Consider the following 55,219-nt stretch of genomic DNA (forward strand, 5'->3'; position numbering starts at 1 on the left):
GTACGGTCCGCCCGTGTCGCTGGTGGCCAGGTAGAGGTAGCCGCCGGCCGGGTCGAGCACGCCCTTGTGCGCCAGGAATCCGGTGGGCTGGCCGGCCAGCCGCGCCCACGTCGTGCCGCCGTCGGTGCTGCGGTAGACGGTGTCCTGTTTGTCCGCGACGCCGACGTAGATGGTCTGGGTGGTGCTGCCGCGGGTGCCGGTCGAAGGGTCGAAGGTCACCCAGGTGACGCCTTCGTTGTCGCTGGAGTACCCGGTCGTGTCGCCGGGGTCGGGGGCGTAGTTGCCCGGGTTGGGGAAGCCCGCCACCTCGGCCCACGTCACCCCGGAGTCCGTGCTGCGCCAGAGGCCTTTGCCGCTCGGCGCGCCGAGGTAGAGGACGCTGTCGCGGTTCGGGTCGATGGCGAGCCGTTCGCCCATCCCGCGGCCGGGCATGTTGCCGCCGAGCTTGAACGGCAGCGCGGCCGCCTGCCACGTGGCGCCGCGGTCGGCCGAACGCAGGATCGCGCCGGTGCCCGGGTCCCAGCTGTTGGTGTACATGCCGGCCGCGACGTAGACCCGGTTCGGGTCGACCGGGTCGGTGGCCAGGCTGACGACGCCGTTGTGGCCCCAGTCGGTCCAGCCGACCGAGTCCAGCAGCGGGATCCAGCGCCCGGTGGCGGGGTTCCAGCGGTAGGCGCCGCCGATGTCGGTGCGGGCGTAGACCAGGCCGGGTTCGGTCTGGTTGAAGACGATGCCGGGGACGAACCCGCCGCCGCCGATCTCCGCGTTGCGCCAACTGTACGGCGCCGGGGCGGCCGGCGACGCCGGTGCCGCGGCGACGGTGACCGCGATGGCCGCGGGGAAGACGAGAGCCAGCGTGCCCGCCAGCAGCCGTCTCGGGGAAAGCGTCGTTTTCACGTCTGCCTCCACTCGTTCTGGGAGCGCTTCCAGAAAACGGTAGCCCCGCGTCCGAAGCCTTGTAAACTCTCGCGGACCAGGCCAAACGCGTTCGACGATTTCGCCTGCGCGGACCGTCCACAATGGAAACCTTCGCTCCTTTGTGTACGACGTCGAGTCGCGTCACATATGTGAATGCCGATCAGGTTTCTGAATTGTTATCGACGACTGTCTTGCCCGGCTTTTTGCCGCGTGTGAGTGTGGTGGCCGCTGGCTGGACTGGACCTACGAAAGAGGCGACCCGGCAATGACCGATCCGTCACGGGCACTGACAGCCCCGGCGCGGCACATCAGCCGAACCACGTTGTACTTCTTCGGTGCGCTCGGCGGCATCCTGTTCGGTTACGACCTCGGCGTCATTTCCGGGGTGCTCCCGTTCATCGGGAAACTGTGGGCACTGACCAGCTGGGACAAGGGCGTGATCACCGCGAGCCTGTCGGTCGGTGCCATCGTCGGCGCGCTGTTCTCCAGCCGCACCAACGAAGCACTCGGCCGCCGCCGCACGATCATGGTCGCCGCGGCGATCGTCATCGTGGGCACGCTGGCGGCGAGCTTCTCGCCGACGTTCCTGCTGCTGGTGATTTCGCGGCTGGTCATCGGGCTCGGCATCGGGCTGTCGTCCTCGACCGTGCCGACGTACCTGTCCGAGCTGGCCCCGGCGCGGCTGCGGGGCGCGATGGGCGCGCTGAACCAGATCTTCATCGTGCTCGGCATCCTGATCGCGTTCCTGGTGAGCTACTGGCTCGGCCCGGTTTCGGCGTGGCGCTGGATGTTCGCCGGCGCGATCGTGCCCGCGGCGGTCCTGCTCGTGGGGCTGGTGTTCCTGCCGGAAACCCCGCGCTGGCTGGTGAAGAACGGCCGGGAGGAGGAAGCCCGGCGGGTGCTGGCGAGCGCGCACGGCAACACGGTGAACCTCGACGAGGAGATCGCGACGATCAACGAGGTCATCCGGCTCGACACCGAGCAGAAGCCGCGGCTGCGCGACCTCTTCTCCGGTTTCGTGCGGCCGATGCTGGTCGTGGCGCTGCTGCTCGCGATCGGCCAGCAGTTCAGCGGCGTCAACGCGATCAACGCGTACTTCCCGACGATGCTGATCGGGCTCGGCTTCGCCACGCAGGCGGCGCTGCTGTCCGGCGTGCTGCTGGGCGTGACGAAGTTCCTGTTCACCGCGTGGGTCGTGTTCGTGGTGGACCGCTGGGGCCGCAAGCCGCTGCTGCTGATCGGCAACGTCATCATGGTCCTCACGCTGGTCGCGGCCGGGCTGGTGGTGCTGAACGTCCACGACACCGGCACGCGCGGCATCCTGATGCTGGTGATGATGGTGCTCTACCTGGTCGGCTACGAGCTGGGCTGGGGCGCGGTGGTCTGGGTGATGATGTCCGAGGTGTTCCCGCTGAAGTTCCGCGCGGCGGGCATGGGCGTCAGCAGCGTGGTCCTCTGGGCGGCGACGGGCATCGTGAGCGCGGTGTTCCCGATCATCTCGGACCCGAAGTCGCTCGGCATCGGCGGTTCGATGTTCCTGTTCGCCGGCGTGAACGTGGTGCTGTTCGTGCTGACGAAGTGGCTGGTCCCGGAGACGAAGGGCCGCACGCTGGAACAGATCGAGCTCGACCTGCGGGCGCGGCAGGGGGTCGTGGCCAAGAGCTGACGTGGGCGTCGCTCACCGGCGGGGCGCGGGTTTCCCGCGTTCCGCCGGTTTCAGTGTGCGGTGACGCGGGTGAGCTTGCCGGCCAGCCGGCCGATCCACGCCTCGACTTCCTCCGGTGAACGGTCCGGGAGGCCGAAGATCGTCTCGGTCACGCCGAGGGAATCCAGGTGGGCCAGCCGGTCGGGGTCCGGTCGCTCGCCGAGCGCGCAGATCCGTGGCGCTCCCGGACGTCCTTCGGCCGCCCAGATCTCCTTCAGCAGCGCCACGTGCCCGTCGAGGTCGCTGTCCGCCGGGGTCGTCAGCCAGCCGTCGGCGTGGCGGGCGATCCAGCGGAACGTCTTCTCCGCCGGGCCCGCGCCCAGCAGCACCGGGATGTGCGGCTGGACCGGCTTCGGCCACGCCCAGCTCGGGCCGAACGACACGAACTCCCCGTCGTAGGAAGCCTCTTCCTGAGTCCACAGTGCACTCATCGCCTCGAGGTACTCGCGCAGCACCGTCCGGCGGCGGTGGCCCGGCACGCCGTGGTCGGTCAGCTCGTCGACGTTCCAGCCGAACCCCGCGCCGAGCGTCACCCGGCCGCCCGAGAGGTGGTCCAGGCTCGCGATCGTCTTGGCCAGCGTGATCGGGTCGCTTTCGACCGGCAGCGCCACCGCCGTGGACAGCCGGATCCGCGACGTCACCGCGGCCGCCGTCGCCAGGGCCACCCACGGGTCCAGCGTCCGGCTGTACCGGTCGTCGGGCAGCGACGCGTCACCGGTGCGCGGGTGCGGCGATACCCGCTTCACCGGGATGTGCGTGTGCTCGGGGACGTAGAACGTGGCGAACCCCGCGGCTTCCGCGGCGCGCGCCGCGGCCGCCGGGGTGATGCCCCGGTCGCTGGTGAACAGCACGATTCCGTAGTCCACGCGCCGAGCGTATTAGAACGTGTTTCAGTTTTCAAGGTCACCTCGTCGTCGCCGTGCGGGGTCGCTCGGCTACGATCCGTCGCCTTGAGGGATGTTCGATCCCGGGCTGACACACTCGGGGAGCCGGCGGGGCGGACCGGCCGGTCGAGGGAGGTGCGGGGTGCGCGCGATGCTCTACTGTGGACGGTCACGGACCGTGTCCCAGAACGTGGACACCCGGTGCGGGCGGGATGGCCAGCCGGGGGTGGGTTCCACTATCCTCGTCCACGGGCCGAGAGGCGCTGCAACGGACCGCGGGGTCCGCCACGCTCGACCCGTACCACCGGACCAAGGGCGCCTCCCGAGCGAGGGAGGGCGCTGATGAGTCAAGACCCCACCACCCGGCTGCGTGCACTGCTGGACAGCCGCGTCGCCGTCCTCGACGGTGCCTGGGGCACCATGCTGCAGGGCGCCGGGCTCACCCCGGCCGACTACCGCGGCGACCGCTTCGGCGACCACACCCACGACGTCACCGGCGACCCCGACCTGCTCAACCTCACCCGCCCGGACGTCATCCTCGACGTGCACCGCCGGTACCTGGCCGCGGGCGCGGACATCACCACGACCAACACCTTCACCGCCACCAGCATCGGCCAGGCCGACTACGGGCTGCAGGACCACGTCCACGAGATGAACGTGCGCGGCGCGCAGCTGGCCCGCCAGGCCGCCGACGAGGCGGGCGGCAAGTTCGTCGCCGGGTCGATCGGCCCGCTGAACGTCACCCTCAGCCTGTCGCCCAAGGTCGACGACCCGGCGTACCGGGCCGTCACGTTCGACCAGGTCAAAGCCGCGTACGCGGAGCAGATAGCCGGGCTCGCCGAAGGCGGCGTCGACCTGCTGCTCATCGAGACGATCTTCGACACGCTCAACTGCAAGGCCGCGATCGCCGCCGCGCGCGAGGTCGCCCCGGACCTGCCGCTGTGGATCTCGGTGACGATCGTCGACCTGAGCGGCCGCACGCTCTCCGGCCAGACCGTCGAGGCGTTCTGGACCTCGATCGAGCACGCGAAGCCGCTGATCGTCGGCGTCAACTGCTCGCTGGGCGCCGAAGAGATGCGCCCGCACGTCGAGGAGCTCGCGCGGATCGCCGACGCCTACGTCGCCTGCCACCCCAACGCCGGCCTGCCGAACGCGTTCGGCGGCTACGACCAGACCCCCGAGGAGACCGCCGGGCTGATCGGCGGCTTCGCCCGCGACGGGCTGGTCAACCTGGTCGGCGGCTGCTGCGGCACGACGCCCGACCACATCGCGGAGATCGCGGCGGCGGCGAAGGGCGTGGGCCCGCGCGAAGTCCCCGCGCCGCGCACGCACACCCGGTTCAGCGGGCTGGAGCCGTTCGGCATCGGCGCCGACACCGGGTTCGTCATGATCGGCGAGCGCACCAACGTCACCGGCTCCAAGCGGTTCCGGCGGCTCATCGAGTCCGGCGACCACCAGGGCGCCGTCGACGTCGCGCTGGAGCAGGTCCGCGGCGGCGCCAACCTGCTCGACGTCAACATGGACGCCGACCTGCTGGAGTCCGAGCAGGCGATGACGACGTTCCTCAACCTCATCGCCACCGAGCCCGAGGTCGCCCGGATCCCGGTGATGGTCGACAGCTCCAAGTGGAGCGTGCTCGAAGCCGGCCTGCGCTGCCTGCAGGGCAAGGGCGTGGTCAACTCGATCAGCCTCAAGGAAGGCGAGGAGCCGTTCCTCGCGCAGGCCCGCGCCATCCGCAACTACGGGGCGGGCGTCGTCGTGATGGCCTTCGACGAGCGGGGCCAGGCCGACACCGCCGACCGCAAGGTCGAGATCTGCGCCCGCGCGTACGACCTGCTGACGCAGAAGGCGGGCTTCGCGGGCGAAGACATCATCTTCGACCCGAACGTCCTCGCCGTCGCCACCGGCATCGCCGAGCACAACGGCTACGCGAAGGCGTTCATCGAGGCCCTGCCGCGCATCAAGCAGCGCTGCCCGGGCGCCCGGACCAGCGGCGGCATCTCGAACCTGTCCTTCTCCTTCCGCGGCAACGACGTGGTGCGCGAGGCGATGCACTCGGCGTTCCTGTTCCACGCCGTCAAGGCCGGGCTTGACATGGGCATCGTCAACGCCGGTCAGCTGGCCGTCTACGAAGACATCCCGAAAGACCTGCTGGAGCTGGTCGAGGACGTGCTCTTCGACCGCCGTGAGGACGCCACCGACCGGCTGGTGAGCTTCGCCGAGAACGTCAAGGGCAGCGGGACCAAGCGCGTCGTGGACCTCTCGTGGCGCGAAGGCACGGTCGGCGAGCGGCTCTCCCACGCGCTGGTGCACGGCATCGTCGACTACATCGAGGAAGACACCGAAGAGGCGCGGCAGCAGATGGCCCGACCCCTCGACGTCATCGAGGGCCCGCTGATGGACGGCATGAAGGTCGTCGGCGACCTGTTCGGCTCCGGCAAGATGTTCCTGCCGCAGGTGGTCAAGAGCGCGCGCGTGATGAAGCGGTCCGTCGCCTACCTCGAGCCGTTCATGGAGGCCGAGAAGGAGAAGGCGCGCCAGGAGGGCAGGCTCGCGTCGACGGGCGGCCAGGGCAAGATCGTGCTGGCCACGGTGAAGGGCGACGTCCACGACATCGGCAAGAACATCGTCGGGGTCGTGCTGGGCTGCAACAACTACGAGGTGATCGACCTCGGCGTGATGGTGCCGGCCGGCAAGATCCTCGACACCGCGGTCACCGAAGGCGCCGACGCGGTCGGCCTGTCCGGGCTGATCACCCCGTCGCTGGACGAGATGGTCGCGGTCGCCGCCGAGATGCAGCGCCGCGGCCTCAAGATCCCGCTGCTGATCGGGGGCGCCACGACGTCCCGGCAGCACACCGCGGTGAAGATCGCGCCCGCGTACGACAACGCGACGGTCCACGTCCTCGACGCCTCCCGCGTGGTCGGCGTCGTGTCCGACCTGCTCGACCCGGACCGCTCGATCGCGCTCGCCGAGAAGAACCGCGCCGACCAGGAGACGCTGCGCGAGCAGCACGCGAGCAAGCAGCGCCGCCCGATGCTCACGCTGGAGCAGGCGCGGGCCAACCGCGAGCGCGTGGTGTTCGCCGACCTGCCGACGCCGGTGTTCACCGGCGTCCGCGTCGTCGAGCCGCCGATCACGGAGCTGCGCGAGATGATCGACTGGCAGTTCCTGTTCCTGGCCTGGCAGCTCAAGGGCAAGTACCCGGCGATCCTGGAGCAGCCGGTCGCCCGGGAGCTGTTCGACGACGCGAACGAGCTGCTCGACCGGATCATCGCCGAGGGCGGCTTCACCGCGAAGGGCGCGTACGCGTTCTGGCCTGCCCACAGCGAGGGCGACGACATCCTGCTCGACGGCGAGTACTCCCACGTCCGGTTCCCGATGCTGCGGCAGCAGACGGCGAAGCCGGCCGACCGCGCCAACCGCTGCCTGGCCGACTACATCGCCCCGGAGGGCGACCACCTGGGCGGTTTCGCGGTCGCCATCCACGGCGCCGAGGACCTGGCCGCGCGGTTCGAGGCCGAGCAGGACGACTACCGCGCGATCATGGTCAAGGCGCTGGCCGACCGGCTCGCCGAGGCCTTCGCCGAGCACATCCACCTGCGCGCCCGCCGCGACTGGTTCGAGCCGGACGCCGAGCCGGAGCTGGCGGACCTGCACGCGGAGCGCTTCCGCGGCATCCGCCCGGCGCTGGGCTACCCGGCCAGCCCCGACCACAGCCAGAAGGGCGAGCTGTTCGACCTGCTTCGCGCCGACGAGCTGGGCATGGGCCTGACCGAGTCGTTCGCGATGACGCCGGCGGCGAGCGTGTCCGGCCTGATCTTCGCGCACCCGGACTCCCGCTACTTCACCGTCGGCCGGCTGGGCCGCGACCAGATCGAGGACTACGCGCGCCGCAAGGGCGTCGAGCGGTCCGCGGTCGAGCAGTGGCTGCGGCCGAACCTGGCCTACGACCCCGAGGCGTAGTCCCGCAGCTCGATGTCCGTGGCGAACTTGTCGGTCGCCTTGAGCACCAGGCCGAGCAGGAAGCGGGACTTGAACGTCCAGTCCCGCAGCCGGATCCGCAGCCGGGACGGCGGCGCGAGGAACGGGCCCGCGCTGCCGCGCTGCGCGACCTTCGCGTAGTCCCGAAACTGCGCTTCGTAGCGGGCGAAGGCGACGCGGTGGTCGCCGCCCGCGGCCAGCAGCTCGCCGGCGAGCACGTAGGCGCCGACGATCGCCAGGCCGGTGCCGAAGCCGCCGAGGGTGTTGCCGTAGGCGGCGTCGCCGAGCAGGACGACGCGGCCGCGCGAGTAGTGGTCGATGCTGACGCGCGCGAGCGAGTCGAGGGAGAACTCCCGCGCCGCCGGGACCTTCGCCAGCAGCTCGGGCACCCGCCAGCCGGCGCCCTCGTAGGCGTCGATCAGCAGCTGCCGCTGCCGGTCGCTGTCGCCGCGGTCGTACTCCAGCTCGGGGGAGGCGAACACGAAGAACGCCGACGCCTTCGGCCCGCCGACCGCGGCCATCCGGCCGGGTTCGTTGTACATCACCGCCTCATCGGTGGCGACGTCCTCGCCGAGCTCGGCCAAGGCGTAGTAGTGGCCGAGGAACCGGACGTAGTCGCGTTCCGGGCCGAAGGCGAGCCGCCGGACGTTCGAGTGGATGCCGTCGGCGCCGACCACGAGGTCGAACTTCCGCGGCGCGGCGTACGCGAAGGTGACGTCGACGCCGTCCGGGGTTTCGGTCAGCGACGTGATGGTGTCGCCGAAGAGGTACTCGCAGCTGGTGTGCGCGTACAGGATCTCGGCCAGGTCGCCGCGGCGGATCTCGATCTCCCCGCCGGTGAACTCGCCGGGGATCACCGCGCGCGGCTTCCCGGAGGCGTCGATGATCGTCTGGTCCGTGCCGCCGGTCTGCCGGCGCAGGACGTCGCCGAGGATGCCCATGCGCTCGAGCACGGTCCGGTGGGTGGTGCCTTTGAAGTCGACGGCCTGCCCGCCCGGCCGCACCGCCGGCGCGCGTTCGACGACGGTGACGGTGCACCCGTAGCGGGTCAGCCAGTGGGCGAGGGCGGGGCCGGCGATGCTGGCGCCGGAGATCAGGACGGTGAGGTTCTTCATGCCGCCGAGCGTCGCCGGAGCGGCTTACCGGCCCCTGGCGAAGCGCTGACGGCCGCCGTCAGCGCTACTCGACGGCGCCGTTCCGGGTCACCAGGGTCTGGTACCAGGCGTCGTACGGGTGGTTGGTCGCCGGGTAGTTCGCCAGGGGCGTGGTCGCGTCGCCCGACGAGTCGAAGTCCCAGCCGCGGACCAGCTTGCCGGACTGGCGGGCCGCGGTGATGAACGACGACTCCGTCGCCGGCGCCCCGTAGAACAACGCGCCCTGCTGCAGCTCCGCGCTGTCGCCCTGCTGGAACTCGTCGAAGGCGACCTGGCGGTAGCGGATCCGGTCGCCGGCGACGCGGTCGGTGTCGACGCGCAGCGTGTTCGACGGGGTCGGCCCGTCCGCGCCGGTCCACACGTCGACGAGCCGGCCGGCGGCGGTCGCGGTGTCCGTGGCGAACCGCGCGTCGGACGTCTTCGCGTTGCCGCTCCAGGACACCGTCGTGCCCGACAGCGTGCCGGTCCACGTCCAGTTCTGGCTGCTGCTCTGGCTCCGGTGGATCTCGCGCAGGTGCGTCGCGTCGGTGAACGCGACCGTCGGCAGCACACCGTTGTCGTACTGGTGGCTGGCCTGCCAGGTGATTTCGCCGTCCGCGCCGAGCTTGCCGACGTGGTACCAGAGCGTCGTGGCGCTCGGCGACTGGTGGACCTCGACGAGGTCGCCGTTGTCGTCGAGCGCGACGGCGGGGGTCTGGCCGCTGTCGTACCTGCCGTGCCGCAGCCACGTGACGCGCCCGTCGGCGCCGTAGGTCCCGGTCCAGTACCAGAGGGCGCCGGCCCCCGAGTCGTGGACCTCGACGATCTGGCCGTGGCCGTTGAGCGCGACGGCCGGGTGGTAGCCGACGTCCCGCTTGTACCCGGCGCGGCTCGTGCCGTTGCCGGACAGCAGCGCCAGCACGCGCCCGCGCAGCGCATCCACGGTCGGCTGGCCCGCCGGGTAGTCCTGCGCCCGCAGCAGCCGGCTACCGAACACCGACTCCAGCTCTTGGTTGACGGCGGCCAGGTTGCCCGCCGCGAAGTCCGGATTGTCGGTCAGGTCGTCCTTGAGGTCGAGCATGACGACGATCGGCGCGGCGGCCGGGTGCGCGGCGGACCAGGTGCCGATCGTGGTCAGCCAGTCACGCAGGTTGTCCGACGCGGGGTTGCCGCCGCCGTGGTCGACGAGGTCGCCGGGGGAGCCGTGGCCGACGCCGTAGTCGTGGGTGGTGGCGTAGCCGTTGTCGTGGATGTCCAGCTCGAGGAACCGGACGCCGTGGTCGAGCTGGTACGCGAGGGAGTTCTTCGCGCCGTCGACGTCGCCCGAGTAGCTGTTGTGCGTGGCGCGGAAGACCGACGCGGTGAACGGCGGGCTCGCGGCTCCGGCCGTGGCGCCGGTCAGCAGCGCGGCGGCGGTGAGCGCGACGGTGCTCACCGCGAGAACGGGCAGGCGGGTCATCCTCGGGTCCTCACGTCGGGGAACGGGACGGCCTCATCCTGGCCCGCGGCCTCGAACAGCGGGTGGAACACCGGGGAACACGGGTGGAACGCCCAGAAGGCGGCGATCGGCCGGACTGCCGCCCAGGATGCGAGAGGTTTTCCAGCCCAAGGGGTGAAGCTTGGCCTCCGGGCGTTGACCCGGCGGCTCCCGCGGCCGCTAGTAGATCGCGTGTTCCCCACCGTCTCCGCGACCAGGACGCGCCAGCTCGCGGTGCTCGCCGCCGTGCAGGTGTGCGCCATGAGCGTCTGGTTCTCCGCCTCGGCCGTCGTGCCCGCCCTGCGCGCGGACTGGGGATTTTCGCGCGAGCACGCGATCCTGCTGACCGTCGTCGTCCAGATCGGCTTCGCCACGGGCGCCGTGGCTTCGGCCGCCCTCAACCTCGCCGACCGGTTTCCGCCGCACGCCCTGATCGCGGGCAGTGCCCTGCTGGCCGCCGGGTTCACCGTGGCCCTGCCGTGGAGCCCGCACTGGCTGGCCGTCCCGCTGCGGTTCGGCGCCGGGTCCGCCCTCGCCGGGGTCTACCCGGTCGGGATGAAGGTCGTCGTGTCGTGGTTCCCGCGGCGGCGGGGGATCGCGCTCGGCGTGCTGCTCGGTGCCCTGACCGTCGGGTCCGCCCTGCCCACCCTGCTGCGGCCGCTGCCGTGGCGGGCGGTCCTGCTGTGCGCAGCCCTGCTCGCGACGCTCGGCGCGGGCATCGCCGCCGCCTACGTCCGGCCGGGCCCGGACCACGCGCCTTCGCCGCCGTGGCAGCCGAGGTACCTGCTGCGGATGGCGGCCGACCCGCGTCAGCGGCAGGTGTGCCTCGGCTACTTCGGCCACATGTGGGAGCTCTACGCGCTCTGGGCGTGGCTGCCCGCGTACCTGGCCGCGAACCGCGTACCCGGCGGGCCGACGGCCTTCATCGTGATCGGGGTGTGCGGCGCGACCGGGTGCCTGCTCGGCGGCGTGCTGTCGGACCGATGCGGCCGCCGGGTCGTCGCGAGGGCGGCCATGCTCGTCAGCGGAGGCTGCGCCGTGCTGTCCTACCCGGCGGCCGGCACCGTCCTGCTGCTGCCCGTGCTGCTGGTCTGGGGGGTCGCGGTCATCGCCGACTCCGGCCAGTTCTCCGCCGCGCTCGCCGAGACGGCGGACCCGCGCTACGTCGGCACGGCGCTCACCGCGATGACGGCGTTCGGGTTCCTGCTCAGCGCGGGCACGATCCAGCTGCTGCCGCCGGTCGCCGACGCCGTGGGCTGGCGGGCCGCGATGCCGCTGCTGGCCGCCGGGCCGCTGCTCGGCGCGCTCGCGATGCGCCGCCGGTAACCTCGCGGACATGGTGGCAGAGCACGTGATCGTGACGTCCACGACGGACTCCGAGGCCGCGGCCGGGGAGCTGGCCGCGCGGGTGATCGAAGAGCGGCTGGGCGCGTGCGCGCAGGTCGTCGGCCCGGTCACCAGCGTCTACCGCTGGGAAGGCGAGGTGCGGACCGACCGCGAGTGGCGCGTCGAAGTCAAGACGACGGCGGGCCGGGTGGCCGCCCTGGCCGAGCGCATCAAGCAGCTGCACGGCTACGACCTGCCCGAGGTGATCGCGACGCCGATCGAAGGCGGCAGCGCGGAATACCTGGCCTGGGTGACCACCGAAAGCGGGAACGGTGGTTAGCTGGCCACCATGGACGAACTGAGAACCCGTTTCGAAGCGCTGACCACGGCCCACCTCGCCGACGCGTGCATCCGCGCCGGTCTCCCGGTCCGCTGCGCGCCGGCGCCGACGCGCGCGGTGGTCCCCGGCTCGCGCCTGCTCGGCCCGGCGGTCCCGGCCCGGCACGTCGGCAGCGTCGACGTCTTCCTGGAGGCGTTCGAGCACGCCACGCCGGGCGGGGTGCTGGTGGTCGACAACGGCGGCCGTCTCGACGAAGCCTGCGTCGGCGACCTCGTGGTGCTCGAAGCCCGCGCCGCCGGGCTCGCCGGCGTGGTCATCTGGGGCCTGCACCGCGACACGGCCGACATCCGGGCGATCGGCCTGCCGGTGTTCAGCCTCGGCTCGCTCCCCACCGGCCCGCTGTCCCTCGGCCCGCGCGTCGACGGCGGCCTGCGCGAGGCGATCGTCGGGACGTGGCGGATCGGCACGGAGGACCTGGTCCTCGGCGACGACGACGGCGTCCTGTTCGTTCCGCTGGCCCGCGCGCAGGAGCTGTTCACCCTCGCCGAAGGCATCCGCGACACCGAACGCCGCCAGGCCGAGCGCATCCGGGCCGGCGAGCCGTTGCGCGCGCAGGTCCGCTTCGTCGAGTTCCTCGCCGCGCGCGAAGCGGATCCGGCGCTGACCTTCCGTGCGCACCTGCGGGCCGTCGGTGGCGCCATCGAGGAGTAACCCGGAAGTGTGATGTTCCGCCGAAGGGGGTATTCCGGCGCAGCGGCGGCGCGGGAGGCGAGCATGGACACCCTCATCGACTTCGGCAGGGACATCGAATACCACTTCGCCCGCGGGCTGCGGGCCTACCTCGCCCGGGTGGCGTGTGCCGTCGGGGTCGGGTTCGAATCGTGTTCGCTCGACCTCGACGTGCCGGCCTCGGGGTACGTAGCGCTCGACCGCGCGCTGCCGGACCTGCCGGGGCACGACCTGGCGCTGATCTGGGACGAGGTCCACGGCTGGTCGGCGGTGGTCGAGCCGGCGGGCGGCGGCGCCACGAAGGTGCTCGCCTACCTCGGCGGCGACGAGGTCCTGCCGCCGCCACGGACGGTCGCGCGGTTCCTGGAGGTGCTGCGGGTGGCCGGCCCGCCGGCCGGCTCGTTCCGGCCGCCGGTGTTCCGGACGGCGGGCCGGCACGAGGACCTGGTCGACTGGCTGCCGGTCACCGGACCGGAGGGGCTGCTGCGCGCCAGCTCGCCGACGTGGTGACCGGTGTCCGGACTCGGTTGAAGGACAGACGGCGGGGGCTGGAGGGCCTGCTGCGCGCCAGTTCGCGGACGTGGTGACCGGCTCCCCGGACTCGGCGCAGGACAGCACGGCGAGGTTGCCGTGGGTGCGTCCGGCGCGGTGACCGGCGTCGCGGACCGGGGGGAAGCGACCGCGCCGAGGGCCTACGATGGGCCGGAAGCGATCCGTCCACCGAGGGAACCGGCGTGAGCAGCCCCGATGAACCGAGCCCCGTCCGCGTCCTGCTCGTGGAGGACCACGACATGGTGGCCGAGGCGCTGCAGCTCGCCCTCGACCGCGCCGATGGCATCACCGTGGTCGGCCGTGCCCGGTCGCGGGCCGAAGCCGTCGCGGACGCGCGCGAACACCACCCGGACGTCGTCGTGCTGGACCGGCGCCTCGCCGACGGGGACGCCCTCGGCGTCATCGCCGAACTCGGCTCCGGCGGCGCGCGCGTGCTGGTGCTGACCGGGGACGCGACGCCGTCGGTCGCCGTGCAGGTCGCGAAGGCCGGCGGGGCCGGTCTGCTGCTCAAGTCCTCGCACCTCGGCGTGCTGGAGTCGGCCGTGCGCGACGTCGCCGCGGGCGGTGTCGTCTTCGATCCCGAGCTGCTGCCCGAGATCTTCGACCGGCTCACCGGCCGGGTGCCGGGCCGTGGCGCCGAGCTGACCGCGCGCGAGCGCGAAACCCTCGACCTGCTCGCGGAAGGCGCCAGCACCGAGGAGATCGGCCGCCGCCTCGGCGTTTCCCGCAACACCACGCGCAACCACGTGCAGCGTGTGCTGGAAAAGCTCGGCGCGCGGTCGAAGCTGGAAGCCGTCGCCGTGGCACGCCGGGAGGGCCTGCTCGGCTGATGCAGCTGCACCAGCCCCGCGGCCCCGGTTTGCATCTCGTCGCGCGCGACGCCGCCGGGCACGCTGGACGCCGTGGAGATCCCGGCACCCCTGACCGCCGAATGCCCGCTGACCGACCTGGCCGGCGGCCTGTCCGTCGTGCGTCGCTTCGCCCGGGTCACCTTGCTGGCGTGGGCGAGCGGTGCCGACGTCGATGACGCGCTGCTGGTCGTCACCGAACTCGCGACCAACGCCCTGCGGCACGCCGGCGGCCGTCCCGTCCTCCGGCTGAGCGTCGGGGCCGGTCACGTCCGCATCGAGGTGTTCGACGACGAGCCGGCGCTGCCGGTGCGGCGGCGGCCCGGCGCCGACGGCGGCTGGGGGCTGGCGCTCGTCGAGCGGCTGTCCCTCGCCTGGGGCACCGCACGCCACGGGGTGGGGAAGGTGGTGTGGTGCGCGCTGTCCGCACCGTCGGCCGAGCTCGCCGGCTGAGGTCCACGCGCCCGTGCTGTGCCGGAGCGCCGCTCATCCGGCAGAGTTGGCGCATGGAAGACCACGGGATCGTGACGCTGGACCCGCAGGGCCGCGTGGCGAGCTGGACCGCGGAGGCCGGGCGCATCGGCGGGTGGTCCGCGGCGGAGATCGTCGGCCGCCCCTTCTCGGTGTTCTACCCGCCGGACGACGTCGCGGCCGGGAAACCCGGCCGCGAGCTGGCGATCGCCGCCGAACGAGGCCGGTTCGCGGACGAGGGCTGGCGGGTCCGCAAGGACGGCAGCCGGTTCTGGGCCGAGGTGGAGATCACGGCGTTGTTCGACGGGCAGCAGCGGCTGCTGGGGTTCGGGAAGGTCACCCGGGACATGACCAAACGACGTGACGCGGAAGAGGCCCTGCGCCTGAGCGAAGAACGGTTCCGACTGCTGGTGCACAGCGTGCAGGACTACGGCATCTTCATGCTCGACCCCGGTGGGCGGATTTCGAGCTGGAACGCCGGCGCCGAGCGGATCAAGGGCTGGACCGCGGACGAGGCCATCGGGCAGCACTTCTCGATGTTCTACCCGCCGGAGGACGTCGCCGCGGGGAAGCCCGACTGGGAGCTGGAGGTCGCCGCCGAGCAGGGGCGCCTGGAGGACGAAGGCTGGCGCGTGCGCAAGGACGGCAGCCGGTTCTGGGCGAACGTCGTGATCACGGCGTTGTTCGACGACCGGCACCGGCTGCAGGGCTTCGGGAAGGTCACCCGCGACATGACCGAGCGGCGCAACGCCGAACAGGCCCTGCGCGAACGGCGGCGGCTGGTCGGCCACCTCGTCGACGCGCAGGAGGTCGAACGGCGCCGGATCGCCTGGGACGTCCACGACGAGTCGATCCAGTCCATGGTGGCCGTCGGCATGCGCCTGCAGCTGCTCGCCTCCCGGCTGCCGGAGCCGCACGCGAGCGCCGTCGCGGGGCTCGACGAGTCGGTGCAGGCCGCCATCGGCAGGCTGCGCGGCCTGGTGTCCCGGCTGCGGCCGCCGGAGCTGGACCGGCACGGCCTGGTGGAGGCGGTGTCGGGCTACGTCGACGAGGTCGCGGGCCGGTGGGGCCTCGAGCATTCGGTGCACGACGAGCTGACCGCCGAGCCGTCGCCGGAGGCGGCGATCACCGTGTACCGGATCTGCCAGGAGGCGCTGAGCAACGTCCACAAGCACGCCCGGGCCACCAGGGTCGACGTCCGGATGTCCACAGTGGACAACGGAACGCTGGTGCGGATCACCGACGACGGCGTCGGCACGGCCTCCGACGACGCCGGCGCGGGCCACTTCGGGCTGGTCGAAATGCACGAGCGGGCCGAAGCGGCGCACGGCTGGCTGTCGGTGACGAGCACGCCGGGGCAGGGCACGGTCGTCGAGTTCTGGCTGCCGATGCTGCCCGACCTGACGGGACTCGAGCCGTGACCGAGGTGCGGGTGCTGATCTCCGACGACGACGCGATGATCCGCGACGTCCTCAAGGAGGTCCTGGATTCCGAGGCCGACATCGCCGTGGTCGCCGTCGCGGGCGACGCCGACGAGGCGATCCGGCTGGCCGAGCGGCACCGGCCCGAGGTCGCGGTGCTCGACGTGCGGATGCCGGGCGGCGGAGGAGCCCGGGCCGCGCGCGAGATCGCCCGGCGCAGCCCGGGCACCGCGATCCTGGCTTTCTCCGCCTACGCCGACCGGGCCTCGATGGCCGGGCTGGCCGCGGCCGGTGTCACCGAGTACCTGGTGAAGGGCGTGCCGAACACGGCGATCGTCGACGCCGTCCGCCGGCTGGGGCACGCGTCGTAGCGAGCGCTCAGCCCGCCATCCGGGCGTTCACGACCCGGTCGAAGTCCGTCGGCAGCAGCGCGAACAGCCGCCGCACGGCGCGTGACCGCCCGGGTTCGACCACCAGGTGCGCGCCGGAGGCGTCGGCGAGCAGCTGCGCGCGCAGCAGCGAATTCAGCCCGGCGACGGAGAAGAACGTGACACCGGACAGGTCGATGACGATCTCCTCGGCGTTCCCGCGGATGCGGGACCGCAGGACCTCGTCGAGCCGGCGGGCGGTGCTCAGGTCGACCTCGCCGCTCACCCGCACGCGGACGGTGTGCGGAGCGGGCCGAAGGACCCGCAGGGTCATGTGACCGCCGGCGTCCACCCAGGCGGGAACGGTGAGCGCGTGGTCGGCCGGGCGAGGTTGAGGAACCATCGCGGGCACACCCTTTCGTCAGGCAGCGGGGGCGGGCCGGACGTGGTCGGAAAGCGCCTCGGCGAGGCAGCGTGCCGGCCCGGGCGCGGAACGTCCGGCAGCGGCTGACGGCTCAACCGTGAGCCTTCAGCATAGTGCATCTGCACTAGCCAGACCACCGGGCATGTCCGCTGGGCCTTCCCGGCCGCCTGGCGGACGCCCGCCGGGCGCGCCAGGCTGGTCGCGGAAAGGAGCACGCATGCCCACCACCGTCGTCAACCTGAAGGGCCATCGCGACGACCCGGACTACGCCGACGTGGTCTACGTCGGGCGGCCCATGCACCGCGGCGGCTGGCACCTCGCGGGTTCGAAGCTCGCCAGCCCGTTCCGGCCGGGCCCGGACGGCAGCCGCGAGGAGGTCCTCGCCAAGTACCGCGAATACCTGCTCTCGCGGCCGGACCTGCTCGCTCTCGTGCCCGAGCTGCGCGGCAAGCGGCTCGGCTGCTGGTGCGTGCCGGAACCGTGTCACGCCCAGGTGATCGCGGACATCGCGGATCACGGGCCGTAACGAACCGCACCCCCTGCGCGAGTAACCTGGCGACACGAGGGGGTGATCGACGGTGCCCGCGCGACGACACGGCGGCTTCGACCAGGCCGAGCTGCCGGAAGCGCACCGGATCCGGTGGTGGCTCGCGGCGGTCACGGCCGGGCTCGTCGCGGCCGGGTTCGCCGTCGTGCCGTACCTGCCGTTCTTCCAGAGCTGGACGTTCGTCCGCGACCCGAAGGTCGCCGGTGTCATCACCTGGACGGTCCTGCAGACGTCGGTCGTGCTCGTGTCCGCGGTGCTGACGCTGTACTTCGTCGGCCGTGCCCGCCTGGAAACCGCCGCCTTCCGGGCCAACCAGATCGATATCCGGCTCTTCGCCGACGAACGCCCGGAAAGCAGCCACGACCGCGAGATCGACTCCGCCGTCGAGCTGACCGCCGCGTTCAAGCGGATCCTCAACGACTCGCGGCTGTACACGCCGACGCCGGTGCCCGGCGTCGGCAGCTCGTACGACTTCATCCAGATCGTCGAACACGCCGGCGACTCGGCGGACGGCTGGTGGAAGGCCGCCACCAAGCTGATCCGGCTCGCGCAGCCGCCCGCCGCGTTCACCGTCACCGGCACCGTCCGGCCGGGCAACACGGCCGGCCGCCACCAGCTCATCCTCGAGCTCGTCCGCGTCCCGCGCTTCGCCGCCGGCCCGATGGTGATCGAGGACGAGAACTGGCCCCGCGTGCTGCACCGCGCGGCGAACGCGGTGGCCGCGCTGGTCATCCCGCGCAGCGCCTACGTCCGCACGAACATCCACTGGGCCGCGTGGCGCGACGCGAAGATCCCGTACGAGCTGTTCGACGCCTACCAGCGCGCCAACCACTTCGTCTCCCACCGCCGCTACGACGAGGCCCTCGCCGAGTACTACCGGGCGGTCAGCCACGATCCGTCGAACGTCTACATCAGACTGGAGATCGCCGCGCTGCAGGAGCAGCTCGACCTGCACCTCGACGCGCTCGCCACGTACGACGACGTGATCACCGTCTGCAGCCGGGGCCACCCGGAGCTGGCCCGCTGGTGGATCGGGCCGGACTTCGCGCGCCGGCCCCGCCACGCCGGCCGCGGCCGCGACGTCGCCCTGCTGATCGCCCGCTACCGGCACGCGCTCGTCCTCGGGCACGGCGACTCCGTGGCCGGCTCCTGGTGGGTCCGGCGCACGACCGCGGGCGCGCCGGGGGACGCGCGGGCGCAGCGGCGCGCCGAGCTGCGGGCGGCGCTGGAGCTGCGCTTCCGCCGGTACGTCGACCTCGACGTGCGGATCCGGCCGGAGGCGATGCCGCGCGAGGAACGGCTGCAGCTGCACCGCCGCGTGCTGCGCGTCCCGGCCGAGGAACTCGTCGTCCACGAGGCGACGCCGGAGCAGCTCGCCGAGTACAACCGGCGCGCCGCCGAGATGCGCTCGTACTTCTGCGCGCTGTCGCAATACGAGATCGAGCGGCTCGTCGCGGACTACCGCCGGTTCGGCAGGCGCTGGCGCCGCAGCCGGCACCAGCTGACCAACCGCGCGCTCGACCTGTCCCTGGTCTGGGCGGTGGTGCGCCGTGCGATGGCGGACATCGATCCGGTCACCGGCGAGGTCCCCGTGCCGCGGCCCGCGTACCCGGCCGGCCGCGTGCCGCTGGCCGACGTCTGCCCGGACCGGCACTGGCCGCCCGATCCGCGTGCGCTCGACGACACCGTCGAAGCCGCGGGCCCGCGCAAGTCGTGGGAAGAGTGCTACAACGCGGCGAGCGTGTACGCCGTCGCGATGCTCGAAGTGGGCCCGCGCGGCGAACGCGATCTCCGCGACCACGCCGGCAACCCGCGTCTGGAAGGCGAAGCGCGGGACGAGGTGGCCCGCCGCGCGGTCCGCGAGCTCTACCACGCCGCGACGATCAGCCACAGCGGGCGGCTGCCGGAACGCCGGTCGTGGGTGATGGGGGAGGACCCCGACCTCGTCGCACTGCGCGGGCACGAGCTGTTCCGGGTGTTCGAGATGGTCACCTTCTCCCCGGACCGCGCCGCGCCGCTGCGACCGCAACGCGCCCACGTCTGGGAGCAGGTCAGCTACGTCCGGCAGCTCGTCGCCGAGATCGCCGCCTGCCGGGCGCACTTCTGGCGCGCCAGGGACCTCGACGACGGGCCGCGCCCGGACGGCCGGACGCTCGACCGCTGGCGCTCGGCCGACCGCGACGCCTGGCGCAAGCTCGCCGAGCTGGCCAGGAGCAAGCAGGACTGGTACACGCGCTACCAGGCGATCCGCGCGTTCCGCGCGTGGTCGGCCGAGTGGGGCTATCCCGGGACGATCGCGGGTTTTCCGTTGTACTGCGAGGAAAGCCTGCACGCCCAGCTGCGCGGCGCGGCGGGCCCGCGCGCCAAGGCCGGGCTGGACGCGAACATCGTCGTCCGCGAATACGTCCGGCTCTGCGACCGCCGGCTCGACCAGCTGGTCACCGACATCGCCGAGCTGGCCGAGCAGTCCACGGTCGAAGACTTCGCGGGCTGCGCCCGGCTGTGGGCGGCGCTGTCGTCCTGGTTCGACGACGACATCGCCGACGGCTCGTCGGCCGACGAGCGCCGCGAGCGGTTCCGGAAGCTGGCCCGCGCCTAGGACGGCCGGGTGTAGCGGTGCTTGACGCCGGCCGGGAAGTACTCCGGATCGCCCGCCGGGCGCAGGACGACGTCGGGCAGCTGCCGTTCCGGCGGGACGTAGTGGGCGAACTCGCTGTTGAGCCGCAGCAGCTGCTCGCGCACGGCCACCGCGATCCGGCCCGCGTCGGCGGCCGCGCCCGGCGCCGTCTCGACGGTGATCCGCAGCCGCCGGTCCCGGTCGGCGTCCTCGACCGATTCGATGACGAACTTGCCGGTCACCGTGTCGCTGATGCCCGGCTGCTCCAGGCCGACGGTGACGTTCTCCGGGTAGACGTTCGCGCCGAAGAACGACACCGTGAACAGCGACCGGCCGAACACGTACGCGAACGGCAGGTCCGGTCCGGGTGGCGGCGTGCAGCCGTGGCGGGCGCAGAAGGCGAGCAGCTCGTCGTGCGCGAGCAGCCCGCCGTCGTCGGCGATGTGGTAGCGGATCAACGGGATCCCGCCGTCGCCGGTGAAGACGAGCGTGCCCTCGTGCACCTCGAAGAAGCGGCTCGCGGGGTCGTACTGCACCAGGGTCGGGAGCCGGGCGTCGCCGAAGACTTCGCGGGCCAGCTCCGGGCGTCCGGCGAAGAACCGGCGGATGGTCACCGACACCGGGGTTTCGGTGCCGAGCACGCCGGCGTCGGCCGTGCCGTACAGCGACGCGATGTGACGGACCGGGTCGGTCACCCCGGCCCGGTGCGCCACCAGCTCGCGCCACTGCTCGCTGAACACCTCGCCCGCGAGCACCAGCTTGATCGCGTACGCGGGCCAGCCGACGCCGGCGGCCGACCCGGTGTCGACGACGTCCTTGACGAACGGCGGATAGCCGAGCAGCACCACCTGGTCGAAGTGCGGCGCGAGCTCGGGCAGCACGCGCAGGATCTCCGCCTTGTTGTTGCCCGGCGCGACGACGGTGATCGGGCAGCCCTTGGCCGCGAGGTGGCGCACGCACGCCGTGGTGAACAGGCCGCCGACCCAGGTGCCGAGCGGGAAGCAGACGACGGCGAGGGTGCGGCGCCGGTCGGCCTCGAAGGCGTCGACGAGCACGGTTTCGAAGCGCCGGGCCACGTGCAGCTCGTCTTCCAGCGACCGCGGCCAGATGGTCGGGTGCCCGCTCGAGCCGGAGGAGACGGCGATCATGTCGAGCCCGTCGAACGTGCCGCCGCGGCACAGCTCGGGCAGCGGGTACTTGCGGTGGTAGCCGGCCTTGTCGACGAGCGGCAGCGCGCCGAAGTCGGCCATCGTCTCGACGGATTCGGGTGAGATCCCGTGTTCCCGCAGGAACTTCCGGTACGCGGGCACGGTTTCCGCGGTGCGGCGGAACAGCTCGAGGACGTGGTTCCCGGACAGCGGGGGCGGGGCAGCGAAGAAGGTGTCGAAGGCCTGCCGCACGCGGGTCTGCCGCCCGAGGTCCATGATCGGAGCATAGCGGCCCGCGCGTGTCATCATGGGCGGCGTGAGCACGTCCGCCCAGCCGCAGCCCGCCGGCCCGCCGTTGACCCTGTACCTGGTCAAACGGCTCGAGCTGGTGATCAGGGCGCTGCTCGACGACGCGCTGCGCCCGCTGGGGCTGACGACGTTGCAGTACACGGCGCTGACGGTGCTGGAAGCGAGCGGCGCGCTGTCGTCGGCGCAGCTGGCCCGTCGATCGTTCCTGCGTCCGCAGACGATGCACGAGATGGTGCTGGCGCTGGAGAAGCGCGGGCTGATCGCGCGGACGCCGAAGGCGGGCAACAAGCGGGTCCTGCTGGCGGGTCTCACGGAGGCGGGGCGCGCCCTGCTGGCCGACTGCGCGCCGGCGGTGGCGGAGGTGGAGCACGCGCTGCTGGCGGACCTGAGCCCGGGCCAGCGCGCGACGTTCCGCGAAGGACTCCAGCACGGCGTGTCGGCGCTGGGCGCACTGTCGGAGCACCGGCGGTCACAGGAAGCCTGATTCGGTACGGAGGCAGTTGGCGCCCGGCGACCGGGGTACCGGTCTGCTCCGACCGGCGGCGTGACTCAGGCTTGCTGACGCGAAAGCGCTAGGCCGGTCGAGTGGTAGCGCCGGGCGGGCCGTTGCACGAGTGTGACGTGCGGCGTTGGAGGGTACGTCCCAGTCCTGCTTCTCGCATCTGGAGGTTCGCCGACTGTGACCCGGGAGAACGACGCGGGTGACCTACCCACGACCGCACGCCGCGCACTGGTGGTGGCCGCGGCGGCGGCCGGGTTCTGGTTGGTGTCGTGGCTGCTGTCGGGACACGCGGACGCGGCGTCCCGCGACCCGGAGCCGGTCGGTGTGGGGGTGCCCGCTCGTTCTGCCGTGGCTGGGGCGGTTGTTCCGCGGGTCGCGCCGGTGGCGAGTTCTTCTCTGCCGGTCGCGGAGCCGGTTGGCCACGCCGTGCGCTCGGCCGCGCCGGTGGTGCAGGCCGCTGCGCCGGTGGTTTCGGACGTGGTGCGTGGTGCTGCGCCGCTGGCCGATGTTGCCGGTGTGGCGGTGAGGCCGGTTTCGGGCGTGGTGCGTGGTGCTGCGCCGCTGGTCAAGCCGGTGGCCGCGGTTGCCGGCGCGGCGATCGCTCCGGTCTCGCGGGTTGTGCGGTCGGTCGCGCCCGTGATCGACCCGCTTTCGGATGTCTTGCGCGCTGCCGAACCGCCCATCGATCCCGTCCTGCAGGTGGTTCCGCCCGCGGAGCCCGTGCTCGGCACCGTCGCGCCTGCGACCACCGCCGCTGCGGTGGCGCAACCTACGCCTGAGTCGCTTCCAGCCACCCAGGCCGCCGAACTTCAGTTGTGGCGGAGCGCCGGCCTGCCCAGAGCCCTCACGGCGGAGGTCGGGCCGCTCGCGCCGGTGAGCGAAGCCTCCCGAGGAAGCGCCCGTCCCACCGCCGTCCCGCGCAACCCGGCGCACGGCACGACCCGCCCGGCCCTGCGCACCCCCGTGGCGCCGCAACCACCGGGCCCCGCGCCCGGCACCCCGCCGCCGATCCCCGCGGATGCCGCCTCGGGCGCCGGCTCCTCCATTCCGCCAGCCTTTCTCGCCGCCGACCACGGATCCCGCGTCACCGGGGCCCTGCCGCGGTCGAACCGGGACTTCGTGCCGCTGTGGCGGCCGCGGGAACCGGGCACCGGGCCTGGATAGACCCGTCCCGATCTTCCGTCCGTCGCGTGCCGCGGCGTGCTCCGCGCTGCCCGTGGCCGCCAGAACCGCAACCCACACTCGGAAGAGGGACAAAATGGAAGCGAGCGTATTCGACCTCGGGAAGGTGCGAAGAGACGCGGTGGTCACCGTCCGCCTGGACGCGATGGCCAACGTCAGGCTCCTGACGGAGGTCAACTTCCAGGCCTACCGGCGCCGGCAGTACTACCGGATGCACGGCGGGGTGGCCACCGCACCGATGTTCAAGATCCACATCCCGGCCAACGCGCACTGGTTCCTGGTGCTCGACGTCGAGGGGCTGGAGAACCTGCCGCTGCGGCCCCGGGTGACCGTGGAGCCCGAGCCGGCTGTCGTGGCCCGCGGGCGCACCGAGTCCCGGTGACACAGTCGCGGCCCCGAACCCCGGTCGGGGCCGCGAAAGCCGGCGCCGGGCATCGACGGCCGCGACGGGGGTACCCGGCCCGGATGCAGACGTTCCTGCCGTGCGCCGACTTCACCGCGAGCGCCCGCACGCTCGACCGACGCCGTCTCGGCAAGCAGCGCGTGGAGGCGCTGCAGGTGCTGCGCGCACTGGTGGTCCCGGGCTACGGCTGGCGCCACCACCCGGCGGCGAAGATGTGGACGGGCTACGAAGAAGCGTTGACGCGCTACGGCCTGGAGGTCTGCGCGGTCTGGTGCGGCCTGGGCGGAGCGGACACGTGTGCGGCGAAGCTGGCCGAGGAGTACACGCGCTCGCTCGGCGGGACGGCGGTGCGCTCGCAGCCGGAACTCGCGGCTGCGGGTGACCTGCCGCCGTGGCTCGGGGACGACGCCCTGCACCGCAGCCACCAGTCGGCGCTGGTGCGGAAGGACCCGGGGCACTACCGGGCGCAGTTCCCGGACGTGCCGCCGGACCTGCCGTACGTGTGGCCGGCGTCGGATCGCCCACGCCGCACAGCCTGAGGCGCGGGCCCGGAATCCGCACCGGACCGGCGGCCCCACTGGTCCGTCAACGATTCACCAACCCGGCAACCGGCGGATTTACAACGTTGTACCAACGATGTAAAAGTGTCCCTGCGCTGTTCGCCGCACCGGCCTTACGCCGTGGAAGGGGCCACCGATGTCCTCCCGAGAACGCGATCTCCTCACCCGCCGTGACCTGCTTCGGCTCGCCGGCGGCACCACCGCCGCCGTGGCCGCCGCTCTCTGGTTGCCCGGTCTCGCCGCCGCCGGCAGCTTCAGCCCGATCCGGCCGCCCGCCACCCCGCTCATCGTCCGCTCGCCCTACCTGTCCACCTGGCAGGCCGCCGACAACCTCCCCGGCACCTGGTCGAGCTTCTGGACCGGCCACATCACCGCCCTCTGCGGCCTCGCCCGCATCGACGGCGCCGCCTACGTCTTCGCCGGCTCGCCCGCGCTGCCGTCCGGGCCCGCCCTCACCCCGATGACCCAGGTCAGCCTCCAGGTCACCGGCACCCGCTCGAGCTACGTCCTCACCGGCGGCGGCGTGAACCTCACCGTCACGTTCTTCTCGCCGGTCGACCCGGCCAACCTGCAACGCCAGTGCGTGCCCTTCGGCTACGTGACCATCCAGGCCGCCAGCGCCGACGGCCGCGCGCACGCCGTCGACCTGCACTTCGACACGTCCGCCGAATGGGTCCACGGCGACACCGCCACCCCGGTCACCTGGACCCAGCAGCAGACCAACGGCTACACGCTGCTCAGCTGCACCCCGGCCGCCCCCGCCGTGCTGCAGGAGTACGGCGACCAGGCCGGCTGGGGCCGGCTCGTGCTCGCCGCCCCGGCGTCCGGGACCACCTGGCAGATCGGGCAGGACACCGTCGTGCGCGCCGCGTCCGCCGGCCAGGGCGTCCTCGGCAACACCAGCGACACCGCGCAGCCGCGCGCGATCAACGACCGCTGGCCCGTGCTGGCCTTCAACAAGAACCTCGGCACCGTCCCGGCCGGCGGCACGTCGGCGCCCTTCACGCTCGCCATCGGGCACGTCCGCACGCCGGCCGTCCGCTACCTCGGCACGCCGCTGAACCCCTGGTGGACGCACTACTGGAGCAGCTGGGCGGACATGGCCGTGTGGTTCGCGAACGACTACGCCGCCGCGCTCCCGGCCGCCACCGCGATCGACCAGCGCCTGCACGACGACGCCGTCGCCGCGGCCGGCGGCGGCAGCACCGGCGAGCACTACGCCGGGATCTGCGCGCTCGCGCTGCGCCAGGCCTTCGGCGGCACCGAGCTGGTCGACCGGGGCGGCGCGCCGTGGGCTTTCCTCAAGGAGATCTCCTCCAACGGCAACATGTCCACAGTGGACGTCACCTACCCGGCGTTCCCGGCCTACCTCTACCTTTCGCCGTCCTACCTGCGGCTGGTCCTGGAGCCGCTGCTCGACTACGCCGAGCGCGGCGGCTGGCCGATGCAGTTCGCCGAGCACGACCTCGGCACCCACTACCCGGACGCGACCGGGCACAACGACGGCAACGAGGAGAGCATGCCGGTCGAGGAGTCGGCCAACATGCTGATCATGGCCGCCGCCCTGGTCCAACGGCTGCCGCCGGGCGACGCCGCCGCCTTCGCGAACACCCACTACCGGATCCTGCGGCAGTGGGCCGAGTACCTCGTCGGCAACACCCTCGACCCGGGATTCCAGAACCAGACCGACGACTTCACCGGCTTCATCGCCCACAGCGCCAACCTCGCGCTGAAGGGCATCATCGGCGTCGGCGCGATGGGGATCGTCGCCGCCGCGACCGGCAACACCGCCGACGCGCAGCGCTACCGGTCGATCTCCCGCGGCTACGTCAGCCAGTGGGTCACCCTCGCCGAGGACGGCCGGCACCTCAAGCTCGCCTACGACCAGCCCGGCACGTGGAGCCTCAAGTACAACGGCTTCGCCGACCGCGTGCTCGGCCTCGACCTCGTCCCGCTCGGCGTGGCGGCGCAGGAGGCGGCCTGGTACCAGAGCCAGGCGGGCGCGCACGGCGTCCTGCTCGACCCGCGCAACAACTACACGAAGGCCGACTGGGAGCTGTGGACCGCCGCCTGGCTCGCCGACCAGCCGGACATCCGCACCACGCTCGTCGAAGGCGTCTACAGCTTCGCGAACGTCACGCCGCAGCGCGTGCCGTTCAGCGACTGGTACGTCGTCGCCGACGCCACCCAGCGCGGCTTCCAGGCCCGCCCGGTCGCCGGCGGCTACCTGGCCCTGCTGACCCGCCCGGCGGCCTCGACGACGGTGTGGCGGAAGCTGCAGAACCAGCGCTCGGGCAAGGTCCTCGCCGTGTCGGACATGTCACTGGCCGACACCGCCGAGGTCACGCAGTGGTCGGACAACGGCACGGCCGACCACCTCTGGGCGGTGATCGACAACGGCGACGGCACGGTCCGGATCGTCAACCGCAACAGCGGCAAGGTCCTCGCGGTGCACGACCAGAGCCTCGACAACGGCGCCCACGTCCAGCAGTTCCAGGACAACGGCACGCCCGACCACAACTGGCGCATCGTCGACGCCGGCGGCGGCTGGTCGAAGATCGTCAACGTCCGCAGCGGCAAGGTCATGGCGGTCGACCAGCAGTCCACGGCGGACGGTGCCCAGGTGACCCAGTGGGACGACAACGGGACACCGGACCACCTGTGGCGGTTCGCCTGACGCCGTTTGCGACACTGGCGCCGTGCGCGCCGACCCCCTTCACCGGTTCCTCGACGAGCGGAACCCGCCGACCCCGTGCCTCGTCGTCGACACCGACGCCGTCGCGGCCCGGGCGCGCGAGTTCCGCTCGGTGTTCCCCGGCGCGCTGATCCGCTACGCGGTGAAGGCCAATCCGGCGCCGCCGGTGCTCGACGCGCTGGTGGCCGCCGGGATCGGCTTCGACGTCGCCGGGCCCGCCGAGCTCGCGCTGTGCCTCGAACGCGGCGCGGACCCGGCCGGCCTGGCGTACGGCAATCCGATCAAGAAGCCGCGCGACATCGCCTTCGCGTTCGAGCGCGGGGTCCGGGAGTTCACCTCCGACGCAGCCGCCGACGTCGACCACCTGGCCCGGCACGCGCCGGGTTCGGCGGTCTCGATCCGCGTCGTGCTCGACGCGCCGGACTCGGTGACGCCGTTCGGCCGGAAGTTCGGCTGCGAGCCGGCCGAGGCACTGGACCTGGTGCTGCGTGCGGCCGCGCGCGGGCTGCGGCCCGGCATCGCCTTCCACGTCGGCTCGCAGCAGCCGGACCTCGCCGCCTGGGAGGTCGGGATCGCGACGGCGGCGAAGCTGTTCGCCGAAGCCGCCGCGCAGGACGTCGAACTGACGCGGCTCAACCTCGGTGGCGGCTTCGCGACCGCCCACCGGAACGCTGTCCCGCCGCTGGCCGCGTACGCCGCGACGATCGCCTCGGCGCTCGACACGCATTTCCCGGCGGGCCGGCCGGACCTGCTGCTGGAGCCGGGCCGGGTGCTCGTCGCCGACGCCGGTCTCCTGCGCACCGAGGTCGTGCTCGTCGCGTGGCGTGGCGAGCGGCGCTGGGTGTACCTCGACATCGGCCGCTACAACGGCCTGGCCGAAGCCGAGAACGAGGCGATCGCCTACCGGTTCGAGCCGGTCGGCGGCCACGACGGCCCGTGGGGCCCGGTGGTCCTCGCCGGCCCGACCTGCGACGGCGACGACGTGCTCTACCAGCGGACACCGTACGAGCTGCCGCTGGCCCTGCGGACCGGCGACCGGCTCGACCTGCCGGGCACCGGCGCCTACACCGCCAGCTACGCGTCGGTGGGCTTCAACGGGATCGAGCCGCTGCGCACCTACTGCGTCGGGCGGTGGGGCGATGCCTGAGATCGGCCGGTTCGCCGGGCGGCACGTGCTCGCCGAGCTGCACGGCGTCGACCCGGGCCTGCTCGACGACGCCGCCCGGCTCGGGGAGCTGCTGCGGGCGGCGGTGACGGAGGCGGGCGCGACGGTCGTCGACGTCGTGGCCAAGCGGTTCGCGCCGCAGGGCGCCACGGTGATCGCGCTGCTGGCCGAGTCGCACGCGTCGGTCCACACCTATCCCGAGCACGGTTCGCTGTTCGCCGACGTGTTCACCTGCGGCGAGCGCGCCGACCCCGAGCACGCGCTGCGGTTGCTGGCGAAGTCGCTGGACGCCGCCGCGGTCCACCTGTCCGTCCTGCACCGGGGAGAACGCCGATGCCCTTGATCCACGAGCCGGTCGGCCCCGGCCTCACCCGCGTGTGGGAGGTCGGCGACGTGCGGTTCCACGCGCGCACGCCGTTCCAGGACGTACTGATCGGCAAGACCGCGCAGGGGATTTCGCTCTTCTGCGACGGTGAGCGCCAGAGCACCGAGGCCAGCCAGCTCGTCTACCACGAGGCATTGATGGTCCCGGCGCTGCTGCTGGCCGAGCAGGTCCGCCGGGTCCTGGTCGTCGGCTCGAGCGAGGGTGTCGCCGCCCAGCTCGCGGTGGCGGCCGGAGCGTCCCTCGTCGACCACGTCGACATCGACGAGCAGGCCGTGCGCGCCTGCGCCGAGCACCTGCCGTACGGCTACAGCCCGGAGGACCTCGAACGGGCTTCGCGGGGCGAAGGACCGGTCCGGGTGTCCTTCGAGGACGGCTGGGCCTTCCTGGCCGCGGCCGAAACCCGTGGGGACACCTACGACGTCGTCGTCATCGATCTGCCGGACGAAAACGCTGACCCGGCGGCCCAGCACAATCGCTTGTACGGCAAGGACTTCCTCGGCCGCTGCGCCCGCCTGCTCGCGCCCGGCGGAGTCGTGACCTGCCAGGCCGGCTGCCCGACGCTGTGGCGCAACGAGACACTGCTCGCCTCGTGGCGGCGGTTCCGCGAGGTGTTCGGGACGGTGCTGTACTTCGGCTCCGACGAGCACGAATGGGCCTTCCTGTCGGGCCGGGCCGACCACGTCGACGAGCCCGGCGCGCTGGTGGCGCGGCGGTTCGCCGAGCGGGGGAGCGGCGCGGCGACGCTCGACGCGGAGGCGCTGCTCGGGGGTGCGACACCGCCGTATTCGCTTCGCCACGGCGGTGGTCCGGACCACTCGTGACCGGCGATCGTCCGCCACTTCCGGCCGATAATCGGTGAATGCGCGGGAAATGGATTCCCGTACTCCGCGTTGCCGTGTTACTCCGTTCAGTGGCCGTCGAAAAGGTTGCGATCGCGCTACGACCCGCTCGGCGCGCGATCATCGTGATCACCAGGCCGAAAAGATCACGCTCGACATCAAGACCGGCAACGGGTCCGGCTGCCCGGCGGGTACGGCCGCCGCATCGGCCGACGTCGCGCCCGACAACACGTCCTTCACGGTGCACTACACGAACTTCACGGCCAAGGCCGGTGGCGGCGCCTCGGCGCTCGACGCCAGGAAGAACTGCCAGATCAACGTCCTCGTCCACGTGCCACCGGGCTTCACGTACGCGATCGCGGAGGCGGATTACCGCGGCTTCGCGCACCTCGAAAACGGCGCGAGTGCGGTGGAGCAGGCGAACTACTACTTCACGGGAACGGCGCCGACGGCCCGGGTGCGGCACACGTTCCCCGGCCCGTTCCACGGCGTGTGGCGGGCGCGGGACACCACCGACGTCGCGGAACTGGTGTTCGCGCCGTGCGGCGAGGATCGCAACCTGAACATCAATGCGGAACTGCGTGCGAACGCGGGCACGTCATCGGGAACGAGTTACATCGAATGGATTCCGAACACGCGAGCGTGGACACCATTTACCACTTCGCGTGGAAGACCTGCTGAATTGCCGGTCGGCGCCCGCTCGTCGCCACTCGCGGCCGGTGAGCCGATTTCGTCGCGCCGCTTCAAGCCGCTTCGCCGCCTGGCTGGAGGGCGTGTGACCGGCACGGCCCGCTGCCGGCCTGCGGAAGTCGGCGTGCCGGATTCGCCGGCGCTGCCCGCTCGCTCCCGGTCGTCACCCGCCGGTCGGCGGGCGTTCGCCCTTGGCGAGGGGCATCGGGGCGCATCGTCGCTCGAACCGCTCCATCAGCACGGTAGCGATCAGGAGGGCCACTGGGGTGCTCACCGCGATCCACATGTCCTAAGACCTACCCAGCCCGGGAAGGTCTCAATCGCCGGCGTCACCCGTCGGTGGACAGCTGGGTGATGAGTTCCAGCAGGCTCGCGCGGAACGCGGCATCGTCGCCGAGCACGCCCAGGAGTGCCGGCTCCGCGCGTACCGCCCGGTCGTGGGCCGTCCGGCCTTCGTCGGTCAGCCGGGTGAGCTGCCGCCGGGCGTCGGCCGGGTCCGGTGACCTCGTGACGAACCCCGCCTTGACCAGCCGGTCGAGTGTGCGGCTCATCGTCTGGTCGGTGACCTGGCAGCGACGGGCCAGCGTCCGCTGGGGGAGCGGGCCCTCCCGCAGCGTGTGCAGCGCGATCAGCCCCGCGTGGGTGAGACCCATTCCGCCGAGCACGGCCACCCAGCGTTGCTCCACCAGCCGGGCGGCCACGGCGAGCAACCGGCCTGTCGGCCAGGTACTCAGGTCGGATCCGTGGGTCGTGCTCACCGTCACTCCGAGTCGTCGTGCAGAATGTTCAGCGTGCTGAACAATTGGGCGTGTTCACGCTCGAAGGGACCTTAGCGACCATGACCGACCACCCGCGCCGCCTCCGGTGGCTGATCCCCGCCCTCCTGGTGATCGCCTGGCTCGTGGTCGGCGGGTTCGGTGGCCCGTTCGCCGGCAAGCTGAGCGAAGTCGCGAAGAACGACAACGCGGCCTTCCTGCCGCGGTCGGCGGAAGCCACCGAGGTCTCCGACGAGCAGAAGGCGTTCAGCCCGCGTCAGGTGCTGCCGGCGACCGTGGTCGCCGAGCGCCAGTCCGGCCTGACCGCCGACGACCGCCGGTTCCTCGACGCCAAGGCGCAGGAACTGGGCCGGCTGCCCGGCGTCGCGGGCCCGCTCGGCCACCCGGAGAAGGCACCGCGGGACGACCAGGCCGTGCAGCTGGCCGTGCCGGTCCTCGCCGACGGCAACCCCGCCGACGCCGTCAAGGCCGTCCGCGCGACACTCGGCGGCGCCCCCGCCGGGCTCACCGTGCTGGTCACCGGGCCCGCCGGGCAGATCGCCGACCTGGTGAAGGCGTTCGGCGGCATCGACGGCGTCCTGCTCCTGGTCGCCGGCGGCGTGGTCGCCCTGATCCTGCTCGTCGTCTACCGCAGCCCGCTGCTGCCGTTGCTGGTGCTGCTGTCGGCGGTGTTCGCGCTGGGGCTCGCCAGCCTCGTCGTCTACCTGCTGGCCGGCCACGACGTCCTCGCGCTGAACGGCCAGAGCCAGGGCATCCTCTCGATCCTCGTGTTCGGCGCGGCGACCGACTACGCGCTCCTGCTCGTGGCGCGGTTCCGCGACCAGCTGCGTGACACGCCGAGCCGGTTCGACGCGCTGAAACTCGCCTGGCGCGCCACGCTCGAACCGATCACCGCCTCGGCGGGCACGGTCGTGCTCGGCGTGCTGTGCCTGCTGTTCAGCGACCTGAACTCGAACAAGGGCCTCGGCCCGGTCGCCGCGATCGGCATCGGCGCCGCACTGCTGGCGTCCACCACGTTCCTGCCCGCGGCGCTGGCCCTCTGCGGGCGTGGCGCGTTCTGGCCGTTCAAGCCGGCGCTCGGCTCGCCGCACCCCGAGACGTCGGGGCTGTGGGGCCGGGTGGCCCGCCTGGTCGGCCGCCGCCCGCGCGCGGTCTGGGTGGTGACGGCGCTGGTGCTCGGCGTCGGTGTCGCGTTCCTGCCGCAGCTGAAGGCGTCCGGCACCGCGCAGTCGGCCGTCTTCCTCACCCAGGTCGAGTCCGGGACCGGGCAGGAGGCCCTCGGCAGGCACTTCCCGGGTGGCCTGGGCGCGCCCGCGGTCACGATCGCCGACGCCGGCGCGGTGCCCGCGGTCCTCAAGGCGTCGCAATGGACGGCGTCGCGCGCTCGTTCCCGCTCCCGGGCCCGGACGGCGCGCCGAAGGTGGTGAACGGCCGGGTGCAGATCCTCTCCGTGCTGACCGATCCGGCGGACTCCGAGGCGGCGGTCGCGACCGTCGGCAGGCTGCGCGAAGCGGTGCACGCGGTGCCCGGCGCGAACGCGAAGGTCGGCGGCCCGACGGCGATCCAGCTCGACACGCAGGAAACCTCGAAGCGCGACCGCGCGCTGATCATCCCGATCGTGCTGCTGGTGATCTTCCTGGTGCTGGCCCTGCTGCTGCGGGCGCTGCTGGCCCCGCTGCTGCTGATCGCCACGGTGGTGCTGTCGTTCGCGGCGACGATGGGCGTGTCGGCGCTGGTGTTCAACCACGTCCTGGACTTCCCGGGCGCGGACCCGGTGGTGCCGCTGTTCGGGTTCGTGTTCCTGGTGGCGCTGGGCATCGACTACAACATCTTCCTGATGACGCGAGTGCGCGAAGAGGCACTGAAGCGGGGCACGCGCGAAGGGACGTTGCGCGGGCTTTCCCTGACGGGCGGGGTGATCACGTCGGCGGGAGTCGTGCTGGCGGCGACGTTCTCCGCGCTCGCGGTCATCCCGATCCTGTTCCTGGCGCAGATAGCGTTCATCGTCGCGTTCGGCGTGCTGCTGGATACGCTGCTGGTGCGGTCACTGCTGGTACCGGCACTGACCATCGACGTCGGGCGGCGCATCTGGTGGCCGTCCGCGCTGGCCGGGAAAGGCGCATCGTGAATCCGGTTGCCCGTCTCGACGTCGACCACTGCGGCGGCCTGCCCGGCTTCCGGGACGCGGCCCTTGCCGAGGCACCGGGCTTCCGCTACCGCCCCGCGCGCTGGCGCACGGCCCGAAGTGGCAGGCCTACGCCCCGCCGTCGACGCCGACATCCGGCTCGTGCCGCTCGGCGGGCACACCGCCGGCCACGCCGGGGTGGCCGTGCCCGGCGACACGCGGTGGCTCCTGCACCGCGGGGGACGCCTACTACCACCGGGAACTCGACGCCGTTCCCGAGCCGCACCCAGACCTCGACGTCGTGCAGACGGCGGGGACGTGACGGTGTTCAACGCCCACCACCCGTGGGAGCCGGATCGCCTGCGGGTGTGGGAGCCGGCGGACGGCCGCGGTCAGGATCGCGGCGGTCCGGGCCAGGAACCCGGCGTCCGGCCGCGCGGCGCGGTCGAGCAGCAGCACGCCAGCGATGAACGCGGGCCGGGCCCGGCCCGCCGTGACAGCCGGGTCAGCCAGGGGCTCCGGCCGGATCCGGGTCGGTGGTCAGCTCGGCCCACAGCGTCTTGCCGCCGGCCCGGCGCAGCTGGCCCCACGCGGCTGCGCAGCGCTCCACCAGCAGCAGCCCGCGCCCGCCCTGGTCGGACGGGGTCCGGCGGCGCGCGGGCTCGCCGCCGGCGTCGTCGACCTCGATGCGCAGCTTCGCGGCACCGGTCAGCAGCCGGAGGTGGTAGGGCGCGCGGCCGTGGCGCAGCGCGTTGGACGTCAGCTCGTCGACCACCATGACCGCGGTGGTGACGACGTTCGCCGGGAAGTCCCGCAGGACCACGCGGACCCACTGCCGGACCTTGGCCAGCTCCGTGAGCTCGGCGGAGATGCCGAGCTCGTGGCGGCTGCCTCGCGGTTTCACGTCCGTCTCCTTCGCCGTGCCCGGCCCCGGGGCGGTGCCATCCCCTTCCCCATGCCCGGATCCGGGCCCGCCGGGACGGGTGTCGGCGGCGGTCATGCCGCTTCGTCCCGGACGGCGCGCACGTCGACGAGGGTTTCGGGAGACCAGCCGTCGCCGCGGGGTCGCGTTGCGTCGGTGGTCATGCGGGACTCCAGGCTGGGGATCGGGGGTGCGGGCTGACGGCTCAACCTGCTCCGGACGCAATCTACCAGCGCCGCGGCCGCCGGGCAGCGCGGTGGCCCGTCACCGTCCTTTGAGGACTTCCCGGCGCCGGGCGGGCTCGCCGGCCTGCTCCGGGGCCGGAGCCGGCGGCACGATGGCGACGTTGACCGTGCGGGTCAGCCGTTCGTAGGGGGCCCGGTGCTCGTTGTCGAGCAGCACCGCCAGCGGCGTCCAGACGCCGACGACGAACGCCGACGCGGCCAGGGCGACCGGCAGGAGCAGCTGCTCGGGGTGCCGGCCGAGGTCCCAGTGGTCCACCTCGAGCAGCAGCCAGGTCAGCCACAGCGGGGAGAGCAGGACGCCGTTGCGGACCAGCAGCGCGATCGGCCCGGCCCGGCGTCCGCCCCGGCGCGTCACGCGCAGCAGCATGGCCCGCTTGCCGGGCGTCGAGCCGGTCACCGCGGGCAGCACCACGAACCAGACGACGGCGAGGATGACGACCGGGGTGTCACGGTGCCGCAGGTCCTCGCCGAACAGCGTCAGCAGGCCGAAGAGGAAGCCGAGCAGCGCGGCGAACCCGAGCAGGTCGGTCGCGAGCGCGAACAGCCGGCGGGTGAACGTCACTTTCCCGGCGTAGCGGCGGCGGTCGTGTTCCGGTTCGAGCGCGGGCAGGAGCCGGCCGAGCGGTCCGGCGAGCAGCCAGCCCGCGACGGCTCCGGCGGTGTTGAGGATCAAGTCGTCGACGCTGAACAGCCGGTACGGGCACGGGTAGACGAACCACAGCCCGGTCAGCTGCGTCAGCTCGAAGAACAGCGAGACGCCGAAGCCGACGAGCGTCGCCGGCAGGAGGCGCATCCGCTGCGCGTAGCGGACGTAGAACCCGAGCGGCGCCAGCATCACGACGTTCAGCGCGGTGGTCCAGACCGCCGGGTTGTGCAGCAGCGCGCCGGGACTCCAGTGGCCGCGAGCGCGCTGCGAGACCACCTCGACGAAGTAGAACGGACGCAGCTGCGGGGAACTCGCGTAGGTGTGGCCCGCGCAGTAGGCCGGGTCGGCGGGCAGCGGCAGGACCGTCTGCGTCGCGATCGCCAGCAGGTAGAACAGGAACGCGTAGAACACGAACGTCGGCCACCCGCCGGCCCGGCCGCGGCGCCGGTAGCTGACGAAGGCGGCCGGCAGCATGACGGCCAGCGCGAGGAACGGGAACAGGATGAGGGCGGTCCGGACGGGGACGAGGTAGGTGGCGACCACGGAGCCGGTGGTACCCAGCCGCCGGGGGAGCCAAGCGTGGTTCCTCCCGGCGGCGAGGCGATCACCGGATCGGGATCACTGCGGGGGCGCGTCCTGCTGGCCGCCGCCCTGCTGGTGCAGGTAGTCCTTCACCTTCTCCGAGCCCTGGTCGATCTTGTCGGCGTGGTCGCCGAAGCGCTGCTTGGCGGCTTCCGCGGCCTTGTCGACTCCCTGGTCGGCCTGCTCCGGGTGCTTCCCGAGCGTTTCCTTGGCCTTGTCGAACAGATTCATCGGTCGGCCCTCCGTTCGCCAATCCGATCTTCGGACGCTTCGAGGAGACCATCGGCGTAGCGGGCCCGCAACCGAACGGCGGCCGGCACTCACCTGTCGTGGGTATTCCGGGCGCTTTCGCGGGTGAAAGCCGGCGTCCCGGGTTTGAACGGCACGAGCCCGGGTACGGGCGCCGATTCCTTTCCGGCCCCGGCCCGGTCGGTACGGGCATGACCACTTCGACAGACATCACGCTGACCGCAGCCGCCCGCGAGGTGCTCGACGGCCCGCACACCGCCGTGCTCGCGACCGCCAACGCCGACGGGCGGCCGCAGTCGTCGGTGATCTTCGTCAAGCGCGACGGCGACACCGTCGTGTTCAGCACCATCGAAGGCAGGCTGAAGACCCGCAACATGCGGCGCGACCCGCGGGTCAGCCTGCTGGTGTCGAGCCATCCCGGCCGCTGGGTCGAAGTCCGCGGCCGCGTCGAGATCACCGAAGACCCGCAGAAGGTGCTTCTGCACGAAATGTACGACCGGTACATGGGCGGGCAGACGCCGCCGCCGGAACCCGGCGCCGAGCGGCTGATCGTCCGGATCGTCCCCGAAAAGCTCTACGTCTGGCCACCCGCGGAGGGCGCGTGAACCGGCCGGGGCCCTCACCCGTATACCGGGTGAGGATCGCCGGCCCGCCGCAGGGCCGCCGGTCACCGCCGCGAACGACGACGTGAGGCCCGCATGCGTGGAACAACCGGTCCGACGGCACCGGCCGCGACCCTGCCCGACTTCGGGCTGCCCCGGCCCGGCGGGCGGCACGCCGTCGCCGACCGGGTCCTGACCGTGCTCGCGGCGGTGCTCGTGCTGTTCGCGTTGCTCGCGCCGGACGACCTCACGGCGTTCTCCGGCGGGGCGCTCGTGCGCGTACCGGTCGAAGGGCTCATCGTCGCCGCGTTCGCGCTGGTCTTGCCGCCGCGGCCGCGGCGGGTCGTCGCGGTGGCCGTCGGAGTGGTCCTCGGGCTGCTCGTCGTGCTCAAGGCGCTCGACACCGGCTTCTACGCGACGCTGGAGAAGCCGTTCGACCCGGTTTACGACTGGAGCTTCTTCGGCGCCGGGGTGGAGTTCCTCGCCGGCCAGATCGGCGACGCCGGCGCGGTCGCCGCGCTGGCCGGGGCCGCGCTCCTGGCGGTGGCCGTCGTCGTGCTCATGGTGCTGGCGATGCTGCGGCTGACCCGGGTCGCCGCCGGGCGGCGGACCGGGGCGACGCGCGTGGTGGCCGTCCTCGGCGTGGTCTGGATCGCCTGCTCGGTGTCCGGCGCCGAAATCGCGCCGGGGCAGCCGGTCGCCGCGCAGAGCGCCGCGGCGCTGGCCTACGGCGACCTGCGCCAGGTGAGCGCGGACCTGCGCGAACAGCGCCCGTTCGGCGAGGTGGCCGCGGCAGACGCGTTCCGGGACACCCCGGGCGACCGGCTCCTGAACGGGCTGCGGGGCAAGAACGTCGTGCTCACCTTCGTCGAGAGCTACGGCCGCATCGCGCTCGACGACCCGGCGTTCGGGCCGGAGATCGGCGCGACGCTCGACGCGGGCACGGCGCAGCTGCGGGCGGCGGGCATCGGGGCCAAGAGCGCGTTCCTGTCGTCCTCGACGTTCGGCGGCGGCAGCTGGCTCGCGCACTCGACCGTGCAGTCCGGGATGTGGATCGACAACCAGCAGCGGTACGACGACCTGCTCGGCAGCGACCGGCTGACCCTCGGCGGCGCGTTCCAGCGGGCCGGCTGGAAGACCGTCTGGGACGTGCCGGCGCACACCAAGGACTGGCCCGAGGGGCAGAAGTTCTACCACCCGGACGCCTACTACGACGCCCACCACGTCGGCTACCGCGGCCCGGGGTACGCCTACGCGACCATGCCGGACCAGTTCACGCTCGCGACGCTGCAGCACACCGAGCTGGCCGAAGCCGGGCAGCGGCCGGTGATGGCGGAGGTGGACCTCGTCTCCAGCCACGCGCCGTGGTCGCCGCGGCCCTGGCTGGTCGACTGGAACCAGGTCGGCGACGGCTCGGTGTTCGCGCCGCAGCCGGGCGCCGGCGAGGCGCCGGAGTCGGTGTGGAAGGACCCGGCGAAGATCCGCGACGCCTACCGCGACGCGACCGACTACTCGTTGCGGACGCTCATTTCGTTCGTGCAGCACTACGGCGACGACAACCTGGTCCTCGTCTTCCTCGGCGACCACCAGCCGCCGGTGGTCACGCCGCAGGGCGCGGTGCACGACGTGCCGATCACGCTCGTCGCCAAGGACCCGAAGGTGCTGGACCGGATCGCCGGCTGGGGCTGGTCGGACGGCCTCCGCCCGGCCGCGCAGGCCCCGGTCTGGAAGATGGACTCCTTCCGCGACCGCTTCCTCTCCGCGTTCGCCCGCTGAGGGTCCTCTCGCGACACTCGCGGGAGCGGCGGAGGGTACGGACATGCACGTCCGCTGCCCGGCAGACTCCGGTTCCGGCCCGTGCCGACCCGCCCGTGCTGTACTTGGTCCAGACCTTCGTGGCGCGGCCGGATCAGCCGGTTCGCGCCCGTTCGCGTGTCCGGAAAGTGTTGCCGCACAAGAGTTGCAGATTATCGGTCCGTTGTGGACAGTCGTTCGCCTCCGCGAATTCCGGACAGAAGACCGGACAAATCTGGACCGGCTCCGGGGCGCGCCCGCACACTCGGCGCACGGTGTGTTTCTTTCCCCCTTCCCCGGAGGAGACCTCATGCGTCGAAGAATCGCTCTCGCCCTCGGCGGCGCCGCCGTCCTCACCGCGAGCCTCGCGTCCGCCTCGCTCAGCCCGGCCGCCGCGTCGCCGGGGCTGATCGCCGCCATGCAGCGGGACTTCGGCCTGACCGCCGCCCAGGCCGAAACCCGGCTCGGGCAGGAGGTGACCGCCGCGCGGGTGCTGCCCGCCGCGCAACGGGCCGCCGGTGCCGCGTTCGGCGGCGCCTGGTTCGACCCGGCGCTGGGCAAGCTCGTGGTCGGCGTGACCGACCCGGCCGCGGCCCCCGCCGTGCGTCAAGCCGGTGCCGAGCCCGCCGCCGCCCGCGTCAGCGCGGCGGAACTGGACGCCACGAAGGCCGCGATCGACGCCTCGGCCAAGGCGGACCCCGCCCCGGCGGCCGTCAGCGGCTGGCGCGCCGACCCGCGTGCCGGCAGCGTCGTGGTCACCGTCCGGCCGGGCGCGCACGGCGCCGACGTCGACGCCTTCCTGGCCCGTGCGGCGAAAGCCGGCCCGGTCACGGTGGCCACCGCCCCGGCCGCCCGGCCGTTCTCGGCCGGCACCGTCGGCGGCGACCCGTACTACATCAACGGGAACACGCGCTGCTCGATCGGCTTCTCCGTCCAGGGCGGCTTCGTCAGCGCGGGCCACTGCGGCGGCGTGGGCAGCTCGGTCGTCGGCTGGGACGGCTCGGCGATGGGCACGTTCGCGGGCTCTTCCTTCCCCGGCAACGACTATTCGTTCATCCGCATCGGCAACGGCTGGTGGACCGCGCCGGTCGTGCTCGGCTGGGGCACGGTCAGCGACGCGCTCGTCCGCGGGTCGTGGGTCGCCCCGGTCGGGACGTCGGTGTGCCGCTCGGGCTCGACGACGCACTGGCACTGCGGCACGGTGGAAGGCCTGAACGAGACGGTCAACTACGCCCAGGGCGCGGTCTACCAGCTGACCCGCACCACCGTCTGCGCCGAGCCCGGCGACTCGGGTGGCTCGTTCATCACCGGCGACCAGGCCCAGGGCGTGACGTCGGGCGGCTGGGGCAACTGCAGCTCCGGCGGGGAGACGTGGTTCCAGCCGGTCAACGAGATCCTGCAGACCTACGGCCTGTCGCTCGTGACCGCGTAGGAGCCGCGAATCCGGCGGCGGCCGATGAATCCGGCGGCCGCCGCCGGTAGGTACCGGTGACCGCGCCACCGGGGCGCGGCGGAACCACCGGGAGCAGACATGAGCGTGATCGTCGTCGAGTTCGTCACCCTGGACGGGGTCGCGGAGGACCCGGACGGTTCCGGCGGCACCGCCACCGGCGGCTGGGCGTTCCGGCACGGGCCGGAGGCGGTGGCGGGGGACAAGTTCCGGCTCGGCGCCAAGCTCGACACGGGCGTCCTGCTGCTCGGCCGGACCACCTGGGAGCTGTTCGCGAAGCTGTGGCCCGGGCGCACCGGCGAGTTCCCGGACCGGCTGAACGCGGCCGCGAAGCTGGTCGCCTCGCGGACCCTCCACGACGTGTCGGCGTGGCAGAACTCCGAGCTGCTGTCGGGCGATCTCGTCGACGCGGTGCGGCGGGAAGAACGCGACGTGATCGTCATCGGCTCGCTGGGCATCGCCCGGGAGCTGGCCGGCCACGGCCTGGTCGACGAGTACCGCCTGCTCGTGTTCCCGAGCCTGGTGGGCCAGGGCAGGCGGTGGTTCGAGGGTTCGGCACCCGCCGACCTGCGGCTCGTGTCGAGCACGCAGGTGGGCGCCGGGGTGCTCAGCACCTACCGGACGCGCTAGGTCCGCAGGAGGCTCGCGAACCAGCCGGCCAGCACCTGCTGGACCTCGGCGCGCGTGCGCGCGGGATCGTCGGACGCGGCGATCATCCTCGCCGCTTCCATCACCGCGCTGAGCGCGAGCTGGGCCTGGGCGCGGACGGGCGTCTCCACGATCAGCCCGTCCGCCCTGGCCTGCTCGAGCAGGGTGACGATCAGGCCGAGGCCGTGCTCGGCCTCGATCTCGCGCCAGGCGTCCCAGCCGAGCACGGCGGGTGCGTCCGTGAGCGAGATGCGGCGGACGTCCTCGCGCAGGCAGGCGTCGAGGAACACGCCCAGCGCCTGGGTCATGCCGGTCAGCGGGTCCGCGCCGCCGGCGAACGCCGCCTCGATCTCCTCGGTCAGCTCGCGTTCCAGCTCTTCGACGACGGCGCGGAACAAGCCCTGCTTGTCGGCGTAGTGGTGGTACAGCGCGCCCCGGGTGACTCCGGCGGCGCGGGTGATCTCGTCCGCCGGCACGGCCTGGTAGCCGCGGGCGGCGAACAGCTCGCGCGCGGCGGCGACCAGGGCGGCCTTCGTGCCGGCGGAACGGTCCTGCTGGGTACGTCGCACCCGCCTAATCTGCCATGACGCCCGCGAACTCCGTGATGTGCCCGGCCAGCGCCGCGGGCTGGTCTTCGGACACGAACGTGTACGAGTCCGGGATCTCCACGAGCCTCGCGTCCGGCAGCAGTGCGGCCAGCCGGTGCGCCAGCCTGATGGGGAACAGCTTGTCCTCCGGCGCCCACGCGAGCAGCACCGGCCGGTCGAACGCGCGCAGGGCCCCGGCCGCGGCCAGCGTGTGCCGCGGGTGCACGTCCCGCAGCAGCTTCCGCAGGTCGCGGCGCACGCCGGCGGACTTCCGCAGCGGCGAGAGGTACGCCTGCGCGACGGCGTCCGGCAGCGGCCGCTTGACCACCCAGCCGAAGAGGAACGGCAGCGGGTACAGCGCCCGGAACCGCAGCAGCCGGCCGAGCAGGGCCATCGAGCCGGGGAGCCGGGCGAGCAGCGGCAGCGGCTTGAAGATCGGCGGGAAGAAGTACTCGAAGCAGTCCGACGGCGTGAGCACGACCCGCCCGACCCGTTCCGGGCGCCGGCTGAGCATGATCTGCGTCAGCGCGCCGCCGGTGTCGTTGGCGACGAGCGTGACGTCGTGCAGGCCGAGCGCATCCAGGAAGTCCGCGATCAGGTCGGCGTTGCCGGTGGGGGAGAGGTCGGCGCCGGCGCGCATCGGGATGTCGTGCGAGCCCAGCGGCAGGTCGGGGGCGAGGCAGCGGAACCCGGCCGCGGCGACGTCCGGCACCACCTTCCGCCACAGCTCGGCGTTCGTCAGGACCCCGTGGACGAACACCACCGGCGCGCCTTCGCCCCGTTCGAAGTACCGCACCTCGCCGGCCGGCAGCCGGATCCGGTGCTCCTGCCCGAGGGATTCGCTGCGTATCGTCATGCGCCGAGAATACGTACATGGTGTATGTATGTAAACGTCGTGAGGAATTCACGAGGCGCCGGCGGCGGCCGTCCGGCCGCGTGGCGGGTGTTGGCGGATGTTTGGCCGTCCGGTGTGTCCTGCGGGCCCCTGTCGCCGAGCGCCCACGGAGGACGCGATGAGCCCGTCCCGTTTCGACCGCCGCACGCTGCTCAAGTCCGGTCTCGTCGTGGCCGGCGGCGTCGCGGCGATGACCGCGTTCCCCGCGGCCGCGGACGCCTACTCGTGGCCGTCTTCGCTGCGGTCCGGCTCGACCGGTGCCGCGGTGAAGGAGCTGCAGATCCGCGTCGCCGGCTGGGCCGCCGACAGTCCGAAGCAGACGTATGTCGCCGCCGACGGCGAGTTCGGCCCGGGGACGGCGGCCGCCCTGACCCGCTTCCAGGCCGCGAACCACCTGCCCGCCGACGGTGTCGCCGACGCCGACGACTTCGCCGCGCTGAATGCCCTGGAGTCGGCCGACGGCTCGACCGCGCACTTCGAGTGGAGCGAGTTCACCTCGGACGACGGCACCGGGTTCGGCGGCGGGAAGGTCGGCGCGGCGACGGTCAAGGAGAACGTCCGGCGGCTGATGTACAAGCTGGAAGCGTTGCGGCACAAGGCGGGCGGCCGGGCGATCACGATCTCGTCGGGGTTCCGCAGCATCGCGCACAACCAGGCGGTGGGCGGGGCGTCGAACAGCATGCACCTCTACGGTGTCGCCGCGGACATCTACGTCAGCGGCCTGACCACCCGGCAGGTCTACGTCCTCGCCGAGGCCTGTGGCTTCTCCGGCCTGGAGCGGTACACGCTCTCCGACGCCCACCAGCACGTCGACAGCCGGGTCGAGTACCCGTACGGCTCGCAGAGCTGGTGGTGGGAGAGCGGCACGGTCGGCTGAGCCGGCGCGGTGATGCCCCGGACGTGGCTTCGGGGAAAGGTCGGATCCGGGGGCATCACCGCCCGCGGGACGGCTGACACGGCGTCCTGCGGTGGACCCACCCTACGAACCGCCGTCGCGCCTGACCAGGGCCTCGATGCGGTGTCGAAGGTTTGTCGCCCGGTCGGTCACCGGACGTACCGAGAGTGGGTCTCGGTGACGGTTTCCCCGGGGCCGGTTCGTCCGGGGACGGGACAGCCCGCCGTCACCGAGGACCGAAGAAAGGGTGTGGCACCAGGTCGCCGAAGGGCGGGGTGAGCGACCGCGTTCGTGCTACCATTCAGTTGAAACTTCAACCGATTGCGTGCCGCGCGGGAGTCCCGATGTCGATCTTTCGCCTCAACCACGCCGTGCTGTACGTCCGGGATCTGGCCGAAAGCGTCGCGTTCTACCGGGACGTGCTGGGCTTCGACTACATCGAGGGCGGCGACGCGCACCGCGGCGCGGCCTTCCTGCGCGCCCCCGGGTCGGCCAACGACCACGACCTCGGCCTCTTCGAGCTCGGCGCGCGCGCCGCGGATCCGGGCGCCGGGAAGACCTCGGTCGGGCTCTACCACCTCGCGTGGGAGGTCGACACGCTCGGTGATCTCGAACAGCTCGCCGGCCGCCTGGCCGCGGCCGGCGCGCTCGTCGGCTCGTCCGACCACGGCACCACGAAGTCCCTCTACGCGAAGGACCCGGACGGGCTCGAGTTCGAGGTCGTCTGGCTCATCCCGCGTGAGCTGCTGACCGACGAGGACCGGGCGAAGAGCGCGGCCATCGGCCGGCTCGACCTCGCGGCCGAGCTGGCGAAGTACGGGCCCGGCGCGCGCAGCGGCGTCGGGATCTCCCGCGCCTAGGCCGGGACGCGGCCCCGCGCCGGCTCCGCGTCGCGGTGCCGCACCGGCAGGTTGCCGAGCGCGAACCGGCCCGGGCCGACGAACGCGATGAGCAGCAGGCTCCAGCAGAACAGGGCCGCCGCCTCGCCGCCGTTCTGGATGGGGAACAGGCCGGCCGGCTGGTGCACGGTGAAGTAGGCGAAGGCCATCGAACCGGAGCCGAGCACGGCGGCCGGCCGGGCGGCCAGCCCGAAGCAGACGAGCGCGCCGCAGACGAGCTGGATCACCGCGGCCCACCAGCCCGGCCACGTCCCGACCGCGGTGGGCGCCTTCGCCCCGAAGAGGCCGAACAGCGTCTTGAGGCCGTGGCAGGCGAACAGGAAGCCGATGACGATGCGGTAGAGCCCGATGACGTGGTCGCGGGCCGGGTCCAGGCGGGACATGGTGCCTCCGGTGAGGGGTGCGGGCGGCCTCGACCCGGCCGGCGGGGCGGCCGGCCACTGCGGATCGAGGTGATCAGCTATACCGCCCGTGCGGAAATCACACACCCTTCTAAAGTCGCTTAACCGGTTTTCCGGCGGAGCAATTTCGGCCGTCTGCCGCAATGGTCTGGACCAGGTTGTTTGCCTTGTGGTAGAACGGGAAACCGCCGGACGGGTGATCTTGCCGTTGTGGTCCAGACCAGTGGTGGAGCTGGTTCGTGTTTCGCGTTTGTTTCCGATTCTTTTCGGCCTGGCGAACCGGTTGCTGCCGTCCGGGTGGTGTGACGCACATCCCACGAACATGTTCGTGACGAACATGTTCGTTACCGTGGGGGCATGACACCGGAACGCACCCACAGCCGCCGGGAGCGGCCCGCGAAACCCGCGCTGACCCGCGAGGGCATCGTGGCCACCGCCGTCGCCGTCATGCGGGCCGAAGGCGTCGAGCGCGTCACCATGCGCCGGCTCGCCAAGGAGCTCGACACCGGCCCGGCGTCGCTCTACGTCTACGTCAAGGACACCGAGGAACTGCACGCCGCCGTGCTCGACGAGCTGCTGGCCGAAGTGGACTTCGGCGGCACGGGTGACTGGCGCGAACGCCTGTGGGCCGTGCTCGACTCCTACCGGGCCGTCCTCTTCGCGCACCCGAGCCTGGCCCGGGTGGCGCTGGTGACCCGGCTGAGCGGGCCGCACTACCTCGCCCTCGTCGAAGCCGTCCTCGCGCTGCTCGACGAAGGCGGCATGGCGTCGGGACAGGCCGCCTGGGCGGTCGACGTGCTGCTGCTGACCGCCACGGCGACCGCCGTCGAGCACGGCACCCGCCGGGAGAAACCCGGCGCCGCTCACGAGCATGAGGCCATGGTCGATTCCCTCGCGACCGCGTCGCCGCGGCAGTACCCGCACATCGCCGCGCTGGCCGCCGACCTGGTGTCCGGCCCCGGCCCGGCCCGCCTGCGGTGGGCCTTCGACGCGCTGCTGAACGGCGCGCTCGCCACTCCGCGCCCCGGACCGGAGGAAACCCGATGACCACCATCGGCATCGTCGGCGGGGGCCTGGGCGGTCTCACCCTCGCCCGCGTCCTGCACACCCACGGGATCGCCTCGACCGTCTACGAACTGGACGCCTCGCCGACGGCCCGCGACCAGGGCGGAACGCTCGACCTCCACGAGGAATCCGGCCTGCGTGCCCTCGCCGAAGCCGGCCTGAGCGAGGCGTTCCGCGAGGTCGCCCGCGAAGAAGGGGAGGCGCTGCGCATCCTGGACCGCCACGGCGTCGTCCGCTTCGAAGAGACCGCCGAAGCGGCCGGGGGCACCCGGCCCGAGGTGGACCGCGGGGCGCTCAAGCGGATCCTGGTCGCCTCGCTGCCGGACGGTACCGTCCGGTGGGGTGCCAAGGTGACGGCGGTGTCGGCCGGGCGGATCACCATCGACGGCGGCGAAGTCGTCGAGCCCGACCTGATCGTGGGCGCCGACGGCGCGTGGTCGAAGGTCCGGCCGCTGCTTTCGGACGCGGTGCCGGTCTACTCCGGACTGTCCTTCGTGGAAGCGAACCTGTCCGATGTGGACAGCGCACACCCGGCCGCCGCCGCGCTGGTCGGTCCCGGCACGATGTTCGCCCTGGCCGCCGGAAAGGGCCTGATCGCCCAGCGCAACGGCGGCGGCCGCATCCGCGTGTACGCCGCGGTGGAGACGGGGGACCTCGCCGCGGTCACGGAGCTGGCCGATCACCACCGGCTGCTCGAGGTGTTCGCCGACTTCGACCCCGGCCTGCGCGCGCTGATCGAGGAGAGCGACGAGAGGTTCGTCGCGCGCCCGATCCACGCCCTGCCGGTCGGGCACCGCTGGGAGCGGGTGCCCGGCGTGACCCTGCTCGGCGACGCCGCGCACCTGATGTCGCCGTTCGCGGGCGAGGGCGCGAACCTCGCCATGCTCGACGCGGCGGAGCTGGCCCTCGCCCTGGCTCGTCACGAAGACGTCGAAAGCGCCCTCTCGGCCTACGAAGCCGCGCTGTTCCCGCGAGCCGCGGAAGCGGCCCGCGAATCAGCCCGCAACCTCGAAGCCTGCTTCCGGCCCGACGCGCCCGCCGCGCTGGTCGAGCAGATGCTGGCCCACTCCTGAGCGAAAGGACCCGACCATGACCCGCACCCTGCGCCCACACCCGGGACTGGAGATCACCCTCGCCGACACCGGCGGCGGCGACCGGACCGTGCTCGTCCTGCACGGCGGCGCCGGGCCGCGCGGGGTCGAGCCGGTCGTCGCGCACTTCGCGCCGGACTCCCGCGTCCTGGCGCCGACGCACCCGGGCTGGGCCGGCACGCCGCGCCCGGACTGGTTCACCGGCGTCGACGACCTCGCCGTCACCTACCTCGACCTGCTGGACGACGAGGACGCCGAAGACGTCGTCGTGGTCGCCAGCTCCTTCGGCGGGTGGGTCGCGGCCGAAATGGCCGTCCGCGACCGCGGGCGCCGGCTCGGCAGGCTGGTCGTGCTCGACGGCATCGGCCCGGAGATCGAGGGGCACGCCGTCGACCTGCCGCAGCCACCGCCCGGCGCGCCCGGGCCGGATCCCGCCGACATGGCCGCCCTGCGGTCCTACGCCGGGCCGCGGCCGGCCGACCCGAAGCTGCTGCGTCGGCTGGCGCGCGTGCGCATCCCGGTGCTGGCGATCTGGGGCGAGGACGACGTCGTCGTCCCGCCGGAGTTCGGGAAGGCCTACGCGGCGGCGTTCGCCGACGCACGGTTCGAGGTCGTGCCGGGCGCCGGGCACGTGCCGCACGTTCAGGCCCCGGCCGAAACGTTCCGCCTGATCGACGAGTTCCTCGGCCGGGCTTGATCGAAGACCCCGTAAGGTGGCTCCATGGTGGACGAAGAAGCCGTCTCGGAGCGCATCCGGCAGATCGCCGGCACCCTCGCGGGCCGCGCGGGCGAGCTCACCGGCGAGCTGGTCCAGCTGTACGCGGCCGATCTCCCGCAGCTGGTCAACGACGACGAGCGCATGGTCAGCCTGCTGTCGGCGAGCGTCTACCAGAACATCGAGACGGCCCTGCAGATCTTCCAGCACGGCATCGACCCCGCGACCGTCGAGCCGCCGGCCGCGGCCATGGAGTACGCGCGGCGGCTGGCGCAGCGCGGCACGCCGGTGTTCGACCTGATCCGCGCGTACGACCTCGGGCAGGCCGCGATGCTCGACTTCGGGTTCCAGGAGTGCATCCGGCTGGTCGACGACGCCGCGCTGCTGGGGGCCATGATGCGCCGGCTGCTCAAGGTCGCCTACGAGTTCATCACGCGGGTGGTGCGCCAGCTCGTCGGCGTCTACCAGGACGAACGCGACAAGTGGCTGCTCAACCGCAGCGCCGCCCGGGCGGCGAAGGTGCTGGACCTGCTGAGCGAGAACGGCGGCCCGCCCGACGTCGACGCGGCCGAGGCGGTGATCGGCTACCGGCTGCGCGGCCGGCACGTGGGCATGATCGTCTGGCACGCGTCGGAGGCCTTCGCCGACGACGTGCTGTCGCTGCTGGAATCCGTCGCGGGCGCGGTGCTCGAACGCGTCCAGGGGCACGGCCGGCCGCTGTTCGTCCCGCGTGACGAGGCCGGCGCGTGGGTGTGGCTGCCGCTCGCGCCCGGCGCGTCGGTCCGCCGCGAGCACCTCGACGCGGTGCTGGCGGAGGCCGAACCCGGGGTGCGCGTGACGGTCGGCGACCCCGGCACGGGCGTCGCCGGCTTCCGCGACACGCACCAGCAGGCGCGCCGGGTGCACGCGCTGGCGCTGGCCGCGGGGGAGCACTGCGACCGGGTGCTGACCTTCCGCGAAGTCGGCACGGTGGCGTTGATGGCGAGCGACCTCAACGCGGCCCGGCTGTGGGTCGCGAGCACGCTCGGGCCGCTGAGCGCGGACGACGAGAACTGCGGGCGGCTGCGCGACACGCTGCGCGTGTTCCTCGCCTCCGGCGGCAGCTACACCGCCGCGGCGGCCGAGCTGACGATGCACAAGAACTCGGTGCAGTACCGCGTCCGCAAAGCGCAGGAGCTGCTGCCGCGCGGGCTCACCGACAGCCGCCTGGACGTCGAGCTGGCCTTGAACCTGTGCCGCCGGCTCGGGGCGGCGGTGCTGTCCGCGGCGTGACTTTGGTGCCGCGGACCACCGGTGCCGAAGATCGTTGGGTCGCGGGCACGAAGCCGTGCTGGGCCGTTCGGCCTAGGTTTTCCGCTATGGGTGAGAACGGTGGGATGCTCGCGCTGGTGCGGCTTCGCCGAGGTGTCGTCGGCGAGAGCAGACGCGTCTGCCACCTGATCCCCGTGCCCGGGGCGGGCGCGGTCCCGTCCCGCCTGACCGCGCTGTGCGGCGAGTCGATCTTCCCCGGCGAAGCCGAGGTGCTGGACGGGCTGCGCGGGATGCCGTGCCACGCCTGCCTGATGGAGAGCGCGCCGCCGGGGCCGGGCCTGCTGGCCGACGCGGGCTGACTCAGACCGTGCCCCAGGCTTTGGCGCGTTCGAGGAGGCGGTCGCGGACCAGGGTGACCGCCGGGCGCGGTGGTGTGCCGGTTCTCGTCACCAGGTACCAGGTGTTGAGCGGCGCCACCGCGGGTTCGTGGACCGGTTCCACCGAACCGGCTTCGAGCGCGCCGGCCGCGATGTAGCGCGGCAGCACCGTCGCGCCCGCCCCGGCCACCACCGCCGCCAGGATCGCGCGCAGGTCCGGCACCACCACCGCGACCCGGTTCGGCGGGCGGCGGCCGAACTCGCTGCGCCAGTAGCGGCGGATGATCGGCAGCTCGTCCGCGTAGGCCACCAGCGGCAGGTGGGCCAGCGCCGCGACCGGCTCGGCCGCGAGCCGCGCCGGGTCGACGCTGCGGACCAGCGCTGGTGCCGCCACCAGGACGAACTCCTCGTCGATCATCGGCGTGGCGATCAGCGCGCGGTCGCGGGGCCGGACCGACGACACGACCAGGTCGAGCCGCGCCGCCGCGAGTGCGGCCAGCAGTTCGTCCGCGAGGCCGAGCGTCACCGACAGCCGCAGGCCACGCGTGGTGAGCGGGGTGAGCGCCGGCAGGATCCGGGCCGCCATCGCGTCGCTCGCGCCGCCGAGCGCCACCCGGTCGAGCGGGACGGCGGCATCGCCGTCGCCGGCCAGCGCGCCGCGCAGCTCGTCGATGCGCGTGCCGATCCGCGCGGCCAGCTCCACGGCCCGCGCGGTCGGCGCCGCGCCGTGGCGGGACCGCGTGAACAGCGTCTCGCCCAGCTCGTTCTCCAACCGGGACAGCTGGCCGGTGACGGCCGGCTGGGTCAGGCCCAGCTCCGCCGCCGCGGCCGAAAGGGAGCCACGGCGGTAGACCGCGAGGAACGTGCTCAGCAGATCCAGACTTGGCACGCAAGCCACCTTCCATAAGCAATGTTATGGATCGTAGCGGCCGGCGCGGACTACCGGGGACACCCGGCGCGGTTGACCGGAGCGTGCGGGACAGCGGGTCCCGCGGACAAGGAACTCAGTGATGGCACGGATTCTCCTGATCGTCTCGGCCGCCGATCGGCTGCGGCTCGCCGACGGCACCGACCACCCGACCGGCTTCTGGGCCGAGGAGGCCGCCGAGCCGCACCGCGTGCTCACCGAGGCCGGGCACCACGTCGACGTGGCCACGCCGGGCGGACGGCGGCCCTCGGCCGACCCGATCAGCCTCGACGAGCGGGGCGGCGTCGACCCGGCAGCGGCCGCGCGGTACCGCGCCCACCTCGACGCGGTCGAAGGGCTGGCCTCGCCGCTGACCCTCGCGGACGTCGCCGTCGAAGACTACGACGCCTTCTTCCTGCCCGGCGGGCACGGGCCGATGGCGGACCTGACCGACGACCCCGCGCTGGGACGGCTGCTCGCCGCCGCGGACGCCGCGGGCAAGGTCGTCGCCGCCCTCTGCCACGGGGTCGCCGGGCTCCTCGCCGCCCGCCGCGACGACGGCTCGTTCCCGTTCGCCGGCCGCACGATGACGGCGTTCAGCGACGAAGAGGAGCGGCTGGGCGGCCTCGGGGACAAGACGCCGTTCTTCGTCGAGTCCCGGCTGCGCGAGCGCGGCGCCGTCGTGACGCCCGGGGCGGCCTGGTCGAGCACTGTCGTCGTGGACGGGAACCTCGTCACCGGCCAGAACCCGCAGTCCAGTGTGGACACCGCGGCGCGGGTGGTGCGGGCGCTGGCGTCCGGAGCGCGCCTGGCAAGCTGACGCGGTGACCGACGAACCGGCGTCCCGGCCGGTGGTGGTGCTGGTGGCCCACCCCCGGCCGGGGAGCTTCAACCAGGCGCTGGCCGCCCGGGTCCGCGACACGCTGACCCGCGCCGGGCGCCCGGTGTGCTTCCACGACCTCTACGCCGAAGGCTTCGACCCGGTGCTCACCGCCGATGAGGCCTACACGAGCGGGACCCGGGCGGAGGAGTTCCTCGCCGCCGAACCGGATCCGCTGGTGCGGCGCCACCGCGACGAGCTGCGCGCGGCCGGCGGGCTCGTCGCGATCCACCCGAACTGGTGGGGCAAGCCACCCGCGATCCTCAGCGGCTGGCTCGACCGGATCCTCGTGCCCGGCGTCGCCTACCGCCTCGACGACGCGGGCGGCGCGCCGGAGTCGCTGCTTTCGCTGCGCCGGCTGCTGGTCGTGAACACCTCCGACACGCCCGAAGACCGGGAGCGGACCCTGTTCGGCGACCCGCTCGACGCGATCTGGCGGCGTTGCCTCGCGCCCTACCTCGGCGAGCCGGAGGTCGCCCGGCTCGTGCTGCGCGTGGTCGCCGACGCCGGCGAAGAGCGCCGGGCGGCCTGGCTCGACGACGTCGAAGCCGAGGTCCGGCGCCTGTTCGGTGGTCACTGACCGGTTCCGGCCACTTCCCGTGAAGTCCTTGAGCCGGTTTCGCGCCGCGTGCGATTCTCGGGCCGCATCGGCAGTGACCCGAGGGGGAACCGTGAGCATGCTGGAGCGGATGGCCGAAGAACGCCGCCGCCGCCGGGAAACCACCCCGGAGGCACCGGCCGGCCGGCAGTGGGGCACGTGCGTGGGGATCCACGACGTCGGCGATCGGCGCCGGAAGGTGGCCCGGGTGCTGCTCGCGAGCGGCCTGGTGATCACCGCCTACCTGCCCCTCGACGCGGTGGTGCCGTCGGTCGACTCGCCGGTGCTGGTACAGATCAGGGCGATCGGTGACCGGCCGCCGGGCGGCGCGGTGGTCGTGAGCGACGAACCGCCGCCGCACGGCGAGATCGTGGCGCGCTGACCGCCGTGCGCACCGTCTCACTGGTGACGCTGGGCTGCGCGCGCAACGAAGTCGACTCCGACGAGCTGGCCGCCCGGCTCGGCGAGTCCGGCTGGCGCGTCGCCGCTCCCGGGGTCAGCGCCGACGTCGTCGTGGTGAACACCTGCGGTTTCATCGAAGCGGCGAAGAAGGAGTCCATCGACGCCGTCCTCGCCGCCGCGGGCCAGGGCGCCAAGGTCGTCGCCGTCGGCTGCCTGGCCGAGCGTTACGGCCGCGAACTGGCCGACGCGCTGCCGGAAGCCGACGCGGTCCTGTCGTTCGACGACTACTCGCGGATCGGCGAGCGCGTCGCGGACGTCGTGCGCGGGCACGCACACCCGGCGCACACCCCGCGCGACCGCCGGAAGCTCCTGCCGATCACGCCGGCCGAGCGGCCCGCCGCGACCCCCGGGCGCGGTCCGCGCGTGCTGCGGCACCGGCTCGGCGGCGGCCCGGTGGCCTCGCTGAAGCTGGCATCGGGCTGCGACCGGCGCTGTTCCTTCTGCGCGATCCCGAGCTTCCGCGGCGCGTTCGTGTCACGCCCGCCCGCCGAGGTACTGGCCGAGGCCGAGTGGCTGGCCGGCCACGGCGTCCGGGAGCTGGTGCTGGTGAGCGAAAACTCGACGTCGTACGGCAAGGACCTCGGCGACCTGCGGGCGCTGGAGAAGCTGCTGCCGAAGCTCGCCGCCGTCGCCGACCGGGTCCGGGTGACCTACCTTCAGCCGGCCGAGCTGCGTCCGGGCCTGCTCGAGGTGATCGCCGGGACGCCCGGCGTCGCGCCGTACTTCGACCTGTCGTTCCAGCACGCGAGCGGCCCGGTGCTGCGCCGGATGCGCCGGTTCGGCGACCGGGACCGGTTCCTGGGGCTGCTCGGGCAGATCCGGGCGGCGGCGCCGGATGCCGGCGTGCGCTCCAACTTCATCGTGGGCTTCCCCGGCGAGACCGACGCCGACTTCGCCGAGCTGAAGCTGTTCCTGGAGCAGGCGCGGCTGGACGCGGCCGGCGTGTTCGGTTATTCGGACGAGGACGGCACCGAGGCCGCGGGCCTGCCGGGCAAGGTGCCGGCCCCGGTACTGGCCGAGCGCGTCGAGGAACTGTCGGTGCTCGCCGAGACCGTGGTTTCCCGCCGGGCGGCGGACCGCGTCGGCACGCGCACCGAGGTGCTGGCCGGGCCCGGCGGGCGCGGCTGGGCGGCGCACCAGGGCCCCGAGGTCGACGGGCACGTGACGTTCCGCGGCGTCGCGCCGGAGCCGGGTTCGCTGGTCCGGGCGGAAATCGTCGGCACCCGCGGCGTCGATCTCGAAGCGCGCGTCGTCACCCAAGAGCGCTGAAGGCCAGCTTCGCCGCTTCCGCGATCAGGCGGTCGTCGTGCGGCGCGTCCTGGGTCTTGCGGTCGGACATGACGACCAGGACGATCGGCGCGCGCCCGGGCGGCCAGACGACGGCGATGTCGTCGCGCGTCGCGTAGCCACCGGTGCCGGTCTTGTCGGCGACGGCCCAGCCGGCCGGCGCACCCGCGCGGATCAGGGCGGCGCCGGTCGTGTTGGCCCGCATCGTGTCGGTCAGCACCTGCCGCTTCTCCGGCGGCAGCGCGTCGCCGAGGGTGAACGCGCGCAGGCCGCGGGCCATCGCGCGCGGCGTGCTGGTATCGCGGACGTCGCCCGGGGCGAGGTCGTTGAGGCCGGGTTCGACCCGGTCGACGTGCGTGGTGGTGTCGCCGACCCCGCGCAGCGCGGCGGCGAGCCCCGGCGGGCCGCCCAGTTCCCGGAACAGCAGGTTCGCGGCGGTGTTGTCGCTGTAGCGCAGCGCCGCGTCGATGGCGTCGCGCAGGGAGATCCCGGTGGTGACGTGCTGTTCGGTGACGGGGGAGTTGGGCTGCAGGTCGGTGCGGGTGTAGTTCAGTATTTTGGCGAGCCCGTCGAGGCCGGTCCGCTGGAGGACGGCGGCGGAGGAGAAGGCCTTGTGCGTGGAGGCGTACCCGAAGCGCTCGTCGGCGCGGTGAGCGACTTCGCGGCCGGAGCCGGTGTCGACGGCGTACAGGCCCAGACGCGCGTCGAAGTCGTGTTCCAGCGGCGCGAAGTCCGGGGCCGCGACGGTTCGCGTCGGTGCCGTAGGCGGCGGGACCGGGGCTTGGGCGGCGCAGGCGGTCAGCGACCCGAGGGCGAGCACGGCGAGCGCGGCCCGCCGGGCGTGGAGGAACGGCACAGCGCTTCCTTCCGGTTTTGATCGGCAGTCGCGGTCTGACCGGGTCCGGAAATCGGTTGGTGGCGGCGAGAGGCGGATCTAGGCTCCGGCGGTGTCGTTCACAAGACCGGAACCACCGTACTACGCGGTGATCATCAGCAGCGCCCTCGACGCGGCCGACCTGGACGGTTACGCGGCGATGGACGAGCGAATGGCAACGCTGGGCCGGGCCCAGCCGGGCTACCTGGGCCGAGAGTCGCGGACCGACGGGAACGGCCGCGAGCTGACGGTGCTGTACTACCGCGACGCGGAGTCGATCGAGGCGTGGAAACAGCACCCGGAGCATTTGGAGGCCCAGCGCCGCGGCCGCGAGCAGTGGTACGCGGATTACCACATCGAGGTGGCGAAGGTGGAGCGAGCGTACGGCTTCAGGCGGCAGAAGTAGCCGGGCGGACACGGGAACTGCGCGGTTGCGGGGGCCGTGAGATCGCGCGGCTGCCAGGACCACCGCGGGCGGCGAGCAGCGGAGGTTGCGAGCTGCGGGGAGCCGGCCGGAGGCGGCCGCAGCCGCGCAGACCCGCCGGCAACGGCCCGGAGTGCCCGGCACCGCAACCTCCCACGGCAGCCTCGCAGATCCCTAGGCTGCCCTCGGTCCCGGCCTGCCTCGGCTCCAGGCTGCCCTCGCCCTCGGTTTCGGCCCGGCCACGGCCTGCCCTCGGTCCCGGTCCCCGCCGCAAAACCAGCCTCAGGCCGATGCCTTGACCCCGAACTCGACCTCCGCAGTCGGCACCGTCCCGGCCGTACGACCAGGCGCCCGGTGGTACTTCCAGTACAGGTTCGTGTGCGCGATGACCAGCTCCGGCGCCGGCGCTCCGTAAGCCGTCAGATCCTCGGTCGTGTGCGCGTCCGCCACCAACGTGGCGTCATACCCCCGTGCGATCGCTCCGTGCAACGTCCCGCGGATGCACTCGTCCGTCTGCGCTCCCGCCACGACCAGCCGGCCGATCCCGCGCGCCGCCAGGACCTCCTCCAGGTCCGTGTCCTCGAACGAGTCCGCATACTCCTTGTGCACCACCGGTTCCGGCTCACGGCGGCTCAGCTCCGGCACGTACTCCCACTGCTCGCTCCCGCGCGGCAGCTCCTCGCTCGAGTGCTGCACCCACACGACGTCGGTCCCCGCCGCGCGGGCCTTCTCCACCAGCTCGGCGATGTTCGCGACCACCGTCGCGCGGTCGTGGGACCCCTGCATCACGCCGTTCTGGACGTCGACGATCAGCAGGGCGGTGTTCGGGCGGTCGGTCAGCGTCGTCATGGCGTCACCCTAACCGCGGGCACCGACAATTTCCGGCCCTCAGGGCGCTCCGCCGATGTGCTTGGCCGACACCGCCTCCCACACGGCGTCGAAGTTCTCGTACCGGTCGCCCTCCGGCAGGCCGCCGAGGGAGCCGAGCACCGAGTCGCCGCCGCCGGCCGCGGCCGCCCGGCGCAGGAGCTCGTCGCGGCCGCACGGGTACTCGGTTTCCGCCAGGTGCTGTTCGAGGCTGGTTCGGTCCGGTGCAGGCATGATCCCCGCGTACCCGCCGGCGCGATCCCGGAAACTCAGCCGACGACGATCGTGTGATCCCCGCGCGGCACGAGCTCCCCGATCACCGGGTGGCCCGGCACCTCGCCGGCGACCAGCAGCCCGCCCGACGTCTGCGCGTCGGCCAGCAGCAGCGCCTCGTCCGCCGAAATCCGGGTCAGGTCCACGTGCGGGCGTACCCAGTCCAGATTGCGCCGCGTGCCGCCGCTGACGTAGCCGTCGCGCAGCGCCTCGCGCGCGCCCTCGATGTACGGCACCGCCGCCGGATCGATCCGTGCCGTGACACCGCTGGCGCGCGCCAGCTTGTGCAGGTGGCCGAGCAGGCCGAAGCCGGTGACGTCGGTGGCGCAGACCGCCCCGGCGGCGAGCGCGGCGCGGGCCGCGGTGTCGTTCAACGTCGTCATCACGTCGATCGCCTGCCCGAACCGCTCGCCGGTGGCCTTGTGCCGCGCGTTCAGCACGCCGATGCCCAGCGGCTTGGTCAACGTCAGCGGCACGCCCGCGCGGCCCGCGTCGTTGCGCAGCAGCCGCGCGGGGTCCGCGACGCCGGTGACCGCGAGCCCGTACTTGGGCTCCGGGTCGTCGATGCTGTGCCCGCCCGCCAGGTGGCAGCCCGCCTTGCCGCAGACGTCGAGGCCGCCGCGCAGCACCTCGCCGGCCAGTTCGAACGGCAGCGTCTCGCGCGGCCAGCCGAGCAGGTTGACCGCCACGACCGGGGTGCCGCCCATGGCGTAGACGTCGGACAGCGCGTTGGCCGCGGCGATGCGTCCCCAGTCGTAGGCGTCGTCGACCACCGGGGTGAAGAAGTCCGTGGTCGCGATGAGCGCGGTC

At 72.8% G+C, this 55,219-nt stretch carries 54 protein-coding genes and 2 pseudogenes (2 of these 56 running past the window's edge); 38 read left to right on the forward strand and 18 right to left on the reverse strand.

What is annotated here, in order from left to right; translation table 11 throughout:
• Positions 1-897: the start of a cellulose binding domain-containing protein gene (locus tag BT341_RS25025; protein ID WP_281256005.1), read on the reverse strand. The gene continues 1,812 nt to the left of window position 1, outside the view; 897 of the gene's 2,709 nt are visible here — the first part of the coding sequence; the start codon lies at positions 895-897; the stop codon falls past the left edge of the window.
• Between the two features lie 286 nt (positions 898-1,183).
• On the opposite strand from BT341_RS25025, the gene BT341_RS25030 reads away from it, so the two are divergent.
• Positions 1,184-2,584 carry a sugar porter family MFS transporter gene (locus BT341_RS25030; protein ID WP_177328892.1) on the forward strand — a complete coding sequence of 467 codons (1,401 nt, stop codon included), beginning with the start codon at positions 1,184-1,186 and terminating at the stop codon, positions 2,582-2,584.
• A 50-nt stretch (positions 2,585-2,634) separates the two neighbouring features.
• Here the strand turns inward: BT341_RS25030 and BT341_RS25035 are convergent, their stop codons facing one another.
• Positions 2,635-3,489, reverse strand: a complete 855-nt coding sequence (locus tag BT341_RS25035; RefSeq protein WP_072478597.1) for a TIGR03619 family F420-dependent LLM class oxidoreductase — start codon at positions 3,487-3,489, stop codon at positions 2,635-2,637.
• A 360-nt stretch (positions 3,490-3,849) separates the two neighbouring features.
• On the opposite strand from BT341_RS25035, the gene metH reads away from it, so the two are divergent.
• Positions 3,850-7,473 carry a methionine synthase gene (gene metH / locus BT341_RS25040; protein ID WP_072478598.1) on the forward strand — a complete coding sequence of 1,208 codons (3,624 nt, stop codon included), beginning with the start codon at positions 3,850-3,852 and terminating at the stop codon, positions 7,471-7,473.
• Here the strand turns inward: metH and BT341_RS25045 are convergent.
• Positions 7,455-8,606, reverse strand: a complete 1,152-nt coding sequence (locus BT341_RS25045) for an FAD-dependent monooxygenase (RefSeq protein WP_072478599.1) — start codon at positions 8,604-8,606, stop codon at positions 7,455-7,457. The two genes, metH and BT341_RS25045, sit on opposite strands and share 19 nt — an antisense overlap.
• Before the next feature lie 64 nt (positions 8,607-8,670).
• Entirely contained in the window at positions 8,671-10,083 is a 1,413-nt protein-coding gene (locus tag BT341_RS25050; protein ID WP_072478600.1) for a PI-PLC domain-containing protein, read from the reverse strand.
• 210 nt (positions 10,084-10,293) lie between these two features.
• On the opposite strand from BT341_RS25050, the gene BT341_RS25055 reads away from it, so the two are divergent.
• From BT341_RS25055 to BT341_RS25090, 8 genes are all read left to right on the forward strand, one after another.
• Positions 10,294-11,427: an MFS transporter gene (locus BT341_RS25055; RefSeq protein WP_072478601.1), complete on the forward strand. Its 1,134-nt coding sequence runs from the start codon at positions 10,294-10,296 to the stop codon at positions 11,425-11,427.
• A 10-nt stretch (positions 11,428-11,437) separates the two neighbouring features.
• Entirely contained in the window at positions 11,438-11,767 is a 330-nt protein-coding gene (gene cutA / locus BT341_RS25060) for a divalent-cation tolerance protein CutA (protein ID WP_072478602.1), read from the forward strand.
• Between the two features lie 9 nt (positions 11,768-11,776).
• A complete protein-coding gene (locus tag BT341_RS25065; RefSeq protein ID WP_072478603.1) occupies positions 11,777-12,478 on the forward strand; it encodes an RraA family protein in 702 nt (233 codons plus the stop codon).
• 63 nt (positions 12,479-12,541) lie between these two features.
• On the forward strand, positions 12,542-13,006 hold the full coding sequence (locus tag BT341_RS25070) for a DUF6292 family protein (RefSeq protein ID WP_072478604.1): 465 nt from the start codon (positions 12,542-12,544) through the stop codon (positions 13,004-13,006).
• A 224-nt stretch (positions 13,007-13,230) separates the two neighbouring features.
• Positions 13,231-13,878 carry a response regulator transcription factor gene (locus BT341_RS25075; protein WP_072478605.1) on the forward strand — a complete coding sequence of 216 codons (648 nt, stop codon included), beginning with the start codon at positions 13,231-13,233 and terminating at the stop codon, positions 13,876-13,878.
• 72 nt (positions 13,879-13,950) lie between these two features.
• Entirely contained in the window at positions 13,951-14,349 is a 399-nt protein-coding gene (locus BT341_RS25080; protein ID WP_072478606.1) for an ATP-binding protein, read from the forward strand.
• A 53-nt stretch (positions 14,350-14,402) separates the two neighbouring features.
• The gene (locus BT341_RS25085; protein WP_072478607.1) at positions 14,403-15,788 is read left to right on the forward strand and encodes a PAS domain-containing sensor histidine kinase; all 1,386 of its coding nucleotides are present in this window, start codon (positions 14,403-14,405) and stop codon (positions 15,786-15,788) included.
• The gene (locus BT341_RS25090) at positions 15,785-16,159 is read left to right on the forward strand and encodes a response regulator (protein ID WP_072478608.1); all 375 of its coding nucleotides are present in this window, start codon (positions 15,785-15,787) and stop codon (positions 16,157-16,159) included. Before BT341_RS25085 ends, BT341_RS25090 begins: the two co-directional genes overlap by 4 nt.
• Positions 16,160-16,166: 7 nt before the next feature.
• On the opposite strand, the gene BT341_RS25095 is transcribed toward BT341_RS25090, so the two are convergent.
• The gene (locus tag BT341_RS25095) at positions 16,167-16,559 is read right to left on the reverse strand and encodes an STAS domain-containing protein (RefSeq protein ID WP_072478609.1); all 393 of its coding nucleotides are present in this window, start codon (positions 16,557-16,559) and stop codon (positions 16,167-16,169) included.
• 238 nt (positions 16,560-16,797) lie between these two features.
• Here BT341_RS25095 and BT341_RS25100 point away from each other — a divergent pair, with 238 nt between their 5' ends.
• Complete coding sequence (locus tag BT341_RS25100; protein WP_072478610.1) at positions 16,798-17,106, forward strand: DUF4326 domain-containing protein; 309 nt, start codon at positions 16,798-16,800, stop codon at positions 17,104-17,106.
• Positions 17,107-17,158: 52 nt separating this feature from the next.
• The gene (locus BT341_RS25105) at positions 17,159-19,726 is read left to right on the forward strand and encodes a tetratricopeptide repeat protein (RefSeq protein ID WP_072478611.1); all 2,568 of its coding nucleotides are present in this window, start codon (positions 17,159-17,161) and stop codon (positions 19,724-19,726) included.
• Here the strand turns inward: BT341_RS25105 and BT341_RS25110 are convergent.
• Positions 19,723-21,168: a phenylacetate--CoA ligase family protein gene (locus tag BT341_RS25110; RefSeq protein ID WP_245805095.1), complete on the reverse strand. Its 1,446-nt coding sequence runs from the start codon at positions 21,166-21,168 to the stop codon at positions 19,723-19,725. The two genes, BT341_RS25105 and BT341_RS25110, sit on opposite strands and share 4 nt — an antisense overlap.
• Before the next feature lie 28 nt (positions 21,169-21,196).
• Between BT341_RS25110 and BT341_RS25115 the strand changes: the two genes are divergently transcribed.
• The 9 genes and pseudogenes from BT341_RS25115 to BT341_RS47930 all read left to right on the forward strand — a co-directional run bounded on the left by BT341_RS25115 (position 21,197) and on the right by BT341_RS47930 (position 29,613).
• Positions 21,197-21,685, forward strand: a complete 489-nt coding sequence (locus BT341_RS25115; RefSeq protein ID WP_072478613.1) for a MarR family winged helix-turn-helix transcriptional regulator — start codon at positions 21,197-21,199, stop codon at positions 21,683-21,685.
• 195 nt (positions 21,686-21,880) lie between these two features.
• Entirely contained in the window at positions 21,881-22,867 is a 987-nt protein-coding gene (locus BT341_RS25120; protein WP_143168637.1) for a hypothetical protein, read from the forward strand.
• A gap of 94 nt (positions 22,868-22,961) precedes the next feature.
• Entirely contained in the window at positions 22,962-23,267 is a 306-nt protein-coding gene (locus BT341_RS25125; RefSeq protein WP_072478615.1) for a DUF1883 domain-containing protein, read from the forward strand.
• Positions 23,268-23,350: 83 nt separating this feature from the next.
• Positions 23,351-23,827, forward strand: coding sequence for an MSMEG_6728 family protein (locus BT341_RS25130; protein ID WP_072478616.1), 477 nt, complete (start codon positions 23,351-23,353; stop codon positions 23,825-23,827).
• A 157-nt stretch (positions 23,828-23,984) separates the two neighbouring features.
• On the forward strand, positions 23,985-26,525 hold the full coding sequence (locus tag BT341_RS25135) for a glutaminase domain-containing protein (protein ID WP_072478617.1): 2,541 nt from the start codon (positions 23,985-23,987) through the stop codon (positions 26,523-26,525).
• Positions 26,526-26,547: 22 nt separating this feature from the next.
• Entirely contained in the window at positions 26,548-27,690 is a 1,143-nt protein-coding gene (locus BT341_RS25140; RefSeq protein ID WP_072478618.1) for a type III PLP-dependent enzyme, read from the forward strand.
• Positions 27,683-28,051 (forward strand): adenosylmethionine decarboxylase, encoded by a 369-nt coding sequence (gene speD / locus BT341_RS25145; RefSeq protein WP_072478619.1) that lies wholly within the window; start codon positions 27,683-27,685, stop codon positions 28,049-28,051. Before BT341_RS25140 ends, speD begins: the two co-directional genes overlap by 8 nt.
• Positions 28,042-28,914 carry a spermidine synthase gene (locus BT341_RS25150; protein WP_072478620.1) on the forward strand — a complete coding sequence of 291 codons (873 nt, stop codon included), beginning with the start codon at positions 28,042-28,044 and terminating at the stop codon, positions 28,912-28,914. Before speD ends, BT341_RS25150 begins: the two co-directional genes overlap by 10 nt.
• 163 nt (positions 28,915-29,077) lie before the next feature.
• Positions 29,078-29,613, forward strand: a pseudogene (locus tag BT341_RS47930) (DUF4360 domain-containing protein).
• 338 nt (positions 29,614-29,951) lie between these two features.
• On the opposite strand, the gene BT341_RS25160 reads toward BT341_RS47930, so the two are convergent.
• Positions 29,952-30,386, reverse strand: coding sequence for a MarR family winged helix-turn-helix transcriptional regulator (locus tag BT341_RS25160; RefSeq protein WP_072478621.1), 435 nt, complete (start codon positions 30,384-30,386; stop codon positions 29,952-29,954).
• A gap of 74 nt (positions 30,387-30,460) precedes the next feature.
• Between BT341_RS25160 and BT341_RS25165 the strand changes: the two are divergent.
• A pseudogene (locus BT341_RS25165) lies at positions 30,461-32,526 on the forward strand (MMPL family transporter).
• 502 nt (positions 32,527-33,028) lie between these two features.
• On the opposite strand, the gene BT341_RS25170 reads toward BT341_RS25165, so the two are convergent.
• The 3 genes from BT341_RS25170 to BT341_RS25180 all read right to left on the reverse strand — a co-directional run bounded on the left by BT341_RS25170 (position 33,029) and on the right by BT341_RS25180 (position 35,149).
• Positions 33,029-33,427: an ATP-binding protein gene (locus tag BT341_RS25170; RefSeq protein ID WP_072478622.1), complete on the reverse strand. Its 399-nt coding sequence runs from the start codon at positions 33,425-33,427 to the stop codon at positions 33,029-33,031.
• Positions 33,428-33,709: 282 nt separating this feature from the next.
• On the reverse strand, positions 33,710-34,879 hold the full coding sequence (locus tag BT341_RS25175) for a VanZ family protein (RefSeq protein ID WP_072478623.1): 1,170 nt from the start codon (positions 34,877-34,879) through the stop codon (positions 33,710-33,712).
• 75 nt (positions 34,880-34,954) lie between these two features.
• Entirely contained in the window at positions 34,955-35,149 is a 195-nt protein-coding gene (locus tag BT341_RS25180) for an antitoxin (protein WP_072478624.1), read from the reverse strand.
• 209 nt (positions 35,150-35,358) lie between these two features.
• Here BT341_RS25180 and BT341_RS25185 point away from each other — a divergent pair, with 209 nt between their 5' ends.
• The 4 genes from BT341_RS25185 to BT341_RS25200 all read left to right on the forward strand — a co-directional run bounded on the left by BT341_RS25185 (position 35,359) and on the right by BT341_RS25200 (position 39,643).
• Positions 35,359-35,772, forward strand: a complete 414-nt coding sequence (locus tag BT341_RS25185) for a PPOX class F420-dependent oxidoreductase (protein ID WP_072478625.1) — start codon at positions 35,359-35,361, stop codon at positions 35,770-35,772.
• Between the two features lie 93 nt (positions 35,773-35,865).
• Positions 35,866-37,545, forward strand: a complete 1,680-nt coding sequence (locus BT341_RS25190) for an alkaline phosphatase family protein (protein ID WP_072478626.1) — start codon at positions 35,866-35,868, stop codon at positions 37,543-37,545.
• A gap of 328 nt (positions 37,546-37,873) precedes the next feature.
• Complete coding sequence (locus BT341_RS25195; protein WP_072478627.1) at positions 37,874-38,995, forward strand: S1 family peptidase; 1,122 nt, start codon at positions 37,874-37,876, stop codon at positions 38,993-38,995.
• A 99-nt stretch (positions 38,996-39,094) separates the two neighbouring features.
• Positions 39,095-39,643 carry a dihydrofolate reductase family protein gene (locus BT341_RS25200; RefSeq protein WP_072478628.1) on the forward strand — a complete coding sequence of 183 codons (549 nt, stop codon included), beginning with the start codon at positions 39,095-39,097 and terminating at the stop codon, positions 39,641-39,643.
• On the opposite strand, the gene BT341_RS25205 is transcribed toward BT341_RS25200, so the two are convergent.
• Both BT341_RS25205 and BT341_RS25210 read right to left on the reverse strand, forming a co-directional pair.
• Positions 39,640-40,230 (reverse strand): TetR/AcrR family transcriptional regulator, encoded by a 591-nt coding sequence (locus BT341_RS25205; RefSeq protein ID WP_072478629.1) that lies wholly within the window; start codon positions 40,228-40,230, stop codon positions 39,640-39,642. The two genes, BT341_RS25200 and BT341_RS25205, sit on opposite strands and share 4 nt — an antisense overlap.
• Before the next feature lie 4 nt (positions 40,231-40,234).
• Positions 40,235-41,104 carry an alpha/beta fold hydrolase gene (locus BT341_RS25210; protein ID WP_072478630.1) on the reverse strand — a complete coding sequence of 290 codons (870 nt, stop codon included), beginning with the start codon at positions 41,102-41,104 and terminating at the stop codon, positions 40,235-40,237.
• 157 nt (positions 41,105-41,261) lie between these two features.
• On the opposite strand from BT341_RS25210, the gene BT341_RS25215 reads away from it, so the two are divergent.
• Positions 41,262-42,020, forward strand: a complete 759-nt coding sequence (locus BT341_RS25215) for a D-Ala-D-Ala carboxypeptidase family metallohydrolase (RefSeq protein ID WP_072478631.1) — start codon at positions 41,262-41,264, stop codon at positions 42,018-42,020.
• A 362-nt stretch (positions 42,021-42,382) separates the two neighbouring features.
• Positions 42,383-42,898 carry a VOC family protein gene (locus BT341_RS25220; protein ID WP_072478632.1) on the forward strand — a complete coding sequence of 172 codons (516 nt, stop codon included), beginning with the start codon at positions 42,383-42,385 and terminating at the stop codon, positions 42,896-42,898.
• On the opposite strand, the gene BT341_RS25225 is transcribed toward BT341_RS25220, so the two are convergent.
• Positions 42,895-43,320 (reverse strand): DoxX family protein, encoded by a 426-nt coding sequence (locus tag BT341_RS25225; RefSeq protein WP_072478633.1) that lies wholly within the window; start codon positions 43,318-43,320, stop codon positions 42,895-42,897. The genes BT341_RS25220 and BT341_RS25225 overlap by 4 nt on opposite strands.
• A 375-nt stretch (positions 43,321-43,695) precedes the next feature.
• Here BT341_RS25225 and BT341_RS25230 point away from each other — a divergent pair, with 375 nt between their 5' ends.
• The 5 genes from BT341_RS25230 (at position 43,696) to BT341_RS25250 (ending at position 47,819) form a co-directional block, all read left to right on the forward strand.
• On the forward strand, positions 43,696-44,385 hold the full coding sequence (locus BT341_RS25230; RefSeq protein WP_072478634.1) for a TetR/AcrR family transcriptional regulator: 690 nt from the start codon (positions 43,696-43,698) through the stop codon (positions 44,383-44,385).
• A complete protein-coding gene (locus BT341_RS25235; RefSeq protein WP_072478635.1) occupies positions 44,382-45,476 on the forward strand; it encodes an FAD-dependent oxidoreductase in 1,095 nt (364 codons plus the stop codon). The genes BT341_RS25230 and BT341_RS25235 overlap by 4 nt, the downstream gene beginning before the upstream one ends.
• 16 nt (positions 45,477-45,492) lie before the next feature.
• Complete coding sequence (locus BT341_RS25240) at positions 45,493-46,191, forward strand: alpha/beta fold hydrolase (RefSeq protein ID WP_245805097.1); 699 nt, start codon at positions 45,493-45,495, stop codon at positions 46,189-46,191.
• A 24-nt stretch (positions 46,192-46,215) separates the two neighbouring features.
• A complete protein-coding gene (locus tag BT341_RS25245; RefSeq protein ID WP_072478636.1) occupies positions 46,216-47,481 on the forward strand; it encodes a PucR family transcriptional regulator in 1,266 nt (421 codons plus the stop codon).
• An 86-nt stretch (positions 47,482-47,567) separates the two neighbouring features.
• On the forward strand, positions 47,568-47,819 hold the full coding sequence (locus BT341_RS25250) for a hypothetical protein (protein ID WP_245805098.1): 252 nt from the start codon (positions 47,568-47,570) through the stop codon (positions 47,817-47,819).
• 1 nt (position 47,820) lies between these two features.
• Here BT341_RS25250 and BT341_RS25255 read toward each other — a convergent pair whose 3' ends face one another.
• Positions 47,821-48,726: a LysR family transcriptional regulator gene (locus tag BT341_RS25255; protein WP_072478637.1), complete on the reverse strand. Its 906-nt coding sequence runs from the start codon at positions 48,724-48,726 to the stop codon at positions 47,821-47,823.
• A 121-nt stretch (positions 48,727-48,847) separates the two neighbouring features.
• Here BT341_RS25255 and BT341_RS25260 point away from each other — a divergent pair, with 121 nt between their 5' ends.
• The 4 genes from BT341_RS25260 to BT341_RS25275 all read left to right on the forward strand — a co-directional run bounded on the left by BT341_RS25260 (position 48,848) and on the right by BT341_RS25275 (position 51,953).
• Positions 48,848-49,564, forward strand: coding sequence for a type 1 glutamine amidotransferase domain-containing protein (locus tag BT341_RS25260; protein WP_072478638.1), 717 nt, complete (start codon positions 48,848-48,850; stop codon positions 49,562-49,564).
• A gap of 4 nt (positions 49,565-49,568) precedes the next feature.
• Complete coding sequence (locus BT341_RS25265) at positions 49,569-50,204, forward strand: NAD(P)H-dependent oxidoreductase (protein ID WP_072478639.1); 636 nt, start codon at positions 49,569-49,571, stop codon at positions 50,202-50,204.
• Positions 50,205-50,295: 91 nt separating this feature from the next.
• Positions 50,296-50,604: a hypothetical protein gene (locus BT341_RS25270; protein WP_143168638.1), complete on the forward strand. Its 309-nt coding sequence runs from the start codon at positions 50,296-50,298 to the stop codon at positions 50,602-50,604.
• The gene (locus tag BT341_RS25275) at positions 50,601-51,953 is read left to right on the forward strand and encodes a MiaB/RimO family radical SAM methylthiotransferase (protein ID WP_072478641.1); all 1,353 of its coding nucleotides are present in this window, start codon (positions 50,601-50,603) and stop codon (positions 51,951-51,953) included. Before BT341_RS25270 ends, BT341_RS25275 begins: the two co-directional genes overlap by 4 nt.
• On the opposite strand, the gene bla is transcribed toward BT341_RS25275, so the two are convergent.
• Entirely contained in the window at positions 51,937-52,827 is an 891-nt protein-coding gene (bla, locus tag BT341_RS25280; protein WP_072478642.1) for a class A beta-lactamase, read from the reverse strand. The genes BT341_RS25275 and bla overlap by 17 nt on opposite strands.
• A gap of 91 nt (positions 52,828-52,918) precedes the next feature.
• Here bla and BT341_RS25285 point away from each other — a divergent pair, with 91 nt between their 5' ends.
• Positions 52,919-53,251, forward strand: coding sequence for an antibiotic biosynthesis monooxygenase family protein (locus BT341_RS25285; protein ID WP_072478643.1), 333 nt, complete (start codon positions 52,919-52,921; stop codon positions 53,249-53,251).
• Between the two features lie 300 nt (positions 53,252-53,551).
• Here BT341_RS25285 and BT341_RS25290 read toward each other — a convergent pair whose 3' ends face one another.
• The 3 genes in view from BT341_RS25290 to selD are tightly spaced (at most 39 nt apart) and all read right to left on the reverse strand, a layout consistent with a single transcriptional unit that may run on beyond the window.
• A complete protein-coding gene (locus BT341_RS25290) occupies positions 53,552-54,118 on the reverse strand; it encodes a cysteine hydrolase family protein (RefSeq protein ID WP_072478644.1) in 567 nt (188 codons plus the stop codon).
• A gap of 39 nt (positions 54,119-54,157) precedes the next feature.
• Complete coding sequence (locus BT341_RS25295) at positions 54,158-54,370, reverse strand: DUF2795 domain-containing protein (protein WP_072478645.1); 213 nt, start codon at positions 54,368-54,370, stop codon at positions 54,158-54,160.
• A 35-nt stretch (positions 54,371-54,405) separates the two neighbouring features.
• Positions 54,406-55,219 carry the 3' portion of a selenide, water dikinase SelD gene (gene selD, locus BT341_RS25300; RefSeq protein ID WP_072478646.1) on the reverse strand. The gene runs 188 nt beyond the window's last position, so the window shows 814 of its 1,002 coding nt (coding positions 189-1,002); the start codon falls outside the window, past its right edge — the gene reads right to left on this strand; the stop codon is at positions 54,406-54,408.

It is taken from the genome of Amycolatopsis australiensis, assembly GCF_900119165.1.
Classification (GTDB): domain Bacteria; phylum Actinomycetota; class Actinomycetes; order Mycobacteriales; family Pseudonocardiaceae; genus Amycolatopsis; species Amycolatopsis australiensis.

What these genes read in the sequence shown, in the direction of transcription:
- BT341_RS25185 (WP_072478625.1), top strand. Translation starts at nt 35,359, where the DNA reads ATGACCACTTCGACAGACATCACGCTGACCGCAGCCGCCCGCGAGGTG.
- BT341_RS25225 (WP_072478633.1), bottom strand. Translation starts at nt 43,320, where the DNA reads ATGTCCCGCCTGGACCCGGCCCGCGACCACGTCATCGGGCTCTACCGC.
- BT341_RS25190 (WP_072478626.1), top strand. Translation starts at nt 35,866, where the DNA reads ATGCGTGGAACAACCGGTCCGACGGCACCGGCCGCGACCCTGCCCGAC.
- BT341_RS25085 (WP_072478607.1), top strand. Translation starts at nt 14,403, where the DNA reads ATGGAAGACCACGGGATCGTGACGCTGGACCCGCAGGGCCGCGTGGCG.
- cutA (WP_072478602.1), top strand. Translation starts at nt 11,438, where the DNA reads ATGGTGGCAGAGCACGTGATCGTGACGTCCACGACGGACTCCGAGGCC.
- BT341_RS25260 (WP_072478638.1), top strand. Translation starts at nt 48,848, where the DNA reads ATGGCACGGATTCTCCTGATCGTCTCGGCCGCCGATCGGCTGCGGCTC.
- BT341_RS25235 (WP_072478635.1), top strand. Translation starts at nt 44,382, where the DNA reads ATGACCACCATCGGCATCGTCGGCGGGGGCCTGGGCGGTCTCACCCTC.
- speD (WP_072478619.1), top strand. Translation starts at nt 27,683, where the DNA reads ATGCCTGAGATCGGCCGGTTCGCCGGGCGGCACGTGCTCGCCGAGCTG.
- BT341_RS25130 (WP_072478616.1), top strand. Translation starts at nt 23,351, where the DNA reads ATGCAGACGTTCCTGCCGTGCGCCGACTTCACCGCGAGCGCCCGCACG.
- BT341_RS25230 (WP_072478634.1), top strand. Translation starts at nt 43,696, where the DNA reads ATGACACCGGAACGCACCCACAGCCGCCGGGAGCGGCCCGCGAAACCC.
- BT341_RS25245 (WP_072478636.1), top strand. Translation starts at nt 46,216, where the DNA reads ATGGTGGACGAAGAAGCCGTCTCGGAGCGCATCCGGCAGATCGCCGGC.
- BT341_RS25095 (WP_072478609.1), bottom strand. Translation starts at nt 16,559, where the DNA reads ATGGTTCCTCAACCTCGCCCGGCCGACCACGCGCTCACCGTTCCCGCC.
- BT341_RS25030 (WP_177328892.1), top strand. Translation starts at nt 1,184, where the DNA reads ATGACCGATCCGTCACGGGCACTGACAGCCCCGGCGCGGCACATCAGC.
- metH (WP_072478598.1), top strand. Translation starts at nt 3,850, where the DNA reads ATGAGTCAAGACCCCACCACCCGGCTGCGTGCACTGCTGGACAGCCGC.
- BT341_RS25210 (WP_072478630.1), bottom strand. Translation starts at nt 41,104, where the DNA reads ATGACGATACGCAGCGAATCCCTCGGGCAGGAGCACCGGATCCGGCTG.
- BT341_RS25045 (WP_072478599.1), bottom strand. Translation starts at nt 8,606, where the DNA reads ATGAAGAACCTCACCGTCCTGATCTCCGGCGCCAGCATCGCCGGCCCC.
- BT341_RS25125 (WP_072478615.1), top strand. Translation starts at nt 22,962, where the DNA reads ATGGAAGCGAGCGTATTCGACCTCGGGAAGGTGCGAAGAGACGCGGTG.
- BT341_RS25180 (WP_072478624.1), bottom strand. Translation starts at nt 35,149, where the DNA reads ATGAATCTGTTCGACAAGGCCAAGGAAACGCTCGGGAAGCACCCGGAG.
- BT341_RS25150 (WP_072478620.1), top strand. Translation starts at nt 28,042, where the DNA reads ATGCCCTTGATCCACGAGCCGGTCGGCCCCGGCCTCACCCGCGTGTGG.
- BT341_RS25290 (WP_072478644.1), bottom strand. Translation starts at nt 54,118, where the DNA reads ATGACGACGCTGACCGACCGCCCGAACACCGCCCTGCTGATCGTCGAC.
- BT341_RS25100 (WP_072478610.1), top strand. Translation starts at nt 16,798, where the DNA reads ATGCCCACCACCGTCGTCAACCTGAAGGGCCATCGCGACGACCCGGAC.
- BT341_RS25295 (WP_072478645.1), bottom strand. Translation starts at nt 54,370, where the DNA reads ATGCCTGCACCGGACCGAACCAGCCTCGAACAGCACCTGGCGGAAACC.
- BT341_RS25220 (WP_072478632.1), top strand. Translation starts at nt 42,383, where the DNA reads ATGTCGATCTTTCGCCTCAACCACGCCGTGCTGTACGTCCGGGATCTG.
- BT341_RS25240 (WP_245805097.1), top strand. Translation starts at nt 45,493, where the DNA reads ATGACCCGCACCCTGCGCCCACACCCGGGACTGGAGATCACCCTCGCC.
- BT341_RS25200 (WP_072478628.1), top strand. Translation starts at nt 39,095, where the DNA reads ATGAGCGTGATCGTCGTCGAGTTCGTCACCCTGGACGGGGTCGCGGAG.
- BT341_RS25050 (WP_072478600.1), bottom strand. Translation starts at nt 10,083, where the DNA reads ATGACCCGCCTGCCCGTTCTCGCGGTGAGCACCGTCGCGCTCACCGCC.
- BT341_RS25250 (WP_245805098.1), top strand. Translation starts at nt 47,568, where the DNA reads ATGGGTGAGAACGGTGGGATGCTCGCGCTGGTGCGGCTTCGCCGAGGT.
- BT341_RS25195 (WP_072478627.1), top strand. Translation starts at nt 37,874, where the DNA reads ATGCGTCGAAGAATCGCTCTCGCCCTCGGCGGCGCCGCCGTCCTCACC.
- BT341_RS25215 (WP_072478631.1), top strand. Translation starts at nt 41,262, where the DNA reads ATGAGCCCGTCCCGTTTCGACCGCCGCACGCTGCTCAAGTCCGGTCTC.
- BT341_RS25135 (WP_072478617.1), top strand. Translation starts at nt 23,985, where the DNA reads ATGTCCTCCCGAGAACGCGATCTCCTCACCCGCCGTGACCTGCTTCGG.
- BT341_RS25065 (WP_072478603.1), top strand. Translation starts at nt 11,777, where the DNA reads ATGGACGAACTGAGAACCCGTTTCGAAGCGCTGACCACGGCCCACCTC.
- BT341_RS25110 (WP_245805095.1), bottom strand. Translation starts at nt 21,168, where the DNA reads ATGGACCTCGGGCGGCAGACCCGCGTGCGGCAGGCCTTCGACACCTTC.
- BT341_RS25070 (WP_072478604.1), top strand. Translation starts at nt 12,542, where the DNA reads ATGGACACCCTCATCGACTTCGGCAGGGACATCGAATACCACTTCGCC.